The sequence below is a fragment of the Rhizobium sp. LjRoot98 genome (assembly GCF_964252935.1).
Taxonomy (GTDB): Bacteria; Pseudomonadota; Alphaproteobacteria; order Rhizobiales; family Rhizobiaceae; genus Pararhizobium.
The window spans coordinates 1-57,671 of sequence record NZ_CAXUPW020000011.1; the positions used below are offsets into that span (position 1 = coordinate 1).

A 57,671-nucleotide genomic window follows, 5' to 3' on the forward strand; every position below is an offset into this window, starting at 1 on the left:
TCAGATCCGGGCGGGAACATATCATTTACCGAGGCGCCGATCTTGGTCGCGCCGGGGCTCAATCATGCTGAGCGGTTTTGCGCATCACATAGACGCGGCCGTCGGCCTCGGTAGCGATGTTGACGAGTGAAAGATGTTGCTTCAGCTCCGCCTCGGTGACGGCATAGAAGCGCCAGTCGATGCGGTCGAGGTAGGCAACGTAGGAGTTTTCCTGTGCCAGCTTCGTCCGCAACGTCTCCAGTTGCGCCTCGAAGGGATTGGCCGGATCGTCGAGGCCGGTTCGCAATTTCACGCGATCCGGAACGAAATGGGCGTCCCGCCTCAGCAAATATGCGATGACATCGCCGCCGTTGCTGTAGATTTCCGCATCCGCCGGCAGGCCACGGAGTACTTTTATAGTCGGCGAATTCACCCATTCACGGCTGGCGTAGCCGACCCCAGAACGAAAGGCCTCAGTGGATCGTACGGCGGTACGGATTACATGGCTGCTGATGACAAGAACGGCGAGGCACACAAGCCCGCGATGCAGGAGTTTTATTCTCGTATTTTCTTCATCCCTGAGATGAGCGAGGATGATCGTCGTCATCAGGACCGTGGTCACGTAGACCGGAAAGGCGTACCGGCCATTCAAAGCCAGATTGGCCTCAGCCGATGTCGAAAGAACGATGAAGCCCATGTAGAAGATGAAAAACAGCCCAAAGAGGGTGGGAAGCATATCGTCAACCACTTTTGCCTTCTGCGCCTGTTGCAGTGTTCTGCGGGCATGAAGAAAAGTCAGGCTGGCCACCGCCACGACAAATGTACCGAACAGGGCGATACGCACCGCAACGGGTACCTGGTCAGGCAGAAGCCAGGCCGTCAGCGCGGTCAGGCTCGTCATCCACTCCTTGGATCCCATGTTGCCATAGAACCACAGCGCGCGACCGACCGAGCGGCCGCTGATGATATGGCTCATGACAGCCCAGCATAAGAAGATCGACGCGCTCACGACCGCGAACAGCACAACGTCGCCGAAGCGGCGCGCCGGTGCGTGCCGGGGATTGAGAAGAAGGCATGCCGCAATCGCCGCACCAAGCGGCGGCGCGGTGAAGCGGGCAAGCGTCGCAACACCGAGCACAACTGCGCTTACCTTCAACCAAGTCCTGTCCTCGGTTTCGAGATACAAAAGAAAGACAAGCACGGTCGCCAGAAGAAAAAACAGGAACGGGGGCTCCGACATTGCCAGAGAATGCAGCGTCACGAACTGAGGCGAAAGCGTCACGAGCGCGGTACCGGCAGCGGCATATACAAATTGACCGGTGGCTCGCATCAGCAAATGCCAAATCAATGCCGTATTCGCACACACGAAAAACAACCCGATTGCCTTTGCGCCGGCAGTGATATCAATCCCGTTCAATGAAGCGAGCATCAACATCCACGGATAGAGCGGCGCATCATAGGGGCGCTCGCTGATTCGCATGTACCGTAAGCTGTCCGGATATATTCCGATGCCGTGGCGGGTGTTGATCAGGAACAAAAGCATGGACAACAGCACAAAGATTGTGCCGCCAATCCAATAGAGCCGGCTGCTCGGATCAATGACTGATGGCCGGGCGTTGTCTGTCGAATCGAGGATAGGAAACTGCATTGCCAGGCCCTTATCTCAGACTGTACCGACGCATTTCAGATGATGCCGCGAAAGACCCGCGTGATGTTTTTCGCGATGAAACGAACAGTTGCCTCGCCCAGACCGCGCGAAAGTATCTCATCCAGTGCTGCGATAAGCCTGTCGATCTGTTCTTTCTTCACGATGAAGGGCGGCATGAAGTGCAGGATGTCCCGTGCACCCGGCTGGAAGTGCACCAGTATATCGTGACCGTCATACAATTCGCGCACGAGCGCGCCGATCAGCACGGTCTGATAGGTCTGAAATAGCGGGTTCTTGCTGATATCCACCAACTTTTCGGCAAAATCCTGCCGGAAATTCAAGCGGATTGCTTGAAACATGCCGCGTCCGCGCACGTCGAGGATCTGTTTCGGATGCTTCGCCTTCAGTCCGTGAAGCTCTTTGGACAGATAGCCGCCCATGCTTTCGGCTTTTTCGATCAGCCGTTCATCCTGCAGGATATTCAAGGTCTCGATTGCGACCGCGCAGCTCTCGCCAAGTCCGCTGAAGCTCGAGCTGTGTAGATTGCAGTCCTTCTTGTTTCCGTAGGCGCGATCAAATAAGTCCTGTGAAGTCACCATCGCCGCGACCTCGCGCTTGCCGCCGCCCAACGTCTTTGCAAGGGTCACGATGTCGGGAACGACATTCTCATGCTGAAAGGCGCAGAACTTGCCGCTGCGCCCCATGCCAACTTTGACTTCGTCGAAGATCGAAAGAATATCGTTGGCCCGGCACAGTTGCGCGAATTCCGTCAAGTAACCAGCGGGAGGGATTTCGCAAGACGTGCCCCGGATCGTCTCGACGATTGCGGCAATGATGGGATTGTTGCCGCGCTCGTCAGTCTCTGCCTTGATCGCGTCTCGCAGTGCTTCGATGTTTCCGTAGGTCACGTAAACGACGTTTTCCTTGGGCACACCAAGAAGGAAACCTGATTGTACGTCCGTTGCCGTGGTGAGAGACAGGGCTCCATGCGTCTTGCCGTGAAATGCGCCCTGCATACAAAGGAATTTGTTCTTTCCTTTGGGCGTCTGCACACGCTCGCTGAGTTTCATCGCAGCTTCGTTGGCTTCGGCGCCTGACACGGCAAGGAAGGAAACCTTCAGAGGCTCGGGCAGGAACAGTGAGAGATTGTAAGCAAGTGCGCCCTGCAATTTATGGGGCGCTACCTTGATGCAGTCGATTATCTTGCGCTCGTGGCATTTCTGCTCCGCCTCGATGATGCGCGGATGATTGTGGCCAAGCCCCAGCACGCCAAGGCCTGCTGAAAAATCAAGCAGCGTGCGGCCATCGTTCAGCCAGATTTCAACACCCTGTGCACCTTTGATATCCATATCCTTCAAGCCGAGGATATCGAACAACTGCAGCATGTACTTGTTCAAATGCTGCGAATAAAGCCTGTTTGCCGCAGCATTGTCGAGGTCAAGGCATTGATCGAGCGAAAGCAGCGATCGATCGTAACTTCTTATGTTTTCTGATGGGGCTGTTATTGGTATTACAGTCACCTGTTATACTCCCAACCGATCACTGGGTTGAAGTATTTTCTAACATGAGCAGCAGTGCCGCGCTATCTAACGAACTATATAGACGCAATGGTCTTTATCGCTGAACCGCCGCCGGAAACTGGGAAGGGGGAGGGCGATGGTAGCCTCGCCAAGCCTTAGCTGAGCCGAGTGCCGTTCCTCTCAACGATCTCAAAACGCCAGCCGTCGAATTCAAAGGCTTTAGCCATGCCTGCTCTATTTTGGGTTTGGCGGATTGAGGCGAGACCTTCGGCGAGAGGCTACGATGTGAGTTCGTCGGTTACCGTCGCAGGGCCTGCAGCAGCCGCGGGCACCAAAACGATGGACATCTTTGGTCTTCGGCAGAACTCTCGGCACTGTTGTAACTTTGATCTCAAGCATGGGAAATGAAAGCCGGACCCCGAAGACCGGTGTCAGCGGGGCCGTCAATCTTGAGCGGCAGACCCGTTTTGCTGGTTCTTGAACACAAGCGCCTTGCTCATGCTGAAGTTGAACAGGAAAACGAGTAGAAGTGACGCGCATTGTGCAGCGACGTAGTGCATCATTCCGAGCAGGACGCTGAAAGCCAGGATGTTGATTAACGCCCCGAGGGTGGACACACCCACGAATTTTGGCATCGCGATCCAATGCGGATCCGCAGAGCGAAAAGTGAAGTGCCGCTGAAGGAAATAGTTGACGATGACGGCGCCATAGAAAGCCACTGTCGATCCCAGCGTCTTGTTCAGGCCTGCAATCTCCACGAGTGCAATCAACATTGCAACTTGCAAGCTCGCTGCGATCGAACCGAAGAGGAAATAGCGCACAAATCTCGACTGCAAAACATGGTTCATGTGAACTCGCAGATCAGGCCAGGAATACAGTGCGCCCAGCGTTGCGCTAATCTTTCAGTAGCTTTTTCTAATAATTATGGCTAGAAGTTATTTATTGTTTCCATCGTCACTCAATGTAACGAGAGGGTGGGCGTCAAAGGTCATGTTGCGTCATTTTGAACGTGCTATTTTGGCGCTGGCGGAGACTGTGGTGGCGGAAAGGCAGCCGGGGGGAGACATCTCCGGTGTGCTGGGAAAAAGTGTGGCGCAGTTTCTAATGTCCGTACACGCTCGGATGCCTGACTATCTTAGTCCGTTGTTTTACGTCCTTGTTCTCATTTTTAATGCTTCACCCCTTCTGCGGAAGGGAAAGTTCTTTCACCAATTGTCGCTTGGCGACCGCTTGAGCGAACTCGACACGTGGCGTCGGTCCCGGATTGAGGTCCGGCGCCGCTTCGTGGAATTCTATGGTTCACTCGGTGTCTTTGGCCTGTATTCAGATCTTTACGGGACGGACTATAAACATGATCAGCTTCCCACGGGGAAACGGGCTCAGTCTCGATAAAATCGTCGCGGACGTCATAGTGATCGGGTCGGGCCCCGGTGGAGCTGTGACAGCATCCATATGCGCTGAGGCAGGCAAATTCGTTGTCATGCTGGAAGAGGGGGAGCATCTTCCATTAGAATCCGCGCCACATTTTTCGCGTGAAGAAATATTGCAGAAGTACCGGAATGCCGGCGTCAACATAGGGTTCGGCTCAACGAAACTTGCCTATGTTGAAGGATGCTGCGTCGGGGGCGGGAGCGAGATCAATCGGGGCCTTTACCACCGCATTTCCGCGGAGGTTCTGGAGAATTGGCGGCGTGACTACCGGGTCGAAGCGCTGACGGCATCCGACCTCGAACCGCATTTTGCGGCGTGCGAAGAGGTTGCCAAGGTACAGTACCTACCTGGCCCAGCGCCGCAGTTGTCGGCAAAGCTCGCGTCCGGTGCCAGCAACCTCGGTTGGGCATGTCTTGAGGTCCCCCGCCTGTACGCATACGCCACCGATCTCGTGACGGGTTCTCCTGGCCGAAAACAATCCATGTCGGAAACGTTTGTGCCTCGTTTCATGAAGGCCGGGGGTACCCTCATGGCGGGTACCCGCGCAACACGGATCTCGCGGGGCTCCGGAAGCTGGATTGTCACCGCGCTTTCAAAGGACGGCAAGAACTGGCGGCAACTTGAACTTAGCGCGAAGACCTTGTTCGTCGCCGCAGGCGCGGTACAGACGCCGTGGCTGCTGCGCCGCTCCGGAATAAAAACGAATGTCGGCAATAGCCTGAGATTTCATCCTATGCTCAAGGCGGTCGCGATGTTTCGGGACGAAATAAACACACCCGGAGAACTTGAGCCCGTTCACCAGATCAAGGAGTTCGATCCACGTTTCAGCATGGGCTGCTCGATGAGCAAGCGCCCCGCACTCGCACTGGCCATGGCAGTTCATCCGGAAATGACCGAGGCGGTCGACCGTGACTGGCGTCGCATGGCAATATACTACGTGCAGAGTACTGGAGGGACCGGGCTGGTCAGGAGCCTGCCCGGCTTCCGCGATCCGCTTGTGCGTGTCAGTCTTCACCCGCCAGATCTGAAGGAATTGGCCGACGGACTTGCCCGATTGGCCGAGGTTCTCTTTGCCGCCGGCGCGGAGGCGGTCTACCCGAGCATTCCCGGCTACCCCGCGCTCCTTTCGCCAGCCGACATCGCCAAGCTGCCGGAGACGATTTCGCCAAAGCAGGCGAACGCGACGGCATTGCACCTGTTCTCATCCTGCCCGATGGGTGAAGACGAACAGAAGTGTGCAGCGGATTCATTCGGCCGCGTGCATGGACTGGATGGGCTTTATATCGCCGATGCGTCGCTGCTTTGCGGCCCGACTGTCGTTAATCCGCAGGGCACCGTTATGGCCGTCGCGCGCCGGAACGTGATGCATGCCATCAGTGCCGGCGCGATCTGAGCGCGCAATTCACAGTGGGTCGGAGGGTAGATATGCGACACCTTATTACTGGGGGATCAGGCTTTATCGGCAACCTGGCTGCGCGGCGGCTGCGCGACCGGGGTGATGACGTTCGCGTGCTCGATATATGGGAGGACGAGTCCCGGCCAAGGGACATCGAATTCGTCAAGTGCTCCGTACTTGACCGCGACGGTGTGCGCGCCGCTATGCGGGACGTCGATGTCGTGCACCACAATGCCGCGCTGGTGGCGCAGACCGATGCCGGACGTGATTACTGGCAAGTCAATGTCGAAGGAACACGCATTGTCACCGAGGAAGCCGCGAAGGCGGGCGTGAAATCGTTGATCCATGTCAGCTCGACCGCCGCCTACGGTATTCCGCCATCCGGGCCGATCACAGCACAAACGCCACTTAACCCCGTCGAACCCTATGGTAAGTCGAAGCGTGCCGGCGAACTGTTGGCGGAGGATATCTGCAAGGCGAATGGCATCACTCTGATCACAATCCGTCCCCGAGCCACCCTCGGCGGCGGGCGGCTCGGTATCTTCCAGATCCTGTTTGAATGGATCCGGGAGAGCCGCTCCGTCTATGTGATCGGAAGCGGCAATATCAAATTCCAGTTCATCCACGCGCACGATCTCATGGACTTTTACATGCTTGCGTTGAATGTCGGCAAAAGTGCGACCTATAATGTCGGGACAGATCGTTTCGGCACTTTGCGAGGCGATCTGGAAGCGCTCATTTCCTATGCGGGCAGCCGCTCAAAAGTAAAGAGTCTGCCAACTGGCCTGACCATAAACACGTTGCGGGCATTGCACTGGATGAGGGTTTCGCCGCTGGTGCCATGGCACTATCTGACCTATCACAAGGAATGCTATTTTGACGTCGAGCCGCTACTGCAATTGGGTTGGCGTCCAACATATTCCAACCAGGATATGCTCAGAGAAAGCTATGATTGGTATTGCGAAAGCCTAAGATCCACGAAGCTTAGCGCAGGTGGAAGCCCGCATCGGTCTCCGATACGGCAAGGGGCTTTATGGCTGTTGAAAGTTGTGTCCTGATCAGGATTGCTTTGCTCCTGCCACGACTGGGCTGAAGACCGCGTCGTCAAAGTTGCGGAACGTGTCAATGTTAACAAGAGGCTTGCGGCTCTTGATCAGCGCCCGCATGCCGTTCCGCCGCGCGACTTCCCAGTCACGATCAACCCTGTCTCCGATCATGATTGCGGCTTGTGCCGGAACATTAGCTTTGTTCAGGACATTCTGTAGGCCCGCTGGATGGGGCTTTAAGAAACCGACATCGGGGTCGCCAGCATACACGACGAAGTCAGCGTTCAGACCGAGAACACGTAGCTTTTCGCGGGCCGGATAATCGGAAAGAACAGCAATTGTTTTGCCTTTGGCACTCAGACCGTCGAACAGTTGCGCGATTCCGGGGTAGCGGCAGTTTCGCAGGGCGTTGAGCGGCCGTCGTTCCATCCACTCTTCAACAATCGACCGCACGTATTCCGGCGTGTGTCCCGTACGCGACGCGACAGACTGGTACTGGAGAACCGCAAAATCGGTTGCCTGAGTTTCACCGAGTTCTTCGCGGTAACGGCGAAACTCACGTAAAATCCGAACTGTTTCGAAGCTCAGGGAGGATATGGCGTTGCCTGCGAGGCGAAAAAGCACCTGCAGACGAAGGCGTCTTTGGTCGTAGAGCGTCCCGTCCAGGTCAAAGACCACCATGCGGATAGTATCCCAATTCACAGGCCCGTGCGGGAGGTCAGGCACGGTCATTGCAGCACGGGGATCGATATGAAGGACGGGGTCGCCACGAAATGAAGGAAGGGCATGTCGACGAAGGTCGCAAGTACGAAGACCGCAATACACGCCACCAACATCACGTCGAGCCGGCGGGAGTAAAAGAGCCTTTCCGGGCGCTGGACAACGGAGCCGGGACGGGCGGCCAGCCAGATATAGGCTGCGAATAAGCCGCTTATGAATGGAAAGACAAGAATGTATTCCACCCGGTATTTGACCAGGAATATCCCGCTCAGAAAAGCAGTCATCATTGCATACACGAAGCAGGAAACCAGCAGGCTCTCTTCGGAGTAGTAATGGAAGGAGCGCCGGTATTTGCTGAGCACCGCCACGCCGGCTGTGGCGGAAATGTCCCGATATTCACCGAGCCGCTTTGCGGCCATGAGGAATGCTCCCGCCATCCAGTATGCGGCAAGCACGCTGACAGGCGGCAGTGTCAGGCCATCGACGATCGCCCATCCCAACAGGAACCGGATAGGATTGTTCAGGCACTCCATCAGTACGTCGAGGTAAGGTTTGTCCTTCACGCGCATCGGACGAACGTTGTAGAGAACCCCGGAAGCCAGAAATGCTATCGACGTGAGAAAGAAAAGCGTTCCGATAAGATAACCGAGTAAAAGTCCGGTGATCGCGAAAAGGAAGTACTCAGCGTAGACAATACTTGGCCGCAACGCCACGACCACGGCGCGGCGCAGAGATTTGGTCGGATGGGCGGCGTCGTGTTCGCGGTCAAGCCATTCGTTGATGACGTAGTTCGCCGACGCGATGCAGATCGCGCTCAGGAGGCCGACCGGCACATTGAAGTACAGCGACGATAGAGCCGGCGACTGCAATGCGTAGGCCAGAATGAGACCAGGCAGAACAAAGACATGTTTTGTCACGTGATCGAATCTGGCGAGGGAAAGATAGTCGGTTAATCGCCCCTGTGGAGCGGCTTCTAAGTTGCCAACGACTGGAATGCTCTGCTGGTTCGTAGGCATGGACCGCCCCCTTCGTCTGGAACCACACGTTCAGTTTGAAGACTGCAATTTTCCGTCGGGTGTCACGTCAGCTTGATAGATGCGGCCGTCCGCGTCGGACTGTACCAGCTTGAGATCCGCCCGCTTCACAAGCTCGTCCTCGCTCGGGAAATAAAAGCGCCAGTCAATCGCATCGAGGATCACCACATACGCTTTCTGTTCCACCAAAGCTTGCCTAAGCCGTTGGACTTGCTCCTCAAACGGATTTTCTTCGTTTTCCAGTCCGGTGCGCCTCTGGCTGTGAGCCGGAATCCAATTTGTCCTGCGCCCCGTCAGGAAATTCAACGCATCGGAGCCATTGGTAAAGACGATTGCGTCTTCGGGTAGAGCGCGAACCGCCGCCACCGTCGGTGACGTCCTCCAGGTGAGACTTTGAAAGCCAATGCCTTGGTCGTAGGCCTCTGCGGTTTGCACAGCGCTGCGAAGAGCGTTGATGGCCAGCAACATAGCCAAGCCCGTGATCACGACGCTGCGACGGACCGGAGCGCGGTTCAAGCGGCCACTGAAGTTCGCCGCAGCGATGACCAACACGAACACGAGGCCAACGTAAAATGGCATGGAGTAGCGATTGTTAAGCTGTAAATTTGCTTCGATGAGGACAGAAAGAATTATGAAGATGAGGTAGAAAAAATTGAAGAAACCAAAGACGAGAATTAGAACGTCCTGCCGAAATGGTCGCTCCAGACCCCAATTGCGCCATGCTGCGCTTATCACGACGAAGACTGCGATACTCACCACCAGCGCAAGCAATGCGAGGCGAACCAACTGCGGAACCTGGGATGGAAGCAGAAAGCTTGCGAGCGCGGACAACCCGCTAAGCCAGCGATCGCTGTCCGCATTGCCATAGAACGTTAGTTGGCGCCCCACCGCGCGGCCGACGAGCAGTTTGCTACCCACTGCCCAGGTTATAAAGATCCCCGCACTGAGAAGAAACAGCATGGCGGTGTCGTAGACGCGCTCCGCCATTGTCCGCTGGCGATTGTAGAAAAGGATGACGGTAGCAAATGAAGCGCCTATTGCTGGCGCCACGAAACGGGCGAGCATGGCCATACCAACCGACAAGGAGGATGCCGCCAAGACCCGGCGATCCTGCTTTTCCAGGTAGGATAGAAAGAAGGCTACCGAAAGCAGCATGAGTGCCATGAAGAGCGACTCTGACATCGCTATGGTGTTTGCCCAGAGGTAGGTCGGGCTAATGATGACCAGGAGTGTTCCTATTGCCACAAATAGCGGCTGGTCAGGCAGGGCATACCTGAACAGGTGAAGAATGAGCAGCGCATTCGCAATGTATAGGACAAACCCCGCGAATAAGGCGACATGCTCCAGATCAAGACCAGCCAGATGTCCTGCGCTCAATATCCAGGGATAGAGAGGCGCATCATAAGGGGTGCTGACAATCTGCATGTAGCGAGTCGTGTCCGGCAGCACTCCAATGCCGTGTTGCGTATTGGCGACGAAAAGAGTTGCAACAAGAATAACGAAGCCCCATGCCATGGCATCGGTAGCCAAAAGCCCTAACGGGTTGCCGCTTTTTGCACTGCGCGGATTGGCCATGTAAGCCCCTATGCGTGCTTGCTTGGTATCGGACGCTCAACTTTTAATTTAGATTAGTCTAAATAAAATGAAGTGAATATACAAGCGCTGTCCTGCATGCGCAGCGGCGCGGGTTGAGGCGTTTCCTGTGCCGCCGCTACCAGCGAAAAGAATGTAGTTTCAGCGAATTCGCGTTGCTTTTCCCAGAACACCAAACGTTCTAGCGGAGATGCCGGCGGCCCTGTGCGTCCACGATGATGCCATCCCCCACGTCGGCACTGATATGCGCGCCATTGTGGATCAGGCAGTCGGCGCCGATCCGGATACCCAGCAGCACCGTTGTTCCCATTCCCACGACCGTCATAGGTCCGATGCTCACCCCACCAGCGAGGATGGCGCCCGGTGTCAGGTGTGCATGATCCTGCACCCCGCTGTCATGGCAGACGATGCTTCCCTGGTTGACGATGACGTTGTTCCCGATCGTGCAACGCGGTCCGATGCTGGCGCCAGCGAGAACGTGACAGCCATGCCCTATCGTTACGGCCTTTGAAACGATCGCCGATGGGTGGATCACCGGTGGCAGAATAAAGCCCATGGCTAAAGCCCGTTCAAACATCGTCCGCCGCAGGTCGTTTGATTGGGCGCCGCCGATGCCGATAAAGGCGTAAAGCGTTCCTTCATCAAGCAAACGCTGCAAGTGTTGTTCCGTGCCGATGACCGAGATGCCGCCGCAGACGTGATGGCCGACTGGAAGCGCCTGATCGGTACAGCCAAGAATTTCATATCCCGACCCATCGAGGGCGTCGATCAGACATGCGGCATGGCCGCCGCCGCCAATGATGACCGCCCGTCGCGCCGCCCCGGCTGATACGGCAGACGGCAACGTGCCCGGTTCGGCGCCTGTGCTGTTCGGCCGGCGGCTGGCTGCAGCGCGCACTTCAGCTTCGCCGATGCGGCCATCGAGGGGACTGACATCCGCAAGATCGATTCCGAGTTCGGAAGCGATCTTGCGGGCTTTGGCCGTTATCGCGACCTCCTTGACCGCGCCATCATCCGCGCCAGGTTTTCCGGATGTGGCGTCCGCATGTTCACTGAGGAGTTCGCACAGTATGGCCCCGACGGGGATAAAGTCGCCAACCTTGACGTCGAGCCGGCCGATAACCCCGGCCTCCGGCGCATAAATTTCGACGGCAGCCTTGGTGGTCTCCAGGACAAAAAGAATAATCCCTTGTTCTACCCTTTGGCCTTGCACAGCCCGAATGTCGATAATTTGAAGGTGGTCCTCGTTGGCGTTAACCCGTGGGGCTTCGACAAGCACGCTCATGAACACCTAGCCCTTCTTGTAAAGATCGATACATGCCGCCTGGATGGCGCTCACGCCCGGTAGCACATCATCCTCCCATTCCCGGCTCGATGGAATGGGGTGGTCAGGACCGGTCAATCCGCTGAAGTGCTTGACCCGGCCAATCAGTGCACGCGCGCACTCCGACCCAAAACCCCAGCCGGGAGAGCCTTCCTCTACGCTCAGCACGCGGGTGCAATTTCCGACCTGGTCGCGGACATCCTCGTAAGGAAAGGGGGATAGCTGTTCGACAGCCACAACACGGGTCGCGATCTCCTCCTCCGTGGCGAGTTTGCTTGCAGCGGCGACCGCGTGCTCGACGCAGCCTCCGTAGGTCAGGATCACGATGTCCGCATCCGGCGGCCGAGGAAGTGCTGGTGTGCCCAAGACGGGCCTGGCATACATGACCTTGTTCTCGATGATCAGGTGAGGGGATCGGGCAGCAAAAGCCCGGTGCAGCAGCGCACCCGGATCCGCATATTCATGCGTGGCAAGCACGGTAAGACCAGGCACGCCGCAAAAGTGCTTTTCCAGGCTTTGCGAGTGTGTCGGCCCGTAGCCACGACGCCCGCCCATGGGAGCGCGGATAATGATCGGGACCTCAACCTGATCGTTGTACATCCAGCGGAACTTTGCCGCATGGTTGATGATCTGGTCGGCAGCCAGGGCAATGAAGTCTCCGAACATCAGCTCGACAATTACGGGGCTGCCCTTGAGGGCGAGGCCCGTGGCCATGCCGACGATGCCCCCCTCGCTAATCGGCGTTGTCCAGACGCGATCCGGATGGGCTGAGGAAAGACCCTTGGTGACCTTGAAGGCGCCGCCATACGGATCGAGAATGTCCTCCCCCAGGATCATGAGGCGGGGATTGGCTTCCATGAGGTCGTGAAGTGCGCGATTGATGGATTCGACGACGCGCATGGGTCAGCCTCGCGCCAGAAGAGCGGAACTCGCAGATTCCACGGCGCGGTCCACTACCGATCGGCAAAAGGCGTCAATTTCCTCAAAATTCGCAACACGCCGCTGCATTGGGGGAATAGGATCCCGCGCTCGCGCCTGTTCAAGGCGCACAGCCGGCCGCGTGTCGTCTCCCTTGCTGTGAGGGCCTATTCGCTCGGTTCGCAAATAGAGCCAGCAGGGGCGGGATTCAGCGCGGGCATAGCTCACGGCTTCCCGGGTAAGTTCAAATATCTCAACTGGATCGTTACCATCGTAGGCAAACGTGCGGATGCCGAACGGTTCGGCCCTGGCAACGATCGAACCCGAGACAGTCATGGCTTTGGGAGTCGTTTGGGCGATTTCGTTGTCCTCGATCACAAAGATAACGGGAGCGCGGAAAACGGACGCGAGGTTCAGGCTCTCGTAGACGGCGCCTTCACCCATCGTACCGTCGCCGAGGAAAGCGACGGCAACGGCGCCCTCGTGCTTACGCGCCAAAGCGGCGCCGACTGCCACGGGGGTTAAGCCGCCCTGGATGCCATTTGAATGGAAGTTGCGGAAGCACAGGTGCTGGCTGCCGCCGCGTCCTCCGCAGACGCCGGTTACACGCCCCATGATTTCGGCTATCAAGCCTTCGACTTCACCCGAATACGCAATGAAATGCCCATGGCAGCGGTGGTTGCTCCACACGATGTCCCGTTCCCGGTCGAGCGCGTTGACCACGCCCACAGCATTTGCCTCCTGGCCGAGTGAGGTGTGTGTCGTGCCAAACAGAAGACCCTGGGAAAAAAGATCAAGCAAACGCTCTTCCACGAGGCGGATCAGCATCATTTGCTGATAAAACCGGACAGCAATCGGTAGCTCGAGCCCGAGAGACGAAGTTCCCTTATGAACTTCCAGTTGCGAAAAAGCAAAATCCGGTGCTGTTGACGACGCCACTACTTCAGCTCCCCAAAGAAGATTAGAACGTCTGGTGGATATCAAGCTACACCCTCTTATCTCGAGCGGCAATAGACTTCGAAAGGGGGAAGGAAACTGCGATACTAGCGGCTGTTAGTACTCCTTTTGACAGCTTTGACCCCGGGGTGTTGGAGCTGACTTTGACAGTGAAGACACCATTTTGGGGAGGGCGACATTGCCTGAGTGAGGGCAAAGGATGTTAGGCTTGGCAGTCCGAGCGACATCGTCAATTCAGTTGCCGGATGCAGCAGTCTTGAAAAACGATCTCTGCTGACTGCTTGGATTGCAACTCTATTGCTGGCGATCTTAAGCCTTGTGGAAGCGCAACTTTACCGTTGAATTGCGCGTGTGATAGACTATCGTCCGCGAGAATACCGACGACGTCCCAGTCAAGCCACATCCGGCGCAGCGAACTTGAAATGATTTTGCTGGAAATAGAATAAGTTTCATATGTTTCCCGGATTGTAACCTTCACTGTTGCGATGTGTTTTTTGTGGGAAAATTTGTTTTGGTTTGTTCTTGTGTTTTCCAAAATTGTTCATCGCGGGATGGGCGTAGAGCGTCAGTAGAGGTGGATATTGAAGACGATATTCTACGTAATCACGGCGTTGAACCGCGGCGGTGCTGAGATTGGTCTGAAAAAGCTAATCGAAAGCGGATTTTATGATGGCTGCGTTCTGTATGTAGTTTCCCTTGTTGCGGGAAGCGGTGAGCTTCTGGAAGAACTCAAGCTGTTGAACATTCGGACGACCGTGCTGGTCCCGAGACGAAAGCCGTCAATGTTCAGTATGGCTGTAGCAAGCGTCCGGCTGCTCCGGCTGGTCAGGCTCAAAGCGCCGGATATTTTGATCCTCTCGCTACCTCAAGCCAACATTATTGGAAGGATCGTTGGGTCGCTGTGTGGCGTTCGCACGATTATATCTTTCGAGCACAACACCAAGCTCGCGAAGCTGGCATATAAGTACCTGTTTTTGGCGACATCGCCGCTCGTCGATGTGGCGTTCTTCGATTGTATCGAGACGGGCCGCTCTTCATTGGAAAATTACTATTTAAAGAAGCCAGCTCGGCACTATGTCGTGCCGCTCATTTCTTTCGAAGCATCCCCTGAACTTGAAATGGTTTCGGACTATTCGAAGCTCAGGATCGTGATGGCCGGGCGGTTTACGCACGTTAAAAACCATGTAGTCGCAATCGAAGCGATCTCGGCATTAAAGCAACGGGAAATTTATGTCGAACTTCACATCTACGGGGAGGGGCAGTTACAAGCCTCGCTGATGGAGCGTTGTAAAAATCTGGGCGTGGCCGATCGGGTGTTCTTTCCCGGTTTCATAGAGAATTGGTATGACCAGCCGGATTTTAACTGTTTCCTCCTGACAAGTAAGCATGAGGGGCTTTGCTTTGTTGCGCTGGAGGCGCTGTGGAAGGGGATTCCGGCAATATTGGCACCTGTCGGCGGAATACCGGGCTACGCAAATGACAGCAATGCGATCGTTTTGATGGACACGACACCCCGTTCGGTTGCGCAAGCCATTGTGGAGCTCATCCACACGCAGCCGGATATAATCTACGCTCGCAGGAAAGCCGGTCAGGCGATTGTCCAGCAAAAAGCTGGAACTTCCGCGGTGCAGCTGGAACATGACAGGATTCGCAAGGAAGTTCTTTTGTAGGCGCACTTTCCATTTTGAGAGTGCGCGTTGCGCGCGCCTGCTTTTAGATGCTCATCTCAGAAAATCCTGAGTATCGGCGATTTGGCGTTCTCCCTTGCAGAAGGGCCTTCCACGAGAACTGAATGGTGGGCTTGGAGTTCGGAAGCAACGCGAAATTGACCTGTGGCGAAGCAACTGCAGGCGTCGGATTGCCTTCCGCTCAATGCCTGAGTGTGGTTTCATTTGGGGGTCAGGCTAGCGCCAGCGAGAAGCGAAATTATCACTTGTGGGCACTTTGTACATTTAGTAATATATAAAATACAGGGAGTGCAGCATCGATGCGATGCATTTCAAGACGTTATGAATTATAACATCTATTATATTGGAAATGTCGGCGTAATTGTATGTAAATACTTCTGTTATAGTTGTTAATTTTTAAACTCTGTAGAATTTCGGTGTAAAAGTATCAGTTGCGGATATGGCTTTGCCAATCAACAAGGGTTCCATCCATGATGCCCGTTTCATATGAATCCAACGGAAAGAAACCACATGGGATTTGGAGAGGGTTGACGGAACCGTACGAAACATTGCGATATTTCTGGAAATTTCTACGCAAGCGGCGCAAGGGGGCCGCTCTCGCGCGGCATGCGGAAAAAACCGACGCTTGTCTGGTTTCTTTTCCGAAATCTGGCCGAACTTGGCTGCGTTATATACTGTCGTTTTATTTCGCGGCGGCCTTTGGCGACAACGCCAAAACGAACTTGCATAATATGTTTGCGCTTGTTCCGAATTTTGACCTGGACCCGATACGCGGGATTCCTGCCTTTATATCCCAAGGTGTACATGGCAAGATGCCAATGGTGGTTGTCAGCCACGAAGCCAGATCACAGGTCCCGCCCAAGCTGCCGATTATCATCATGGTTCGCGATCCGAGGGATGTTCTCGTATCAGGATTTTTCCATGCCACTCGACACAAGGGGCGTTTTTCCGGTTCGTTGTCGGACTTCATCGACGATGCCGACTACGGAATGCCCAAGATGATCTCCTATCTTAACGGATGGGCCAGCGGTCTCTCCGGCAGACGTCACCACATTGTGAGCTACGAAAACCTTTCGGCCGTCCCGCTGAAGGAGATCGAAGGGATACTCAATTTCCTGGGATGCGAGGTCAAGCCTGCCGTTCTTAAAGCTGCCATAGATGCGGGCCAGTTCGAAAAGATGCAGGAAATGGAAGTCGCCGAAGGCATCCCAGCACACGAATACGATCGTACTGACCTGCAGAGCATGCGCATGCGCAAAGGCCTTGTGGGCGGATTTAACGATTATCTGAGCGATGACGAGATAGCGCGCATTGAAGAATACTGCCACCGCGATCTGACACCTGATGCCAAGAAACTCTTGGCTGCGACCAGCGCAGATTTCAATACGCCAAATTTCCGGCTGCCTGCTTGATTGGCGCTCCGATTTTTGGTTGGCGCGAACTAGAATTTCCCGGAGTTCTGTCGACCGCTTGCACTTGGCATGCGATGTTCATTTTACGATCGGCCATTTACAGTTCGTGGCGGCGATGCTGGATCGCCAACTCAAGCACCCGCTTCAAGCGGTCAATATCTGGCGATGTCCGCCTACCGCTACTTTGGGCTACCTGAAGGTTCCGGTCGATATATTCAATCGCTATCGCGAGTTCGAAATCAGCAATCCCTCTATCGTCTGCGAGTGATTGCGCGACGGTCCAAAGGTCGCATGACATCATGCCCTCCCACGCCTAATTGATCTCGGCGGTGCCTAGCCTAATGGCCGGATATTAACAAATATCTAATATAGCAATTACTACTATATATGCAGTGATGCTCATGAGCGCTGACGCACCCATCTGTATCCTGCTCGCCTGTAAAACTGATCGGCCACTTGTTGGAGGCCCAATTCGGCAGGTCGCGTCTTATCTCATGTTCTCTTCAACATCCAGGTAGGCTGCGGATGGTGAGAACCCAGTTCCACGTTGTAAAACCAGGCCCACAGTGTTATTTTAGGCTCCTCTCATATTTATTCGAATTCAGCACTCAGCGCCGTGATTTCTCGAAGCACTTTTTCGCCGATTGAAAGCCTAGACGGGGCTTGAACCGCCATCGTGGCGCCTTCCGTCCTAAAATCTCAGGGGGATGAAACAATGATTCTCAAGGGAACTCTGCTGGCAGACGTGTTGTTCGGCGCCAATGACGCAGATACGATTTATGGCTACGCTGGCGACGACGTGTTGTGGGGATATGACGGCAATGACTACCTCGATGGCGGCGATGGCAACGACAGGCTTTACGGAGGCCTCGGAGACGATTTCTTCAAGGCTGGCCCCGGAAACGACTACGCCGAAGGTGGTGACGGGAAAGATAGTTTCGATGGCGGCACAGGCGACGACCATTTTATCGGTGGCCTGGGTAACGACATTTTCGAGGGCGGTCAGGGCGACGACTTCATCGATGGAGGCGATGGCCATGACCATATTCTCGGTGGGGCCGGTAACGACACGATTTATGGTGGAGCCGGTGAGGAATATATCGACGCGGCCGATGGCGACGATGTGATCTATGCGGGTTCAGGGAATGATGGATTTGGCGAGCGTATCGACCCAGCCACCGGCCTGATGACACAGCAAGCAGTGAGCGGTGGAGCTGGTAACGATCTGATCTACGGCGAAGGCGGAAAGGATCTCTTGAAAGGGCAAGCCGGTAACGACCGGATGTTCGGCGGTGACGGCGACGACAAGGTTGATGGTGGAGATGGTGACAACTTTCTCTCCGGTGGTGATGGAAACGATATCATCGATTCCGAAGGCGGCATCGACGAGGCGCGCGGCGGCGATGGCAACGACAGGATCGAACTGGGCGGCGGGGCCGACATTGCATTCGGGGATGCCGGCGCGGATAGTTTAAGCGGTGAGGGCGGCAATGATGTCCTGAATGGCGGCGCCGGCAATGACCTGTTCTACGGCGGTGACGGAGATGACGTTCTAAACGGCGACGCGGGCCAGGATACCCTTATCGGCGATTCAGGGGTGGATGTGCTGTGGGGCGGTGCAGATGCCGACAGGTTTGTATTCAAGGGCGCCGGCGCTTTTCTCGGGCAGGACACCATTATGGATTTCCAAGATGGCGTCGATATTCTCATTCTGGAAAAAATTGGTATCCGGCAATATTCAAGCACGGGTGCGGCCGGTACCGTTTATGCCTACGACGATCCAACCGGAGGTGTTCTGATTAAAGGCTACGATGCCGCTGGGAAAATGTTCTCGGTGCTTGTCGATGATCCAGGCAATAGTTTGACCGCATCCAATTTCAGCAGTGCTGATTTCTTGTTCGCTTAGCCGCAGCGCCGCGAGGAGACTGTATGAATACTTTCACACGCGTCACATGCTGTCGCTGATTGCCATTCCTAATTAATAGGATAGGCTTGGCAGAGATTTGAACTTCATCGAATTTTCCGTTCGCGCCATGTCGATACGCATGGCAGACGATTGATCGGAGATGTGGTTGGTTTACGATATCGTTGTTGTTGGCTCCGGTTTCTCGGCGATAGCCGTGACAATCAATCTACTACAACTGCTTCCCGCATCGAGTTCGATCGCAATCATTGGCGACAACCGGGGATTTGGCCGTGGTACGGCCTATCGCACTGAATTCCATCTTCATCGCTTGAACGTGCCCGCTGGTCGCATGAGTGTCTTTCCAGATAAGCCAGACGATTTCCTGATGTGGCTGGAAGCAAAGGGCAAGGGGAAATCTGGCGACGATTTTGCCTCCCGCGGCGATTACGGGCTGTATTTGCGAGACACGCTGGCGTCCCTGCTGCGCGGTCACGACAGAGCGAAAGTCAGCTTCATCAAGGCCAAGGCAACAGGCTGCGTTGAGCAGTACCGGGTCGGCACGGTCTTTCAACTGGACAATGCTGCGGAACTGATTGCACAGACGGTCGTGTTCTGTCTCGGTGTCGGTAGCGCGCAACTGCCGGTTTCGCCTGAGGGGTTAGCGGCCGGCGCCAAACGCCACATCATCAAGAATCCCTGGCGCTTGAACTGGTTGCTGAGGGTAGGGGAGAGGGACCGGGTTTGCGTTCTGGGCTCAGGTTTGACGATGATCGATCAAGTCCTGGCATTGCGCGCTCGCGGCCATCGAGGTGAGATTCGCGTGTTGTCGCGAAGGGGCCTAGTGCCGCATCCCCATCACTCGCACCGGGTGTCTGCCATCAAGCCTGCATTGCCGGCTGGCCAACGGCAGATCAGTGCAATTCTCGGTGCCCTGCGCCGGCAGATTAGGGAGGGTGCGGACTGGCGTGCTGTGATGGACGGCCTGAGGCCGGACACTCAGGCATTATGGCAGGAGTTGTCTCGCGAGCAGCGTGCACGTTTTCTCCGGCATGCTCTACCCTGGTGGAACATCCACCGTCATCGCATTTCACCGGCGGTGTTCGGAGGGTTCGATTCCTTGATCAAAAATGGCACTGTCCAGCTGCATGCCGGATTTGTGAAATCCATCTTGGAGAGCCAAAACGGTGTCGCACTCACCTATCGCCCGCGCTTATGTGATCGATCGGCGTCGTTCGAGACGGACTGGATCGTGAACTGTACGGGGATGGAGCGGGCTGGCGTCAACCACTCCCCGCTCCTGAAGGAAATGCTGAAGACAGGTATGATCAGCGCCGACGCGCTTGGTCTCGGCATTGCGATCGACACGGAATCCCGTGTGCTTGATTCAAACGGCCAGGCCCAGTCACGCATGTTTGCCGTTGGCGCTCTGACGGCCGGACAATTCTGGGAAATCACGGCGGTTCCCGATATCCGGGTCCAGGCGAAGCTGGTTGCAGCAGCCATCGCGTCCTGCCCTACGCTTGCAGTGTAGCGGCGGATTTTATCGGCAGTCCCGGGCTAAATTCCGTCAGGCGAGCGCCGTTGGCTCTTGGTTGCGGGTTTCCACGGTGCGGGAAAGGCGCGGAACGTCAAGTGCAAGTGACGGCGCTTGCGTGTTGGGCTTCAGCCCTGCAGCTTGCTGTGCACAGGGGGTGGCTTGCCACTCGATGAGCGCCAGTTATGGGCTTCAATGCAAAGGCCATCACCGCACATGACGACAAAGCCGCGTGGAGTGTGTGCCTGAACCTGACCGGTAATGCCAATATAACGGGGTATGGGGGAAGCTGGCGCAGCAGTGTCAATATGAAGTTTGAGCCCGTTGCAGCTTGTGTAAGCGCCAGGATACGGATCGCCCACGGCTCGAATGAGGGTCAGTATCTGCGCAGCCGGCATGCGCCAATCGATCAAGCCATCTTCAGGCGTACGTTTCGCACAATAGGATGCCTGGCGGTCATCCTGCTCTATTCTCGGGGCGTCGCCCATCTCAAGCCGGTGCACGGCTTCCGGGATCATTTCTTCGATATTGCGCATATGTTTGAGATAGAGGCTGCGCGCTGTCTCCTCTTCTCCGACGTGAAAGATCTTCTGCAGTAGGACAGGGCCGGAATCCGTGCCTTCGTCGAGCCAGAACAACGTAGATCCCGCCGTCTTTTCGCCAAGCAGGATTGTCCAGGGAATGACGCCTCGCCCCCGCAATCGAGGCAAGGCGGCTGGGTGAAAACCGATGCTCCCGATACGAGCAATGGCGCGAAAAGGCGCTTTGCAGATTTGGGACCAGCCAATGACGAAAGTGACATCCGGTTCCGCATTTTCTATCGCCATTATCGTTTCAGGCGCGTTTGTATTTGTCGTGCGGAACACTGCGCTTCCGATCGCGGCGGCCGGTGAACCGATGTCGGTGAAATCCGAATGCCGATCAGCGGCGTCTTGCGGGAGGGTCACCACGAGAACTGGAGGTTTTCCGGCTTTCACGAGCGCATCAAATGCGACGTTCGAACTTTCCACGGCGCCAACAAGAACAATACGCATCATTTCTCATCCCGAAAAGTTCCCAGGCGCTTCAATCCGTCCACCAATCAGCAGAATAAATTCGTCTTCTGAGCGCATCGGCGCGAAAGCTTCGGTGGGGCAGACTTGACAACGATACAAAAGGTTCCAGATTTAAAATATCTGTAATTTAGAGATATAGAACACCACGTGCGGGATACTGTCCAGCAGTTAACAATGCCGGGCCGCCAACGAATATTTCATTATGCTCCGATATCATCTCCAGCTTGAACCGAATGCCATTCGCATACCTACCTGTGTGAGAAAGAACCGGTTGTGCGATCGAGTAGACCGGTGGCTTTGTTTGGATGACAATGGCTTTCGCCGCCGGTATCTGGCTGGCTTCCATTGAAGCAAAGCTAACGGTTCTGGCAATTGCAAATCGGGGTTATCGCAAACAAACGACGCGCTTGAGTATTAAACGGACCGCCATGATGATCATGCATGTCATTACCAATTTCACTGCCAGCGCCGGTGCCGAGACTATGCTCACTCGGTTGTTGCGGATTTCAGGCAGCCAACGGATCGTTGTTGTATCTCTAATGGGGATATCGGGGCGCAATCGAGCCCTCGCTAATAATCCCCGAGTTACCTATGTCGCGCTGGAAGCCGGAGTGCCGACTGCGCTGGTCGGGGCGATCTTCACATTGACCAAGTTGATCCGCCAGGAGCGGCCCACGGTCGTGTTGTGCTGGATGTATCATGCAATGATTGCCGGCACGATCGCTGCGGGCCTTTCGCGCCAACATACGCGCGTGTTCTGGAATGTCCGTCAGTCGCTGGACGATCCATCGTCATTGTCGCGCAGTTCACGTATCGCCATTGCTGTCTCCAAATTGCTGTCGCGCCGTGCTGCCGGCTTTATCTATAATTCCTCACGCGCTCTCGAAATGCACGGTGCCTATGGCTACAGCAATCATAATGCCATTGTCATTCCGAATGGTTTTGATCTTCCGCCTCTTTCCGCGCCGGTGTCCCGCATCGCGAAACGGATCGGCATAGCGGCCCGCTTTCATCCTCAAAAAGATCACGCCACGTTCTTCCATGCAGCCACGCTGGTTTCTCAAACACATCCGGATGTGACGTTTACGGCCGCCGGGCATGGACTGTCCTGGGACAATCCCGCCGTCGTGCGGTTGATTGCCGACGCCGCGCTGCCGCCGGGTCGGATCGAGTTGCAGGGGGAAGTCGCAGACATGGCCGGATTCTATCAAGGCATCGATATCTTGGCGCTGTCTTCGCGGACGGAGGGGTTTCCCAATGTCATCGCCGAGGCGATGAGCTTTGCCAAGCCGGTGGTCACGACCAATGTCGGCGACGCCGCCATCGTTGTCGGCAATGGCGGTATCGCTGTGCCAGCGAGAGATCCGCAGGCACTTGCGGGGGCTATGCGCACACTGCTCGATGCAGGCCCAGGCGGTTATGCGCGATATGCCCGCAACGCCAGAGAGCGAATCGAGAGTGAATATACGCTGGCTGCAGTAGAAGCCAAGTATATGGATTTTTTGAATAAAATATGAGGATATCTCGTTGACTAATCAAATTATTTCGCATGATGGCGAGATTGATAAAGTATGTCGTAAGGTTAAACGCGATCATGGCCGGGTTATGGGCGAGGTTTGAATTAAATCACTGAAATTTAATAATTTTGTATTATTACAATTGGCGTATTTTCAGTCTTTATCCACAGATAGACATGGATGGAGTGCGGTTTTATTTCCTCTTATGGTTGTGAAATCGCTGCAAGCCTCCTTTGCGCCTCATTCCGTTCCTACCAGCGCCTCTCCTACCAACCGAAGAGGTAATCATGATTCTCAAAGGAACCACCCTGGCAAATAAGCTGACGGGAACGAGCGCTGCAGACAAAATCTACGGCTATGATGGCGATGACATCCTGTACGGCAACGCAGGCGATGACTTTCTCGATGGCGGAGTTGGCAACGACAAGCTCTACGGCGGGACCGGGAACGACTTTTTCAAGGCAGGGGCCGGCAACGATTATGCCGAAGGCGGCGACGGTAACGATACTTTCGACGGCGGCGCGGGAAATGACAGGTTTCTTGGAGGCCTTGGAAACGACATTTTCGATGCCGGCCTCGGGGACGACATTCTGGAGGGCGGCGATGGTCACGATCACTTTTTAGGCGGCGCTGGAAACGATACGATTTATGGTGGCGCCGGCGAGGAATATATCGATGGCGGTGACGGAGACGATATCATCTATGCAGGTAGCGGGAATGACGGTTTCACCAACCGCATTGATCCCGCGACGGGGAAATTGACACAGCAGGCCGTGAGTGGAGCTGCTGGCAATGATACCATCTATGGCGAGGATGGTAACGACGCGCTCAAGGGGCAGTCGGGCGACGATAAAGTGTTCGGCGGAAACGGCGATGATCGGGTCGATGGCGGAGACGGCAACAACTACCTCAGCGGTGGCGATGGTAACGACATGATCGATTCCGAGGGGGGCAAGGATGAAGCGCATGGCGGCAATGGCAATGATAGTATCGAACTTGGCGGCGGAGACGACGTGGCGTTTGGAGATGCCGGTGCCGATACCATTAGCGGTGAAGCCGGAGCGGACACCTTGAGAGGTGGCGACGGAAACGACCGTTTCTATGGTGGCGATGGAAATGACACGATCTACGGCGACGCTGGAAATGACGTTCTGATCGGTGATTCCGGTGCTGACACGCTTTGGGGTGGCGCAGGCGCGGACCAGTTCTCTTTCAAGGGTGCCAGTGTCCTGACCGGTCGTGATACCGTCAAGGATTTCCAGGACGGTATCGATACGTTGAGCTTCGAAAGGCTCGGACTGACCAAATATTCGAGTTCGGGAACCAACGGAACGGTTTATGCCTACGACGATGTCAGTGGCGATGTCATCATCAAGGGGCATGACTCTTCGGGCAATGCATTCTCCGTTCTCATCGATGACCCGTTGGGCAATCTTACGGCAGCGAATTTCAGTCAGTCGGACTTTATGCTGTCATAAGCACGGCCCACCTGGCGCCGTGTCGCAGGCTTGGAAAATCAATACTGATGCCCCGCGAATAAATCATCTGCGCCCAATCATCCGATCTGGCTCTCGTCTCGCAAGTTGCGGGAAGGAGGCCAGGCCGGCTTCAGCATTGAGGGCCAGTGAGGCATGCGGCCTTACCGGCGCAGTTAATGCTCCTGGCTGGCCCAGCAGTCCAGCCAGGAATTGAACATCAGGATCGTCCAAAGGTGCGCGCCCCAGTCTCGCTTGCCTGAAAGATGTTCCTTCCAACGCGCTTCAATGGGTTCCACCCGGAAAATCCCGTCTCGACGCAAGCGGGACGGAGATAGCAAGTCGCTTGCCCAGGCACGTAAGGGGCCGCGAAGCCAGGCGTTAAGCGGGATGCCGAAGCCTCGCTTTGATTGCGTCAGGAGAGTTTCGGGCAACCGGCGGGCCAGCAGTTTGCGCAGGGCGCGCTTGCCTTGGCCTTCGGAAAAACATAAGGCGCGCGGCGAACGCCAGGCCAGTTCGACGAAGCGATAATCGAGGAGGGGCGCGCGCATTTCAAGACCGACAGCCATTGAGGCCCGATCCAGTTTGACTAGAATATCGTCGGGGAGATAGGCAACCATATCCCTGTACATCATCCTGTCGACCGGCTCGAGAACAGCTGGAATTCGCTTCGATGACATTGCAGACGGCGGCTCACGTCCGCCGATGACGATGTCGGCCGCATCCGGCCATTGAGAGACAAAATTCAGATACCGGTCGTCTCTGTTGCGAATCTGAAGCAGTTCGGCAAGCCGCTTCACACGGCTGCCGGTGGCCTCGTCGCGCAAAGCCGAGGGGAGAGCGTGACGGCCAAGCGGTGCTGCGGCGTCTAGCAGCCATTCGGGTGCGAACTTCGCTGCCTTCAGCGCGAACGTGGGGGTCATTTTTTCCAGGCGGTCAAAGGTCACCATTCGTTGATAGCGCTTGTAGCCGCCGAAAAATTCGTCGCCGCCGTCGCCGGATAAAGCGACGGTTACGGTTCTTCGTGCGAGTTTTGAAACGAGCAACGTCGGGATTTGTGATGGATCGGCAAAAGGTTCGTCATAGACATCAGGCAGATCGGGGATAAGCCGAAGAGCGATTTCAGGTTCCGCCGTGATTTCGGTGTGATCCGTTTTCAGATGAAGGGCAACGGCCGCGGCGGCATCCGCTTCGTTGTACTGTTCCTCCATGAAGCGGACAGTGTAGGTTTTGACGGGCGTTGCCGAGACTTCCTGCATCACGGCGGAAACCAGAGAAGAATCAATGCCGCTGGAAAGAAGCGCACCGACAGGCACATCCGACACCAGGCGCTCGCTGACCGCTGTTTTCAGCGCGTTGTCGAGAAGATCCAAAGCCTCCTCTTCGGATCCGATACGGTGCGCATATCCGTGCTCGGCAACTTCGAATGCGTCCCAGTAGGATCTTGCAGAGGCCAGAACTGCCGCAAGAGAGGCGGGAGGCTGATCGACCGAGATGCTGACCCACGAACCGTGCGGCAATTTGAAAACATTACGATAAATCGAATAGGGAGTGGGGATGTAGTTGTATCTCAGGTACAGCGTAACTGCGTCGCGATCTATCTCGGGAGAGTGAAAAGACGGGTGTTTTCTGATGCTCTTCAGTTCGGAACCAAAAGCAATCGCATCACGGGACACTCCGATATAAAGAGGCTTTTTACCAAGTCGATCCCGGGCGAATATGATTTTGCGTTCTACACTGTCATAAAGGGCGAAGGCGAACATGCCGTTGCAGCGCGCCAATGCTTTTTCCAGCCCATATGCTTCGATGGCTTCCAGAAGCACTTCTGTATCGGAGTGGCCGCGAAATTGTAGCCCGAGCGCATCCAGTTCGGCGCGCAATCCCAGGAACCCATAAATCTCCCCATTGTACGCAATCGAGTAGCGGCCGCTGGCGGAGTGCATCGGTTGCGCACCTCCCGGAGACAGGTCAATGATCGAGAGTCTGCGATGGCAAAGGCCGACATGGCCATCTTCGGCAAGCCATATTCCATCGGCGTCCGGGCCGCGATGCGCAAGAGCGCTGGCCATCATTTTCAGGGTGGCGGTCGATGCTTCACGTTGGCGTCCCGTATAATTTACGAGCCCGGCAATTCCACACATCATTGTTCCCTTCGGTCGAATGTTATAGTCTGATGGCGGTCGAAATACCCTTTGCTGACGTATCGGGAGCAGGTGCTCGTCGTCCGCTACCTTGCTCGCGGGTCCAGCCGGTCCTCAAATATATCACTTTAAAAACCTGGCTTTCCCGGATGCCACCCCTCGGCTGGTGACCAGGAAAAACATCGTTCAACCGGCTGTCATCAATTGCGATCGAGGCCTATGGATGAGGGAGTGCTGGCCACGTGGTCTTCCCGATATGCAATATGGCAGTTTCCTTACAGCATATACTCTTCCGTCTTTGATGATGGAACGAACAGCCCGTTGCCGTCAATGCGTAGTTATCGAAAATAGGAAGATGAAATTTCTTGCCGGATCTCTTCCGGGTGGATAAAAATAAGAGGTCGAATGTTTGCTGGGGCAAATATTATGAACCGTATTCTTGACATCATATTCGTACTTTCCGCCGGGCTGTTAATGTTGCCTGTCATGATACTGGTTGCAATTGCCGTCATCGTTCTACTCGGCCGCCCGGCAATTTTCGTTCAATCTAGGGCAGGCAAGGACCAGCGCCCGTTCAGAATGATCAAGTTCCGGTCCATGTCGGATGCGCGGGACAGCAAGGGCAAGCTCCTCAGCGACGAGAAACGTACAACCACATTTGGCCGGATTCTGCGCCGATCCCGCTTGGACGAACTTCCTGAATTCTGGAACATCCTTGTCGGCGATATGAGCTTGATTGGTCCCCGTCCCATTCTTCCAGAAACGATACGCAGCCTTGGCGAGCGTGGGGTTCTGCGCTGCTCTGTAAAGCCGGGGTTGACGGGGTGGGCGCAGATCAGCGGCAATGCCATCCTTACGGATGATGACAAGATAGACCTCGACTTATGGTATATCCGAAACAGATCCTTCTGGATTGACCTTCAAATTCTGATTATGACGGCTTCAGTGATGATTTTTGGAGAAAGGTTAAGTGAAAGCCGGCTGGCCGCAGCGAAGCGGAAAGACGTAGGGTAAGGGTTTCAAGCTATGGGCGTATGCACCGGCGCTATACACTCATTCTGGTGTTCGACCGGAAAATATACTTTTGCAGACGAGAGCAGATCGAACTTGCTATCTGATTATTTCGAGCAGCGTTCCGTTGCGAGTGACATTTGATTTTGTTTATCTCGATTTTAGGATCATTGCCGTGTATCGTGAGCATTCGCCAGATAGCCGAGGCATCGGGCATTGGCTACGCCCGGCGCGGTTGACGGCCGCAGGCCTTAGGACGGCATCACGCAGGATGTCACGTCTGGGTCTGGATGAGAATGTGTTTGCGTAAAAACCCGGACGAATGATCTGCCATCAGAATAGTTTGCCAGGAAATATTATTTAGTGCGGAGGTTCGCACCCTACCCAAAAAATCTCAACACAGCTGTATAGACGCAGCGAGATCGCAATATGACAGATATTCCGAACGATCTTGATCAGGAATGGCGAGAGAAAACCTACTCCGCCGAAATGAGACGATCAAAGATCATCATGTTCTTTGATTATCCGCTCGTCGTCGGCGGTGTTTTCCTTTGCTCTATGGTTTATATACGTCCCACAGCAGGAAACATTACATTTTCTGATATTATGTTCGCGGCCGCCCTGGTTGTACTTTTATTGAGTGGGCGGATTTCATTTTATCCCTTCGGAAGAATGAGTGCGGCGGTCTGGTTGGTGGGGCTCTCCACATTACTCGCGGGCCTGACGATAAGCAGCATGAAATCTCCCGATCCAATGCGCGCGATGGCTGTCGTTGCGCAATATGCCTATGCATACTTGGCAATAATGTTGATTTTCAGCAGTCAATCCGCAAAAAACATCGTGACCTTTGCCAAAGTTTATATCCTGTCAATTTCGGTGATCTGCCTCCATGGAGTGTATCTCATTCATTATGACGGGCAGAGGGATACGGTGTTCGTAACCGGCAGCGGACGCCTCACCGGTCTAATGGAGCGCACAAATGAATGCGCGACCGTCATAGCGCTGTGTGTACCAATTGTCCTCGTCCTCTGCACGACAGGTCACATGAGAAAGACAACCGGATTTCTGGCGGTAGCAATCATGACCTATGGTATTTTGCTGACAGGCTCCAATTCCGGCCTTATGTCGCTTGTGTGTGGAGTGGGAATTTTTGCCCTTCTCGGGTTGAGCTGGAAGCGTATGCTGCTGCCGTTAGCCATCGGCGTGACGATCTTGGCTCTCAGTGGCGGTCTTGTGACCGAATATCTTCCTGCCACCTTCCAGAAAAGAGTTCTTGGGGCGCTGGAAACCGGTGACCTCGGGAAAGCCGGTAGTTTCGATGGGCGGGTCGAGCTGATAAACGAAGCCCTGGAGATGACGTCGGACACAATCTTTATCGGCGTCGGAGCGGATCAGTATCGCGTGGGCAGCCAATACCATGCACCTGTTCACAACGTCTATCTGCTCTTATGGATAGAAGGCGGGCTGATAAGCGCGATCGGGTTCCTTGTGATGGTGTTGGGCGGGCTGGGTCCGGCTATTTCGGTTTTAAAAGTGCCGGGCGGGCGCCCGTTTGCTGCGGCAATCCTTGCAAATGTCACGGTGTTCTTACTGGCAGCTAATGCTCTTCCGCACATTTATAGCCGGTTCTGGGTTTTGCCGGTTCTTCTCCCGATATTCCTTGCCTCGACTTTTGCAGATAAGGAGCGTGGCTTGCTGCGAGGGAGGGCCGATACTGATCGAGCGCCCGGCCCGCTCGGGGCGCTGGGCTAAGCCACGCTACTATTTAGATGTCTTTTGACCGACGGCAGACGGCTTCTGCCCTTGAGCAACTTGGCGGGGCCTCTAATGGTTGATGAAATACTAGCGCGACCGTCGGCAAGCGAGCCTGTCAGGCGTGTTGCCTTAAACTCGGTTGAAAAGGCAGGCGAATTCAACGTTGCTGCGCATGGCTTGCGTGGTTTGGCCTCAATCATGGTGCTTGGGGCGCATATTCTCGGCGGGACAGCTCGCCATATCTACCCGGCCAACGAGAGCTACGTGCATGCCATAGAGGCGCCATGGTTTCTGGGTGTCTTTGGCGTTAAATTGTTTTTTGTGATCAGCGGCTATGTGATCCTTCCAAGCGCCCTGAGATACTCCATTCAGGAGTTCGCGCAGCGTCGGTTTCTGCGTATCTATCCGTTATTCTTTGTAGCTTCCGTAGTATTTATAACATTGAACTACTTAACCAACGAATATCCAAAAACGAATAATATAGAGAGCATCGTTTCCGGACTCCTGTTCATAAATCTCTTCACTGGAACTGAACAGCTCACCCCCAATGCATGGAGCCTGAGCTACGAGGTCATGTTCTATGCGCTTACATGCTGGGTCGTCTACACGTCGGTTAAACGACCAAACACGGTAGCGGCTGCGTTGGCGTGGGCGGTATCGCTGGTTTTTCTCGCCGTTTTTCCCATATCGATCTTCTTCCTGGCAGGCGCCTTGATCCGCCTCTTTGGCTCACGGATAACGATGGGGACAGCCGTGTTGCGGACGTTCGAGGCAACTCTGTTTTTTGCCACCGCCTATTCAGCAAGCCGGGGAGTGTTTGACTATACACTCTCCGATTTCTCGAATCCGGCCGCTCTGGGAGCTTTGATTTTTACCGTGTCCTACTTTTGGCTTGCGGTAGATCCGCGCAGCCTAACCAGTATTATATTTAATAATAAATTTTCAAAATACATAGGCGCCATAAGCTATAGCTTGTATCTCGTGCATCCTTACGCCTATTACTTTGTAAGGCGAGTTTTCATTCAGCTGCAGCTTTTCACCAGTGATGTTTGGCTTTCGATCGCAATCTTTGGATTGGCGGTTTTCGTTGCGTCTGTCGGCCTCAGTCACGTTGCGCATATCTTGCTTGAGCGATGGCCCTACAACTGGTATTTCCATCAACGAGTTTATCGGACCAATTCCGTTGAATAGCACCTATTCAGCAGAGCCTTAAACGGTACTCTTTGGCGGGGCATCTGGAGGCCGATGTGCTGAGCCTACTGCGCAACCGCGTTGCTTGTTTGATCGATATGGGGTGAGCACTTTCAATCTTTGAAGCCTGCGGTTTTCGTCGACGCTGGTCGAATGTTGGCGCGCCCAGCAAAATCGCCGCTTCGGCCAGGTGGAATTGTTCTGCTGAACCAGCGTTGCAACAGTATGAACTGTTGCTGGAAAGTGTGGCCTCTTTTTTCAGATCGTTGATGTTTTTCGTTTTGAGAATGGAAATTTCAAACGATTTAGCACTGGGATTTATGGCATTAAGTATATGTTTTCGATGGATGCAATGAAGAAGGTATAGATTACCATTTTCCTGCGTTAGAATAGCTGAGGCTAAAATAAGCTTTACAGATTATTCATTTTATGCAAACCTTCTAACGAAAGAAAGCTCTTACATATCGGGGATTTCTTCGACGTAGCTTTGTGCTGCGGCGATGCGGAGGTATTTCGCTCATGCGATGCCTCTGGGAGAATAGTATATATTTCTTATAGATTAATTTGAGCGTTCGAACCGCTAGGGTTCGACGATATGATTCCGTGCGAGTAGTTGGCGGGGGCTATAATGGATCGCGGTGATGTCGTTTTAAACACCAACAATTCTTCGGCCAAGAAGCGGCTATCCGGCATAACGCTCGCTACCGCCGTCACGGCTGTGCTTTCTGCCGCCAATTGGATGTTGGGCCTTGCGAAAAGGATAGTATATTCGCAGGTGCGAAAAGTCCGGCAGTCGCTCGGGCTTTTTTTGGCGGATATGCTCTCTGCAGGTTCAGCTCTGGGTATTGCTTACGTGACCCGTTACGGGTTCGACACGGTGCAAGCACGGCCCGAGTTGCTAAGGGCATTGTTGATCGCTGGTCCCCAATATCTGCTCGTCTGCGCTGTCGTGTTCCCACTCGCCGGATTGTATAGCCGAAACTGGCGGTATGGATCCGTGTCTGATTTGTGGACGATCATCCGTGCGGTTTTCATAACCACACTGATGCTTGTCTGCGTTTTATTCTTCGCAACCAGGCTTACAGATATGCCGCGCAGCACGTTGTTGCTGGAGGCTCTTCTGCTCCTGGCTTTTCTGTCTGCTTCCAGGCTGAGTTTCCGGTTGGACGAGTTCCCTTTGACACGCCGCGGGATGGGGCTCAAAGGCCCCCGAAATACCGAGAAGCAAATTCCCACGCTCCTCGTTGGTGCCGGGGATGCTGCCGACCTTTACCTGCGCGCACTGAGCCGCGATCGCAACTGCACGCATTGGCCCGTCGGATGCCTGGAAAAAACAAATGAGCATCAAAACATGGTGCTTCGGAACGTCCCTATCCTTGGGGCTGTGGAAGATTTCCGGGATATTGTTGCGCAGCTCAAAGGCGAAAGGATTTCTCCGCGCCACCTCATATTTACGGAAGCGCCATCCGTATTCGGGGAGGATGCGTCGGAGCGGTTGATCGCGGCGGCTGAGGCGCTTGGCATGACCGTTTCCCGCCTGTCTCAGATGACGGAGCTTAAAAATACCAAGCGGGAAAACCGCTTCGAACTCAAGTCTATCGAACTGACCGATCTGCTCGAAAGACCGCAGGCCTCGTTGGACCGGGAAGCGATCTCGCGCCTGGTCAAGGGCCGGCGGGTGCTCATCACCGGTGCTGGAGGCTCGATCGGTAGTGAATTAGCGTTGCAAATCGCAGCGTGCGAGCCCGCGGAACTCGTGCTCCTGGAGAACTGCGAATATAATCTCTATGCGATCGATATGGAGTTGAACGAGCGTTTCCAGAGCGTTCCGCGTTCCGCACATTTGTGCAATGTGCGGCGGGCAAACCGGGTCAACGATATATTTTCACTGCATCGGCCCGAGCTGGTTTTTCACGCAGCGGCGCTTAAGCATGTGCCGATGGTGGAGCTCAACCCTTGTGAAGGAGCGCTTACCAACGTTATCGGCACGATGAACGTCGCCAACGCGGCGCGGCAGTGCGGCGCATTGGCGATGGTTCAAATTTCAACGGACAAGGCTGTCAACCCAACCAGTGTCATGGGAGGCACCAAACGCCTTGCCGAGCTTTACTGCCAGGCTCTTGACCTGAACAGGTTCAAGACGGGGTCAGGGCCCCGCTTCATGACGGTTCGGTTCGGCAATGTCCTTGGTTCGAGCGGATCACTTATCCCGCTCTTCAAGAAGCAAATTGCCTGTGGCGGCCCGCTGACCGTAACGGATCTCGAGATGACGCGGTTCTTCATGACCATTCGCGAAGCCGTCGAACTGACGTTGCAGGCATCCGCCTATGGCTTGGAGGGCGATATCGGCAAAGGCGAAATATTCGTGCTGGATATGGGCGAGCCCATAAAAATCATCGAGATAGCCCGCAGGATGATCCGTCTGGCCGGATTTACGCCTGAAAAAGATATTGCAATCAAGATCATCGGCCTACGCCCCGGCGAAAAGCGATTTGAGGAACTCTTCGACAGCAAGGAAATGCGGGTAGCGTCGCCGGTGCCTGGGGTTCTTGGCGCTATCCCTCATCCGGTGGACCTCTCCAAGCTCATGGTGACGTTTGCACGACTGGAGCGCTTCGCCGAACTGGGAGACGAAGCCATGGTCCTTGCATTAATGAGCAGCCTCATTCCCGGCTATGTGAAGCAGCAATGTGCGGCCACACATTTGAAGGATGTACATCCCCAAAGTGCCGACACAGACGAGGATGGTGCGCGGGATCAGCTTTCGGAGCTTCCTGAAGCGCTGTTCAACGCGCTCGTCAGCGATATCGGCCGGAACCCTGCAGCGGGATCGCAGATCAACTAGCGCGCCTGCATTGCCGGTTCGTTTCCTTGGGAGTTATTATGGCGGTCTTTAGCGAGTATTTAGCGACACATGCTGTTTATGAGGACGCTATCCGTCCGCTGCCGCAGACGATGCCGGCGCATCGCAGACAACGCATTGTCGTTCTGTCCAGCTATAGCCAGTCATTGACCAATTTTCGGCTGGAACTGCTTAAGCGGATGGTGGATGCCGGGCACATTGTCACAGCCGTTGGTCCAGAAGATGACGCAAGAACCAGGAGTGCGTTGTCACGAATAGGCGTCGATTTTGCACAGATACCAATGGCGCGCGTAGGGCTCAACCCAGTTGCCGATCTCGCCACCATATGGTCGCTCTGGCGCCTGCTGCGAAAGTTGAAGCCGAACCTGGTCGTTCCTTACACGATGAAACCGATAATCTACGGTGGGATTGCCGCGCGGTTTGCTGGAGTGCGTTCCCGTTGCTTCTTGGTAACAGGGCTTGGCCACGTCTTTTCACAAAACGGGTCGGCAACTTTTAAAGGCCGGGTGGTCAAGCAGATCAGCGTTTGGCTTTACCGTCGCGCCTTTGCCGGCGCGAACGTTGTCTTCGCCTACAACGAGGCTGATGCCGCGGACATTCGCGAGCATCGTATGGTCAGGGACGAATCCTTGATCAGGATTGTGCCCGGGTCGGGTGTGGATCTTGATCATTATGCCTTTGCTCCGCCCCCTTCCGATCGACCGGTTTTCCTGTTGATCGCGCGCTTGCTCAAGGACAAGGGTATCCTTGAATATATTGAGGCGGCGCGGAGGGTGCGGCATCTCTACCCGAATGCGGAATTTCAAATTTTGGGACATTTTGATCCCAATCCCGTCACTGGGGTGTCCCGTGACGATATCCAGAAATGGGTTGATGAGGGGCTTCTGAACTTTCTCGGCGACACATTGGACGTCCGGCCTTACCTCGCAGGATGCAATGTTTTCGTACTGCCGAGCTACTATCGGGAGGGTATTCCGCGCAGCATCCTTGAGGCTATGTCCGTCGGGCGCGCTATTATTACAACCAGCCTTGCCGGGTGCAGCGATACGGTCCAGCCTGGCATTAACGGTTATCTGGTAGAGCCCAGGAATGTTGATGACCTGGCGCGTGCCATGGTGACGCTTGCGGGCAATCTTCCTCTCGCTGCCGATATGGGGATGAAGTCGCGAGAGTTGGCGCAAGCAAAATTCGACGTTCACGTGGTCAATGACATTCTCATCGAGCGGATGGCATTGGCAAGCCCATAGGTGATGGATTTTATCTGATGGTTGGCAAGCTATGGCCACACATCGGATGGTGGAAATTAGTGTATAATTTTGACGCAATATGCTATTTCCGGGCAAATGCGAATGTATTGTTGCGACCAATAACATTTTGTAGGTCGCAATATTCGATTTGTATTTTCATATAAGCGACATCATTAATATTAAATGATAATTTAGTTGTTTAATATTTTCGTGATTTCAATTATTGTTCCCATTCCAATTGGGTTGCTAAATTTGGCGTATATTGTGCGCTGCGGCAAGGAAGTCTTGGGGAAGTTGTCTGGAGGTTAAATGCTGACCACCGATCGCGCAGTTGACCATTCTACAAATAAAATTCAAAGCACGACGATATATCAGATGCCTCCGCGCCGGCCGTACACCTACGGCCTGCAGGACATCGCTGAATTGCTACGCAGGTACATTGTCTTCTTTGGCATTTTTATATTGACGGGCCTGGCGCTGACGATTCTGGCATCGCTTCTCTATACAAAAATCTACACCGCTACCTCCGCGATTGTGTTCGATCGCAATGACGCCCGCCCCTATGAAGCGGTGGTCGAACTGCGCAAGCAGGAGCGCGATAAATCGGTAATGGAAACAGAACTCGATGTCATTCAGTCTCGTGTGTTTGCCGGGACCGTTATTGATGCGCTCAATCTTGTCGAGGACCCCGACTACAATACCTACCTGCACCCGATACGGACGGAGGGGAACGGCCTTATCGGATCATTGTTCGCGCCCATCGTCGGCGTATTGTTTTCCAACGAAGGAAACGGGCCGGAAATGGTTCGCCGCCGTCTTATTTCAGAAAGCGTGCAGCGCAACCGCGCGATTTCCACCCTCCTGAGTTCGTATATTGTCGATCGCCGCGGCGACAGCCTTGCGATGACCATTCGCGTGAGGCAGCCCAACCCATTGAAGGCAGCCACGATCGCTGATGCCATTGCGGAGCGCTATGTCGAATGGACTGCCAAACTTACTGACGAGGCCACCAAGAACACCATCGCATATTTGCGCAGCCAGCAAGCGGAGCTTGCTGGCCGGATTGCGAATATGGAGCGGGAGATCGCCAACTTCGCCACGAACAGTGATCTCACTTTTGATCCACAGGACGACCTCTTGCGGGCGCGCATGGAACAGTTAAATGAACAGTTGACTATTGCGCGTGTTGATGAGGCTGGGGCGGTCGCGCGATATAATGAGGCAAAAGGGCTTCTTGCGTCGACGGACGAGCAAGCACTGGGCCGTGTTCTGACGTCAGATCAGCTTGACCGCCTGAGGACCGAGCAATCGCGTCTTGAAAGGGTCCGCGCGCAGCTCAGTTCAAAGTTTGGTAAAAATCATCCGCTTGTCATCGATGCAGATGCGGAGCTTCAAGCCACCCGCGCTATGATAGGTGATGAAGCCCAGAGAATTGTGCAGGAATTGGCAAACAATTCCAAGGTTGCTTCAATCCGGACCGAGAAATTCAGCACTGAAGTGGCTCTTCTGCAAAAGAGGATGGAAGGCCGCAATTTGGCTGAAATCCGCAGGCGGGAGCTTGAGCGGGATTTGCTGGCTGAACAAAAGCGTTACGATCAGATCGTATTGCGATTGGGGGACCTAGATCCTGAGCGCGGCGAACGCAAGGCGTCGGCGACTGTCGCCTCCTACGCAGAAGTTCCAACCAGCCCCTCTTTTCCAACCCCGAGCTTTGTCATCGCAACCGGTTCTTTCGGTGTCTTTGTTCTGGCTATCATCGGTCTGATGGTTGCTGAGGCTCTTGATAACAGGCTCCATGGGCCGCGTGATGTCGAAGAGGTGCTCAACCGGCCAAACCTCGTCACCATCCCAAATTTGAAGGCACCGTTACATTCGTTGCAGATGCCGCATCAGCTTGTAGTGAGCAGTCCCGGCTCGATGTTTTCCAAGGCGATGCGAAACTTGTGCATGGCCTGGGAGGCGATAGACCGTTCGGCAGGAGGCAAGATCGTCATGATCTGCTCGCCATCAAATGGCGACGGAAAGACGACCATAGCGCTTGGTCTGGCCGCGGCTGCGAGAGCGCAGGGATTGCGTGCACTTATTCTGGACTTCGACCCGAACTCGAAGGGGGCCGGCTTCCTTTTGGGTGCGCCACAAGCAGACACGGCACTTTCCAACTTCCTTGAGAACAAGGGGGATCTGAAGAGCGTTATCTTTGCCTCCCCCTCGTACCCGTTCCTGGAGGTCATCTCCTCCAGGCCGAATTTGTACGGCGTTGAAGTTCTCTACACGGAATTGCGGGGACTATACGACCTGATCATCATCGATTCACCTGCGCTGCAGCACGAGGAGGATTCTGTCTGGCTGGCATCCCGGGTCGATTCCATCATCATGGTTGTTGCAGCCGTGCGCACCAAGGAACGAAACCTCGTTGACGCGCTGAACAGGCTATCGGTCAATCATCCTGTCATTTTGGGCAGCGTAGTAAATTTCTTCGGGAAACCCGAAAATCAAGATCGCCCCTCATGGTTCTCGTGGTTTTCGAGGCGGCGTTACAAGGCGTCCGGATCTCCGATTGGCATTTGAATTAATCGGAGGCGGATCGTGATGAGTGCGTTCCAATGTGCATTGGAGGTTAATATTACTGTTGGTTTTGGATTTTATTGAAAAATAAATGAATGGCGGAATTTTTTACATGAATAGGCGAGGGGGCCTGCGAAAATGACGCTGACGTATCTGGAAAAATTGGAAGCAGAATCCATCCATGTCATGCGTGAGGTTGCCGCAACATTCTCACGGCCGGTCATGCTTTATTCGATCGGAAAAGATTCTTCCGTCATGCTGCACCTGGCTCTCAAGGCGTTCTACCCGGCAAAGCCTCCATTTCCATTGCTTCACATTGATACGACCTGGAAGTTTCGCGAAATGATCGCCTTTCGGGACAAGACTGCGGCTGAACTTGGCCTCAATCTGCTCGTGCACACCAATCAGGACGGTGTCGCCCAGAATGTGAATCCCTTCGATTTCGGCGCAACCGCGTACACGCATATGATGAAGACGCTGGCTCTGCGGCAGGCGCTGGATCACTACGGCTTCGATGCGGCGTTCGGCGGCGGTAGGCGCGACGAGGAAAAATCGCGAGCAAAAGAGAGAATATTCTCCTTCCGCGACAGCAAGCACACATGGGACCCGAAAAACCAGCGGCCGGAAATGTGGAGGACCTACAACACGCGGGTGAACCGCAATGAATCGATCCGGGTTTTCCCGCTGTCAAATTGGACGGAACTCGATGTCTGGCAATACATAAATCAGGAAAATATCCCCGTGGTTCCGTTGTATCTGGCACAACGCCGACCGGTTATTCGCCGTGATGGAATGCTTCTTATGGTTGACGACGACCGGCTCCGGGTTACGCAGGACGAGAAGGTCGAGGAGTTGCAAGTCCGGTTTCGTACGCTTGGCTGTTACCCACTGACAGGAGCGATTGAATCGACCGCGCGCACCATCCCAGAAATCATTCAGGAAATGCTGACTGTCCGAACGTCCGAACGTCAAGGACGAGCGATTGATTCCGATGAAGAAGCTTCGATGGAAAAGAAAAAACGCGAAGGATATTTCTGATGAGGATGGTTCTTGATGACGACATGTTGATCGAGCAGGACGCGCACGTCACCAATACCTTCCTGCGCGTTTTGACCTGCGGCTCGGTGGACGACGGGAAATCCACGCTGATCGGCCGATTGCTCTACGATACGCAGCTTATCCTTGACGACCAGTTTTCCGCGCTTAAGCGGGATACCAAAAAGCACGGCACGACGAAAGGTGATGACCATCTGGATTTCGCGCTTCTGGTGGACGGCCTGGAGGCTGAGCGGGAACAGGGCATCACGATCGATGTAGCCTACCGCTTCTTTGTGACGCCGAAGCGAAAATTCGTTATCGCGGATACGCCCGGACACGAGGAATATACCCGTAACATGGCGACCGGTGCGTCCAATGCCGACGTGGCAATCGTGCTGATAGATGCGAGGAAGGGCGTTCTGCGCCAGACGCGCCGCCACACATTTATCGCTTCCCTTCTTGGCATCCGGCATATCATCGTCGCCGTCAACAAGATGGATCTTATCCAATATGATCAGGAAAGGTTCGAAGCCATTTGCGGCGCCTTTCAAGCGTTTTCAGAAACGCTGGGCTTCCGCTCAGTCGGCTTTGTACCGATGTCGGCGCGATTTGGAGACAACGTCATCACGGCTTCCCCAAACATGTCTTGGTATAGGGGGAAGAGCCTGCTTTCGCATCTGGAATCCATCGATGCCGACGAAGATCGCGTCGATCAACCGTTTCGGTTGCCAATCCAACTGGTCAATCGCCCGAACCTGGATTTCCGCGGCTTCTCCGGTCAAATTGCAGCGGGCCGGGTTTCCGTTGGTGACAGCGTCGTTGTTGCGAAGTCCGGCCAAACGTCCCGCGTCAAGTCCATCCTCTGCGGCCGCGACAACGTCGAGACGGCTGTCGATGGGCAAGCCGTAACCGTCGTTCTCGAAGACGATCTCGAGCTATCGCGCGGCAACATGCTTGTCGCGCCGCAAAACCGGCCCCATCTGGCTGATCAATTCATGGCACATGTAATCTGGTTTCACAAAGAGCCCATGATACCTGGGCGGAGCTATATCTGCCGCACAGAGGTCGATAGCATCGGCGCAACCGTTACAACGTTGAAATATACCATCGATATCAATAGTTTCGCGCAGAAGGCGGCAACTGCGCTGCAGATGAACGAGGTCGGCGTCTGCAATGTTTCGACCCAGGCGCCGATCGTGTTCGACAGTTACCGCGATAACCGGAACACGGGCAACTTTGTCCTGATCGATCGTTTCACCAATGCCACTGTTGGCGCAGGGATGATCGATCATCCCCTGCGCCGCGCACATAATATTCACTGGCATGCGGTCGATATCAACAAGCACGCGCGGGCAGCCCTCAAGCTGCAAACGCCCAGGGTCTTGTGGTTCACCGGGCTTTCCGGCTCCGGAAAATCCACGATTGCCAATATGGTGGAGAAATTGCTGCATGCCCGCGGCAAGCACACGTACATGCTCGACGGCGACAACATCCGGCATGGGCTGAACCGCGATCTCGGGTTTACGCAGGAAGCGCGTGTCGAGAACATTCGTCGCGCTGCGGAAGTGGCAAAACTGATGGCTGATGCCGGATTGATCGTCCTCGTATCCTTCATATCACCTTACCGTTCCGAGCGGAGGATGGCGCGCGAGCTCTTCGAAAAAGGAGAATTCGTCGAGGTTTTCGTCGATACACCGATCGAAGAATGCGCCCGCCGTGATCCGAAGGGACTGTATCAAAAGGCCATGGCTGGCGAGATCAAGAATTTTACAGGCATCAGCTCACCCTATGAGGAGCCGTCAGCACCCGAAATCCACCTTCGAACTGTTGGGCACGAACCGCTCGATCTCGCGATGCAAATCGAGAAATTTCTCGATGAAACATGACGGCTATTGCTGAGTGTTGACTACAGGCGGCAATGCCAAAGCGAGTGACAATCAAACGAAGCTGCACAGGGGGTGTGATGTTGGATGTGCTGGAGCGTGCTGCGGTGGAGGCGGGAAGAGCGATACTGAGTGTCAGGCCGTCATGTGCCGGCACAACGATCAAGAGCGACCAATCCCCTGTGACGATTGCCGATCAGATGGCCGAAGCGGTTATTCTCAACGCCTTGTTGCGCGCATTTCCGGGTGTGCCTGTGGTCGCGGAAGAAGCCATGGCGCAGGGACATATCCCCCAGTTCGATGCGCCTGCTTTCTTCCTTGTCGATCCCCTGGATGGAACCAAGGAATATATCAACCAAAGCGCTGACTACACGGTGAACATCGCACTGATCGAGAACGGCGTACCCGTCGTCGGTGTCGTCTACGCTCCGGCAAGACATACCGGCTACGCTGCTTACAAAGGCCGTGCCTCAAAATTTATGGTCGCGGCAGGCGGCGACGTTTGCGATCGCGGCGATATCCGCTGCCGCGCGAAGGGTGTGAGTTTGACTGCCGTCGCAAGCCGGTCCCACAGTAATGCGCAGACTGAGGAGTTTCTGCGCTTGAACAGCATCAAATCCTGCCTCTCTGTTGGATCGTCTTTGAAGTTTTGCCTGCTCGCCGAGGGAGGTGCGGACGTCTACCCTCGATATGGCCGGACGATGGAATGGGATACGGCCGCCGGCGACGCCGTTTTGCGTGCTGCCGGCGGGCGCACATCTTTGCTGGACGGTGCGCCGCTCACTTATGGAAAGAGACGGCAGGCGTCGGACTGCGATTTCGCCAATCCTCATTTCATCGCATGGGGAGCAGACGGATAGGTGGAAGCGTGCGGCACCCGGTGAAGATCCCTGCAGCATTAAGATGCTGGACGCAGATGTGCCTTCATCGCCGAAACGCGCGACAGCCACTCGGAGAGATCCTTGTTGATCAGCTTGCCGAGCCTTTCTGCTTCCGGGGCATAAAATTCAACCATGCGGGCGCAGAGATCGGGCTCCAGCGGACTGTATTTAGTCTCCTGCGCGATCATTGATCTCACCCCCTGTACAACGAAATTGTTGCGGAATGGGGCGAGAACGGGTTTCAGCGGTTTGAGGATTTGGCGAAGGCCAGGAGAGACGATTGGATCGGTCTTATCCTTGACCTTCTTTGTTACCGGCGGCATGCGCAACTCCGACTCCAGCCTCAGGAAACTTCGCACGGTATCAAGCTGTCTTTGAGGATCGGTGCGGATATTTTCATATAACAATACCTGCAACTGCTGGGTTGGAAACAGGTCGATATAAGGCTGCAATTGCTGGTGATAGAGACCTCCGTTGAGGAACCGGCCACCAGTCGCACGGCGCGGGTCAAGATACTGCGCCACGTCCCGCCCGACTTCACCGCGGCGATATAACATGCAGTAGTCGGAATATGCGCGGTCAACAGGATTGCGAAGCTGAGCGATCAGCAGAACATTCGGTATGGCTTGCTTTATCCGTGCTGCAACGCCGGGAGTGTCCATATAGGAATTTGACTTCTCTCCGACAAAGCGACGATCTCCAGCGCTGCCGAACTGCGAAAGATACCATTCGTCTCCCTTATCGTAGTTCCTGCTGAAATAATGGAGTTCGGGATCCGGCATGCAGACGGCTGTATCCTGTTGAAGGGATTGTTGGAGCCACGTCGTCGCGCTTTTAGTTGCGCCAATGATCAGAAAATGAATGTCTTCAATCCGCATAGCAACTCCTTCCACGCATTGGAAAAATAAGCTCCGTTCTGCTCCGCCTGCCACTCGAATGAACTAGATCGATGCGTTTTTACCGGTAAGCCTCTCATAGATTTCCATGACCGATTCAACGTGGCGGCCGACACTGTAACCCGCGAGGGCCGAGCTTCGGGCAGTCTCGCTTATCCGTCGCCATTCCGCCGGGTTTTTGAGGAGGATATTCATCGGCTCGACAAAAGCGGGCGGATTTTCGGGCGCAACCAGAAAGCCCGTCCGGCCGTGATCGATCGCTTCCGGATTGCCTCCGTGGTCGGTCGCTATCACCGGAGTTCCAAGCAGCATCGCCTCGATCAACGTTCTGCCGAATGGTTCATTCACAGCCGGGACAAGCAGGATATCGACAGAGCACATGTAGGGGGCGACTGGCAGGCGAAAGCCCATCAGATGGATACGGTCGGCAATGCCCAGTTTTTGAGCCGCCGCCATCACCTCACCGTCCAAGCGAATGCCATATTGCTCGGGCGGACCGAAAAGCAAGCCGGCGATTGGAAAGTCCGGATTTTGCATGTGAAAGGCATGAACGGCCTCCACGAACCGAACCGGCCTTTTCCTGTCTATCAGAGCACCGAAATATCCGACAAACCGCGTGTCTTCACGTAGCCCCAGTTCGCGCGCGACTGCAAGGCGGCACTCTTCGCGATCGGGAAGGGCAGTTGGGTGGTCAAAAGGACTGTGGATCACAGACATGCGGTTTTTTAGGGAAATTAGAGGCGCGGACGGCTGTGCGAATTTTGAAACAGTTACAACATGGCTTGCCACCAGGGGCGCGAGCATGTTGACGCCCTTGGCCGTCGGATCACCCCGGTGGTGCCAAAGAAGCTTTGCTCCAGACAGAACCGTGGGAAGCGCCCAGGTTGTGTGAACCAAACCGTTGTTGGTGTGGACGATGTCAATTTTATGCTGACGCAGAAAGCGCAGAAGCTTCAGCATGGTCCATGGGTATTTTGCAGCCGCTGCCGCCATCCGCTGAACACTGTTTCCGTGGCGCGGCCTCAAAACATCAGCATCATCAATGCGGACATAGCTGACGTTTTTCCCGTCCAGGTACTTTGAAAAGTCCCCTTTGTCGCTATGGAGCATAATAATCGGTTGTACTTTGGTTCTGTCGAGGGCCAAAATAAGGTGTACAGCGGAAATGTCGCTCCCACCGAAATCGCCGCCCGCAAATGGAAATGCAACGACTATTGGTTTTGTTTCCACGCAGTCTAATCTCCACCACGTATCATGCAATGCACAAGATCATAGTATTTAAAGACATTGCCAGTCGAGAGAATAATGTCATCTCTTTGGATGATGCCGCCCTGCGCAGATCAGATTGATTCTGATGAAAAAAGAGAGCACTTTGTTGCGCAAGCGATAGGATTTTTAGGTCGCTTCAGAAGCGGCGGCCGCTACGTGAAACTTCTATATTGGGAAAAATAGTAGAGCGGCGGAGGGCTGTGGAGGATGAGGCGGATTGGTTCGCGGATCGTTGCGGTGCGGCCATGCAGAGCGCAATTTCGGAAGTCTTCATCATCCGGTGCGACAGTTCCACGAATACTTGCTGGCCTGCTGATGTTTTTGGCTTTCCAGCTATGGTTGGCATCCGGCGTTGAAGCCAAGAACCAAGAACTTCAATACGCATTTCCAGGCGCAGAAGGATATGGACGGACAGCGCAGGGCGGACGAGGTGGAGCCATCCTCGAGGTTACAAACCTCGAGGATGCTGGACCGGGCAGTTTGCGCGCATGTGTCGATGCCAAAGGCCCGCGCAATTGTATTTTCCGCGTTTCCGGTGTCATCCACCTGAAGTCCACGCTACTCGTGCGCGAGGAAGGCTCCTTTCTTTCCATTCTCGGTCAAACGGCGCCTGGCGGCGGCATTGTGCTGACGATCGAGGAACCAAATGCCAAGAAATGGAACACTCCGCTTATCGTGAAAAACGCGCATGATGTCGTCATCAGGCATCTGAAAATACGCCCCCAGCTGCCAAACTCTGTCAAGAATGTCGATGCGTTGACTGTCGAGAACAGCGCCCGGGTCTATGTCGATCACGTGTCGGGGGCATGGGCCACGGACGAAAACATCAACGCGCATTCTGACACCACCGATCTGACGATCGCGAATTCGATTTTTGCAGAGGGGTTGAACAAGCACAGCAAATGCACATTGCTGGGCTCCGACCCGCATATGCCGCAAAACATAACATTCTTGAAGAACCTGTGCCTATCCAACCGTGATCGGAACCCGGACAACAACCATTACGGCAAGTCCTGCATCGAAATTATAAACAACGTCTTTTTCAACGCAAAATCAGAATGGGGAGAGGTGTTTTCGCAGTTTCCGGGCGGCACCCCGATTTCCTATGTGGGGAACTATTTCAAAGCAGGCCCAAGTACAGAGGATACGACCTACGCCATTCATTCAAAGGAGACAGACAAGGCGGAGAACCCGCAGATTTATCAGGCGGGCAACGTGTCCTGGGCTCCGAAGTCCAAATCTATCGTCATGATCGCACCGGAAACCGAACCCTACATCGTGTCAACGCCGCCATGCCCGTTGTCCGTGGACAAAATTCTTTCGGCGCCAGCCGCCTATGAAGAAATCCGCACTCACGCCGGCGCTTTCCCGCGCGACAGGCTCGATAGTGACTGGATTACCGATATGGGGCCTGAGGGTCAGGGTGGCCGGGGCCGGATGGTCAATAAATCCGGGGGGCTGCCTCCGGTGGAGCAAGGGACTGCCTATGTGGATGACGACCATGACGGGATCGCAGACTCCATAGAAGCGGAATTGGGTGCAAAGGTCGGGATCAATGACGCATGGTCGATGAAAGAAGAGGGTGAATGGTCCCATTTCGACGAATTCATGCAATGGCTTTCGGAGGAGCGCATCGTCGGCCGGTATCCTCAATGAACGCATCCAGGCCGCAGAGCGAGTTGCCGTCATGAACGAACGCCAAAATGTCTTGCGGTTTGAAAAGGTTAGTCCAGGGGGATTACGAGTAACGATTGTTGTGCCTGGATTGTCGGCGGGAGGCACGGAACATGTGGTCAACCTGGTTGCCAATCACTGGAAGGCCTTGGGACACACGGTAACGATCATTACTTTCGAGGTGCCGGATGCTATCTCCTATTATCCGCTTCACCCCGCTATATCGATTGTGAGGCTCGGAGTTCCTCCCGGCAGGATGTCGAAACTGGGATCGGCTGCCGCCGTCGGTCTTCGCATTTTGCGCCTGCGTTCAGCGCTCCGGCGCTCCCGGCCGGATTTTGTCCTGAGTTTTCTCACGCGAACAAATGTCATGACACTGCTTGCTTCCCTGGGCATGCCGGCTCCGATCGTCGTATCGGAACGCAACAACCCGGCAGTCCAACCCTTTGGCAAGATCTGGAAATGGCTTCAATCGCGTTTGTATCCGCGCGCTTTCGGCCTCGTGACCATGACCCAAGGTGCTCTCGATTATTTTCCACCAGCGATGCGCCGCAGAGGTTGGGTAATCGCAAATGCAGTTGACTTGCCGCCAGATTGGGTCAACAGGCGCAAAAACAATACCCTGACCGCAGTCGGCCGCCTGACGCATCAAAAGGGATTCGATCTCCTCCTAAACGCGTTTGCGTTGGTTGCGCCAAAACACCCCGATTGGAAGCTTGTCATTTGGGGCGAGGGAGATGACCGCAAATCGCTTGAAGCCCAACGCGATGCGCTTGGGCTGCAAGCGCGCGTCGAAATGCCGGGGGTGACAGCGCGGCCGGGTCTGTGGGTTGAGACGGCTGATGTCTTCGTCCTGTCGTCCCGGTATGAAGGTTGGGGCATCGTGCTACTTGAGGCAATGGCAGTCGAACTCCCCGTCGTGTCATTTGAATGCGAATGGGGGCCAGGTACGATGATAACCAATGGAGACGATGGAATTCTTGTGCCTTGCGAAAATGTCGATGCTCTCGCGCTGGCCCTTGATGCGATGCTTGGAGATCAAACGCAGCGCGAAACCATGGGCGCCAAGGCTGCGCTGAGTGCCAGAAAATATTTGCCGGAGCGCATTCTCGCTGAGTGGGATGGCGTTCTGTTGTCAGCCGTCGATCGGCAAGGACAAAAAGTGTAACATTCTGTCCGCATTATTCCTCAAGCCGCCACGGGCGAACTTACAAAGAAAACAATTGGGACCGCGCTAATGGTCTTGGGCGATGCAGCTTGTCAGGATACGTAGCGGTCACCCTGAGGGGCGCTTGCTGTATCCATCTCCCTGGCGGAGGAGCGGCTGGCAGAGAGGATAATCCGGCGCAAGACGCGGGCGGTCTCGATCATTGTCTGTTCATCAATGGCAGGGTCCACCAGCAATGCTACGCTCGTGTCACCCAGTTCCTGAGCGACCGGTAACCGCCGGCTGGGGCCATGCTTCATGTCCGTGAACGCCTTTTCCAGATATATCTCTGAACAGCTTCCTGAAAAACACGGCACGCCCGCAGCGTTCACCTCCGCAACAATCCTGTCCCGATCGTAGCCGGGTTTCAGCCCGTCCCTTCGAACAAATGTGTAGAACCGATAATAGGCATGTCGAAACCTGCTCGGTGGCTGCGGTGTCCGCAGGGCTTCGAGATCGGCGGTTGCCGCCTGCAGTATCGCTGCGTTACGTGCCCTTTTCGCCTGCCACTCCGTCAGCCGTTTGAGTTGGGTTAGTCCAAGAACGGCTTGGATGGATGTCATGCGCCAATTCGTTCCAATGGATTCGTGCAACCAGCGAAAGCCGGGCGGATGGGCTTTGTGAAAAACGGTGTCGTAGGATTTTCCGTGATCCTTTCGGCTCCATGCTTTCTGCCAAAGCGTGTCGTCGTTCATGGCGATCAGTCCACCTTCGCCACCGGTCGTGATAATCTTGTCCTGGCAGAACGAAAAGGCCGCTATATCGCCAAAGCTCCCGACCGGTTGGCCGTGGATTTCGGCACCATGGGCCTGGGCGCAATCCTCAATCACCCAAAGTCCATTTTCGCGGGCGAGAGCCATGATGCCCTGCATATCACAGGGCCAGCCGGCGAGATGAACCACGATGATTCCGCGCGTCCGGGGAGTTATCTGAGCGGCGATCGTCCCAGCCGTCAGATTTTGGCTGTCGGGATCGATGTCGGCAAAAATCGGTACACCTCCGCAAAAAGGAACGCAGGCGGCGGATGCCATAAAGCTTCGGGGTGTGACGATGACCTCGTCTCCGTGGCGAAGCCCCAGCGCAAACAATGCAAGTTCCAGGGCAACGGTTCCGTTGGCGAGCGCAATGGCGTGCCGCAGACCGAGAAAGTCGGCATAGGCCTCCTCGAATTGCCGGACATATGGCCCGGTCCAGGCGTTGACCTCGCCGGATTTCAACACAGAGACCACGTTCTCAATTTGCTCTTGGTCGTAGACCGGCCAACGTGCCATCGCTCTCTTCCTTTGCGTTGCAGATATGAGCAATATGGGCTGGCCAGTTCCAGCCTACGGTAAAGTATCTGGATCAGATCACATGGCGTACCAAAACGAAGGCTTCTGCGGCTGTTGTCATGACTGTCGCCCCCCGCAATGTTGCGAGCGCGCGCAGCGTTTCTATTGACCGCTCATGTGGAGGAGGGCGCAGCTGCGACTTGAATGCCTGCATCGCCTCCATCTTCACGTCGAGGTGGTCAGCGATGTCGATAAAGACATTCGGAACGAAACTGGGCGTTAGATAGGGTGCATTCCAGTTGGTTTCGGATAGCGTTTCGTAGGCTAGCAACAACCTTGGAAAATTCTGCTGGTGTGGGCGGGCCGAAACCAGAGACGAGGTGAAGGTTAACTGGTGATCGAGATGCATGTCGCCAATGAATGGCAATAATAGGGTCTGTGGCGAAAGCGATTGGACCAGTTGGAACAAGCTTGCGTTCAACGCCGAATGGGCAGTTTCAGAAAGGGCGGCGGCGGGAAAACCAAGCCAGAACGTTTCCTTGACCCCAAGAATACGATGAGCTTTCTCAGCTTCCGCCTTCACTTTCGACATCGTTTCGGCGGAGAAGGCCGGTGGGCTTCCCCAGGTCACAACAGCCACATACACATCATTCCCCTGGGCTGCCAGGCGAGCAATTGTACCGCCGGCCCCCAGAACCTCGTCATCCGGATGAGGGGCGATGACGAGCGTTTTCCCCATGGTTGTCGTGAGGTTCATCAGGCAACCCCCATCCGAACCGTCACGCGCCAAACGCTAGACGCTGGCCGGTGCGGGGGGCGAAGCGGAGGAAAACATGCGGGCTGCGATGAGCGGCAATGCAAAGAGTATCCGCGCAACGGAAATGACAGGATGAATCCACGAATTGCGAAACGGGAGACGGCTATACGACTGGATGGCAAACTACACTCCACAATCAAACCGGAAATTGAAGACTTAAAGAAAATGCGTGTAGAAAATTGACGGATTTACATGCCGGCAATAGACACTGCCAGAACATCTCCGGGTAAAAGCTCAGTTGATATCGAGGCTTCGATGGTTTCGTGCCCTTTATCCTCAACCCGGCGGATCTCGTAGGTAAATGAAATTTGATTGCGCTTTTTCTCGTCCGTGGCGATGGAAGCGATCAGAAAAAACTGTTCCTGGGCGGTTTGGCGTGCCGCTTCCAGTTTCTTGATGGCAACTTCCCTTTCCTGCAGTTTCACGAGAATATCCGTCTCGCGGTCAGCTTTTAGCTTGGCAAGGTCGAGCTTGAGTTTACCCAGCTCACGTCTCGAATTGGACATCCCGGCGTAGACTTCCAGCAAACGGGACTTTTCATTGGATGTTGTTGTCTTTGTTCTCGATAAATCCGCTTCCGTATTGAGCTCCCGCTTTCGCAGGGCGGTAACGCGATCGAGATCCTTTTCGTTCATCGCCACCACTTCTTTCTGCTGCTCTTCCAATTGCGCCAATATCTTGAGCTCTTCCTCGGTTTCCGTAATCCCTTGCGTCAAAATCTGGACTTGAGAGTCCGTGGTAATGAGGTCCGTTTTCAGAATTCGTTCCTCGATTTCAATGGCACCCTTCAACGACGCGTGCTCAAGATAGGGACGTGCGATTTCCGGTGCGTCCTTCAGGTCGATTTTGTCGGACCCCTTCAGTTGAGCGACAAGCCGTGCGGCGTAAAGCGCTTCGCTGACGATCTCGACCTCGGCGCCATCCATCTCTCCGCGCAGGCGGGCGCGTAACAGGATTCTGTCTGAAGGATTTGATGTCAGGGTTTGCGGTCCTCCAGCCAGGCCAATTGCTTGCTCAACCGTCAGGCCGGGATAAAAAGGAAAAGAGCCGGGCGTTTTGACCTCGCCCAATACGAAGACCGGCCGGAAAGCCGACACATGGAGGGCGAGTTTCGGATCAGTCAGCATCTGGCGCTGGCGATATTCGTTTCGAAGTTTTTGCAGAGCCTCGTTTACGGTCAGCCCCAAAATATTCACGGACCCGATAAGCGGGAATTGCGTGTCTCCGTCTGATGCGATCGTCAGCGTCACCGGGAGCTCGGCGTCGTCCAGGAAATCGAAAGAGACAGTATCGCCACCTGCCAGCCGGTAAGATTCAGCGTCCGCCTTCGCCGCGAAGGGGAAAGCTAGGCATGTCGCGATAACGAGGGAAACAAAAAGAATGAAGGGAATATGGCTGCTTATTCTAGTCTTTATGGTGCCCGGAAACGTCATTTTGCCCCCGCCAAAAAATAAACAAATACCTATGGGTGGACTTTACCACATTCTAATACAAAGATGTCGAATTATTTTCGGTCCAATCGCTTGGAAGAACGAGTTTGGCCGCTACCGGCGCAGGGGCGCTCGATATGAATATTTTCACCGACTGATTTTTTGAGAAAGTACAACCTGCTGCTTCTGCTTACGATTGAATTTATGCATGCGATTCATGGCTTTGCATACTTAAAACTGCATGGGCAAATCCGATATTCGTGGAGCAACGGCTGTCCATATCTAAAATCCGTCGCTCTTCAGGAGGAGATATTTCTGTGAGTATGCCGGGGAGCATTTTGACTAAGCTTGGAAAGGTCAGATCGACCGTGGAAAAAGAAGCACATTTCCTGGTCCGATTGAAGAATATAGCCCACCTGCTGACAGGGAATTTCGCAAGCTCGTTCATCGGCCTTGCAGGCTTTGCGCTTACTGCACGTGCGCTCGGCCCGACAGATTATGGGGTGCTTGCCATCTGCTTTGCCTATACGCGGGGCGTCGAGAGGCTTGTCAGTTTCCGATCGTGGCAACCATTGGTCAAGTATGGCGCGGAGGCGTTGCAGGCCGAAGATCTGTCGAATCTCAAAACGCTGTTCAAATTCGGGCTTCTTCTAGATGTCCTGGCAGCCTGCATTGCGTGGACAGTCGCCGTGCTGGTGATTTTGCTTGCCGGTCCCCTCGTAGGGGTTTCTGCGGAAATGAGCCGCATCGTCCTTATCTACTGTTCTGTCCTGCTATTCCAGCTTTCGGGAATGTCGACAGCAGTGCTACGCCTCTTTGGGCGCTACAATATACTTGCGTATGGACAAGTTCTCGCAAGCATGGTGCGCGTTGCCTTCTGCCTCTTCGGCGTTTGGGTCGGGTGGGGATTCTTTGAATTTCTCCTGCTATGGATGGGAGCTCAGATTCTTGGTGCTGTGAACATAAATGTCCTTGCCTTCATCGAACTCAGAAGGCGGGGGTTGGGCGGGGTTCTCTTCGCGCCTGTCCGGGGTGTCGCAAAGAAGTTTCCGGGCCTCTACTCTTTTTCGTTTTCGTCCAACCTTTCGTCGGCCATTCGTTCCAGTGCAAGCGAGCTTGACACGTTGATCGTCGGCTATCTCACCGATCCCGCTTCCGCCGGCCTGTATCACATCGCCAAGCGTATTGGCCGCATCGCCCAGCAGGCCGGCGTGCAGGTCCAGGCCGTTCTGTTTCCCGATTTGGCCCGGGCGTGGAGTGCAAATCAATTCAAGGATTTCCGAAAAATCGTCTTTCAGACGCAGATGCTTTTGCTCGTCTTCGGCATTGGCGCGCTGTTGTTTTTCTATCTGACAATCGATCGCGTTTTGCTTTGGACCGCTGGCCCGGAATTCCTTGGAGCTGGACCTCTCGTCATCGTTCAGACCGTTGCGGTGATGATGATCCTGTGCGGCACGGTGCTTTATTCCGCCTTGCTGTCCATGGGGAAGGAAGCCTTGGTGTTGCGCATCGTATTCGCCGCCACCATCGTATTTCATGTCACCGCGTTCACTCTCGTTCCAAAGATAGGTCCGATGGGGGCAAATATCGCTCACATCAGCATGTCATTTGTTCTTTTGTCTGGCATGACCTATATCTATAGGAAGGGTCTCTCGAAAATATAATCGGAGTTTCTTGTAGGCGTTATTAGAAATTATGAATTATTATTATCTAATAATGCTGATTTCCGGCTTTTCTGCACGTTTTCTTGATCTGTTGGCCGCCTGCGATGCCAGCTTGCGCCGCCGTTTTTCGTTTCTCCCTGTGTTCCAGGCGGATGGAGGTACCGAAATGGCATTTCCCGGCTTTACCGTGCGAGCCGGAGGCCGCAGGTCCGAATGCTTGCAAGATTAACCCGCTCAACATGAAGAACTGCTGGTCGGGCGGCTCCCGAAATCTCGGTGGACCATGACGCAGGGTACGCGCCGGACGATGAACTCCAGCATCCCCGAAGCGAAATCCCCCGGCATACGGATGTGCCCAAAGCCCGGCGGTAATCGACCATATCGGCACCAAAATGGGCAGGTGAGCGGCGAGCACTGCATCTGGTGCATAGGTGCTCCGACGCATTGTCGATATTCTGATTGGCCTGAAGCGCCTATATTTCCCTCATCAAACGATGCCGGAGCCAATAGCGGCTGCTGACGTCAAAAGAACCTCACGAAAGCGGATCATCATGAACGTAGCACGCTCCTTGAACAATTGGCGCAAGTATCGTCAGACGGTGTCCGAACTGGGCCGGATGACCAATCGTGAGCTGAACGACCTCGGCATTGCCCGCGGTGACATCCACAGCGTAGCCCGCGCCGCTGTCGCTCGCTGATAGAGCTGCTTAATTTTGACGAAGCGCCCGCCTTGTGCGGGCGTTTCGCGTTTCAGTCGGTGGACGTTGCCAGTTGCGTCCTTTTCAGCTTCGCGTTTCTTGCATAGCTGCACTGCAACATAAACTCTTTGAAATGACGAATATCCGGGTATGATGGTTGTCATCGAAGCAATGCACCTCCTCCCGCAGAGCTTCGAGTTTCAGATGGCCCGCTCCTCCTCCCAAGGGCGTCTGAAGGAACAGCGGCACTCCTCCTCCCAGTCGCTGTTCGGTTCTTTTCGAAAAGCCTGCCGCACCTCCTCCCGCGGCAGGCTTTTTCGTTTTGGAGGATTTTTACGACAGCACGTTGAGATCGAATTACGGCCGTTTCGGTGCATCGCCACTGTGATGCACCGCTCTGCGGTCACAGTGTCGCGCCGCGTAGCCGGATAAGACACTGCATGGCAATATTGGCGGCGCTCGGGAAGAAACCGTGTTGCGTATTATCGCGTTGCGCTGGGTAGGTTGCCGAAGGCTGAACGGCTGATTCCACCGCTTCACAAGGCCGCCAGACCTACTCGCAAAATGGCTGATGCTCCGGGCGCTTTTACGCCGGGAAGTCGGGAGACATCTCTCCCAAAACGCAGTTGACCAGGCGCTCCACGTGGATTGGTCGAACCTAAACGGCAATCAAAGAGCGAGTCTCAGCAAAACCCGTTCAGCTTCAGGATCTTATGAGCTTCGATCGAGGCGCGAAGCTCGTCTTCGGAGGTGCGGTTACCCTGGTTGGCGTCAGGATGGTGCATCTTGAGCCTCTCCTTGTAGCGGCTCCTGATTTCCTCCGGTGTCGCCTCCGGCGAAAGGCCAAGTGTTTCGAAAGCCTTGGCTTCGAGAACCTTGAGTCTCCGTTTCTGGAGATCAGCCTTTTGCGCCTGGCGCTGTGCGGCGGTTTTTCGGGCATTCAATGCCTTCGCAGACCCGGAGCGGATAGTGGAAGGGATCGGAATTTCGGTCGCCTCGTTGATCCTGGTTCCGAAGGTCGCACGGCTGCCGATCGTCGCTTCCTTCTGGTAGCGAGCGACGTCCGCGTTCGATGGAGCCGTCGTAAAGCTGTATCCCTTGTTGTATTCTTTCACGTGTTCAAGACAGAACAACAGATACAAGCCTTCCGCACCCGGCCCAACGGGCGCCCGATGCGTGCCAGCCTTTTCGCAGCCGTCCCATTGGCATCTCGGGCCTGTGGGCTCACTGGTAGGAGCCGACTTTTTGCGGGAGGATTTGAGTCCAACGAATATTTTCGAATCAAGCGTCATTACGCCTATATGGACTCCGCGTGCCCTCACGGCAAGATTTTGCGGGCGAGTCAACGACGGTTTTCCCTACGAAACTGGGCTTCTTCAGGGTTTCATTGGTCCCCGGTATTCTCTTGTGCAGGCGCAGGAGACGCTTGGCCTGATGCCGCCTTTTTAAAACGCGGAGCGATGCCAATATAGTTGGGTTTCAAAGTCAGGGACGTTGAGATAGCACAGCGCTTCAGACTTTAGACGCGGCGGACGTACCCGAACAGCCCGTTTTGACATTATTCTCAACCGGCAAGTCTTTGGTTATGTCTGCTTTTTGTGACGAGAAGACGTATTCCCTTGCACGATAGCGCGACAGATATTTTCGCGCGGTGAGGCGCTGCCCGGCCGTCAAACACCACGACTGGTGATCCCTCGTTAACCTTCTGTTAACCATTGCCTCGCTACACCGTATCAACAGAAAATTTACCAAGTTGAATGATGTGTTAACAGAACCCCGACCGATCCGTCTCAAGGGACGATCTTTCCTTGCGCTCGCGCTGACACCCGAACTGCCGCTCGATGACTGGCTTGTCCAGCTCGACCATCTGGCTTCCCGTTCCGCCGGCTTCTTCCTGCGGCGGCCGATTGTGCTCGACGTTCAGGGGCTCGATATCGAACGCGCAGAACTGCGCGATCTTGTCAGTCAGCTGAGCAAGCGCAATGTCCGGATCATGGGGATCGAGGGAGCTCGCTCCTCCTTGCTCGGCCCGGACCTGCCGCCCGCTATGACGGACGGACGTGCGGCTTCCGACGTCGAGATACCGGTGGGCGAAGAGACGGAAAAAGCAGCGCCTGTCGAGAGCGTTGTTGCTTCTGTCCCAACTTCGGCAAAAGCAGCGCCGTCGATTGTTGTCAGTCAGCCGGTGCGTTCTGGGCAATCGCTCCACTATACTGAGGGAGATGTAACAATTGTCGGCTCCGTGGCGTCGGGTGCAGAAGTGGTCTCCGGCGGATCGATCCATGTTTACGGTGCGCTACGAGGGCGCGCCATGGCAGGCACGATGGGCAATGCCTCTGCGCGCATCTTTTGCCGCAAGCTTGAGGCGGAATTGATCGCGATCGATGGTTTTTATCTGACCGCCGAGGATATGGAGCCAGGTCTCCGGGGGAAAGCCGTCCAGATATGGCTCGAAGGCGAAACGATCAGAGCGGAAGCGCTCAGCTAATAGAAGACGTATTTACGGAATTGGAGAGGTACATGGGCAAAGTAATCGTCGTTACGTCCGGCAAGGGTGGCGTCGGCAAGACAACATCGACAGCCGCGTTGGGCGCCGCTCTCGCGCAGAATGGCGAGAAAGTCGTGGTCGTGGACTTTGACGTCGGCCTGCGCAATCTCGACCTTGTCATGGGTGCGGAAAGACGCGTCGTTTATGATCTGGTCAACGTCATCCAAGGTGAAGCCAAGCTGACGCAAGCGCTGATCCGTGACAAGCGGGTGGAAACGCTTTACCTGCTCCCGGCTTCGCAGACCCGTGACAAGGAGAACCTCACTCCGGAAGGCGTCGAACAGGTTATTGCCTCGCTCAGGAGCGCTTTTGACTGGGTTATTTGTGATAGTCCGGCCGGCATCGAGCGCGGAGCGACGCTTGCCATGCGCCACGCGGACGTCGCTATCGTCGTGACCAATCCTGAAGTTTCCTCGGTCCGCGATTCCGACCGCATTATCGGCTTGCTTGATTCCAAGACGCTGAAAGCCGAAAACGGCGAAGCGATGGAGAAGCACCTCCTTCTGACGCGTTACGACGCCTCTCGCGCCGAGCGCGGCGACATGCTCAAGGTCGATGACGTTCTGGAGATTCTGTCTATCCCTCTTCTCGGCATCATTCCGGAAAGCACGGATGTCCTGCGTGCCTCCAACGTGGGCGCCCCCGTCACCCTGGCGGATGGTCGCAGCGCCCCTGCGATGGCCTATTTCGAAGCGGCCCGGCGTCTCAAGGGCGAAGTCCTGCCCGTCACCATTCCGGGTGAAAAGCGCGGTTTCTTCAGCAAGGTGTTTGGAAGGAAAGCGGCATGAATCTTTTCCGTTTGTTTTCCCGGCCGCAGTCAGCACCGGCCGCACGGGAGCGGCTTCAAGTTCTGTTGGCCCATGACCGTGCATCAACCGGCGATTCAGACCTTGTGACCAAATTGCGCGACGAGATTCTTCGCGCCATTTCCAAGCATATGCAGGTTGATAGCGAAAAGGTCAGTGTAAAATTGGAGCGCGGCGTGCAGGTCTCGACACTTGTCGTCGACGTTGAAATTCCCTTCGATGCAACGAGGAAGGCGGCCTAAAGGCCGCCGCCAGACTGCTGACTAGCCCGTGGATTTTTCGGCGGGCTCCAGGATGGGATATGCGCTAATACAATGGCTGGCTTTGCCGCCGAAAGAATGGAAGACTGCTGGCGATTTGCAGCCTGCGGCTCTCCGTTCATTTCGGTGAGTGCCCCGACACCTCGGCACCGGCGTTATGCTGGAGGCTGAAAAATCTGAGCGACGCAATCAGTCCTATCGCCCCAATCGCGACGAACGACCATCGGAAATCTGCAAGCGCCAGAACCACGTCCCCGCGCAGATGTTGCGACATGCTGAGAACCGCAGCGGCAACGGCAACGCCGAGAACCATGGCAAACTGCTGCAGCATGCTCGACAGCGTCGATGCCGAGCTGCGTTGTGCCGGCGTAATGTCGGCAAAGCCCAGCGTGTTCAATGCGGTGAACTGCATGGATCGGGATAGACCTGCGATAAACAGGAGTGCGTAGATTGCCAAGTTGGGTGTCGCGGGCGACAGGATGGCGCAGGCGGCGATGGAGGCCGAGGCAATTGCGCCATTGAAGACAAGGATCGTTCGAAAACCGAAGCGTCGTAGAAGCGGCGTCGTGACCGATTTCATCGCCAGGTTTCCGGCGAAATAGACCAGGATATATGTCCCGGTCGCAATCGCATCGAGGCTGAAACCAACCTGGAAAAGCAAAGGAATCAGGAACGGCATGGCGTTGATCGCAAGCCGCGACGCGGTTCCGGCCGACAGGGTCGAAAACGCGAAGGTCGGGATAGCGAAGGGAGAAAGGTCGAGCAGCGGATTGTTGGTCCTGCGAAAATGACGGATGGCCCATGCCGAAAAGGCGAGGCCTGCGGCCAGCAAGGCAGCGACCTGAGTGGCCCGCATTGCCCCGTGAACGAAACTCTCCAATCCTGCGAGCAAGAGCGTGAGACCGAGCGCCGATAGCACGAAACCGGCGATATCAAGCCTGGCTGTATCCTCTTCCTTCTGCTGCGGCACGAAATACCAGACAAGCGCAAGGCCGATCATCCCGATCGGGATATTGATGAAAAAGTTCCAATGCCAACTTGCATAAGTGGTGATGACGCTACCAAGCACTGGCCCGATGACAGGAGCAATCAGGGCGGGCCAGGTGATCAATGCGACGACATTGACGAGGTCACGTTTCGGCGCGTTCCGCAGCACGATCATACGCCCGATCGGGTTCATCAGCGCGCTGCCAAACCCCTGGACCGCGCGGGCGGCAATGAACTCTGCAAGTGTGTCCGACAATCCGCAGAACAGGGATGCGACCGCGAAGATCGCAATCGCCGCCATAAAGACATTACGGGCGCCATACCGGCTTCCCAGCCAGCCGGAGAGCGGAATGAAGGCCGCCATCGTCAGCATGTAGACCGTCAAGCCGATGCTCATGGCCACCGGTTGCACGCCGAAGGACTGCGCCATCTGCGGCAGCGAGGTGACGACGATCGTTGCATCCAGCATCTGCATGAAGAAAGAGACAGCGACCACAAAGACCACAAGCCTTGATTGGCTTGACGAATGCTGTATCTCGACGCTTTCAGCTGCATTGACCATTGTCATTGGTTAGCCTCGTGCGCGGCGGCGGGCAAGCGTTCGGGCAAGTAAAGATGCCGAACCGCGGGGAGTGTACCGGAGACGCCAAACAGGAACGTGCCGGCGGCAAGGACCTCGGCCATCCAGTCCCCCGAAAAACTGACGCATTGGGCAATGGGAAAAACAATGAAGTTGCGGCTCGCGGGCGCTGGCATCAGCCGCTGGTCGAAAGGAATTACTGTCATTTCAGTCTTGAAGCATTGAGGGTCATCAAACGACCGCCGGGCAGCGGGATAACGCTAGCCCGGCGGTCTTAAAGCATAGACGGATTACTGGTTGGAATCGACTTCCTTATAGGCTGCGTCGAGATAGCTGGTGTCAATCCAGGTGTCGTAGTCTACCGAGCCTTTGAGCAGCTTCGCTTCCGCCATGAAAGCCTCTTCATCCTGTAATGCCTTGATGGCTTCCGGGGTGATGCGGGGATCCTGATAGAATTTTCCATCGGCATAGGTGTTGCGGACCGACTTTTCCGATGTCTTGGTTTCATCGACGAAAATTTTAATTGTATCTTCGGGATGGGCATCAGCCCAACGCGCCAGCTGGATATCAACCTTCAAAAGGCGCTTAACGAGATCTGGATACTTCTTGGCAAATTCGCCGTTCACCGAAATGATAAAGGGCGCAGACCATTCCGGATATTTGTTGCTGTCGAGGATGACACGGGCTTCGCCCTTTTCGACCAGCTTCGACGTCGAATTGTCGGATTCGACGACAGCATCGACATCGCCCCGGATCAGTGAAGGCCCGGATGCGGCAAAGTCGAGGTTGAGCGGTTCAACATCATCCGTGGTCAGTCCTACGGTCTTCAGCGCTTT

General features: G+C 55.0%; 45 protein-coding genes (1 of these 45 running past the window's edge). 24 read left to right on the forward strand and 21 right to left on the reverse strand.

What is annotated here, in order from left to right:
- Positions 1-58: 58 nt before the first annotated feature.
- From ACSQ3J_RS25375 to ACSQ3J_RS25385, 3 genes are all read right to left on the reverse strand, one after another.
- The gene (locus ACSQ3J_RS25375) at positions 59-1,516 is read right to left on the reverse strand and encodes a glycosyltransferase family 39 protein (protein ID WP_436040574.1); all 1,458 of its coding nucleotides are present in this window, start codon (positions 1,514-1,516) and stop codon (positions 59-61) included.
- A 146-nt stretch (positions 1,517-1,662) separates the two neighbouring features.
- Complete coding sequence (locus tag ACSQ3J_RS25380; RefSeq protein ID WP_156397445.1) at positions 1,663-3,147, reverse strand: class-III pyridoxal-phosphate-dependent aminotransferase; 1,485 nt, start codon at positions 3,145-3,147, stop codon at positions 1,663-1,665.
- 443 nt (positions 3,148-3,590) lie between these two features.
- Positions 3,591-3,995: a GtrA family protein gene (locus ACSQ3J_RS25385; RefSeq protein ID WP_060503272.1), complete on the reverse strand. Its 405-nt coding sequence runs from the start codon at positions 3,993-3,995 to the stop codon at positions 3,591-3,593.
- 503 nt (positions 3,996-4,498) lie between these two features.
- On the opposite strand from ACSQ3J_RS25385, the gene ACSQ3J_RS25390 reads away from it, so the two are divergent.
- Both ACSQ3J_RS25390 and ACSQ3J_RS25395 read left to right on the forward strand, forming a co-directional pair.
- Complete coding sequence (locus ACSQ3J_RS25390) at positions 4,499-5,971, forward strand: GMC family oxidoreductase N-terminal domain-containing protein (RefSeq protein ID WP_060503274.1); 1,473 nt, start codon at positions 4,499-4,501, stop codon at positions 5,969-5,971.
- Between the two features lie 32 nt (positions 5,972-6,003).
- Positions 6,004-7,032, forward strand: a complete 1,029-nt coding sequence (locus ACSQ3J_RS25395) for an NAD-dependent epimerase/dehydratase family protein (protein WP_060503275.1) — start codon at positions 6,004-6,006, stop codon at positions 7,030-7,032.
- Here ACSQ3J_RS25395 and ACSQ3J_RS25400 read toward each other — a convergent pair whose 3' ends face one another.
- The 6 genes from ACSQ3J_RS25400 to ACSQ3J_RS25425 all read right to left on the reverse strand — a co-directional run bounded on the left by ACSQ3J_RS25400 (position 7,033) and on the right by ACSQ3J_RS25425 (position 13,548).
- Complete coding sequence (locus ACSQ3J_RS25400; protein ID WP_200956622.1) at positions 7,033-7,701, reverse strand: HAD family hydrolase; 669 nt, start codon at positions 7,699-7,701, stop codon at positions 7,033-7,035.
- Between the two features lie 47 nt (positions 7,702-7,748).
- Positions 7,749-8,756 (reverse strand): UbiA family prenyltransferase, encoded by a 1,008-nt coding sequence (locus ACSQ3J_RS25405; RefSeq protein WP_082512028.1) that lies wholly within the window; start codon positions 8,754-8,756, stop codon positions 7,749-7,751.
- A 30-nt stretch (positions 8,757-8,786) separates the two neighbouring features.
- A complete protein-coding gene (locus ACSQ3J_RS25410; protein WP_436040575.1) occupies positions 8,787-10,349 on the reverse strand; it encodes a hypothetical protein in 1,563 nt (520 codons plus the stop codon).
- Between the two features lie 199 nt (positions 10,350-10,548).
- Complete coding sequence (locus tag ACSQ3J_RS25415; protein ID WP_156397448.1) at positions 10,549-11,652, reverse strand: NeuD/PglB/VioB family sugar acetyltransferase; 1,104 nt, start codon at positions 11,650-11,652, stop codon at positions 10,549-10,551.
- A gap of 6 nt (positions 11,653-11,658) precedes the next feature.
- Complete coding sequence (locus ACSQ3J_RS25420; RefSeq protein WP_060503279.1) at positions 11,659-12,591, reverse strand: alpha-ketoacid dehydrogenase subunit beta; 933 nt, start codon at positions 12,589-12,591, stop codon at positions 11,659-11,661.
- Between the two features lie 3 nt (positions 12,592-12,594).
- Complete coding sequence (locus ACSQ3J_RS25425; RefSeq protein ID WP_156397451.1) at positions 12,595-13,548, reverse strand: thiamine pyrophosphate-dependent dehydrogenase E1 component subunit alpha; 954 nt, start codon at positions 13,546-13,548, stop codon at positions 12,595-12,597.
- A gap of 599 nt (positions 13,549-14,147) precedes the next feature.
- On the opposite strand from ACSQ3J_RS25425, the gene ACSQ3J_RS25430 reads away from it, so the two are divergent.
- From ACSQ3J_RS25430 to ACSQ3J_RS25445, 4 genes are all read left to right on the forward strand, one after another.
- On the forward strand, positions 14,148-15,236 hold the full coding sequence (locus ACSQ3J_RS25430) for a glycosyltransferase (protein ID WP_060503281.1): 1,089 nt from the start codon (positions 14,148-14,150) through the stop codon (positions 15,234-15,236).
- A 488-nt stretch (positions 15,237-15,724) separates the two neighbouring features.
- Positions 15,725-16,666 (forward strand): sulfotransferase domain-containing protein, encoded by a 942-nt coding sequence (locus tag ACSQ3J_RS25435; protein WP_436040576.1) that lies wholly within the window; start codon positions 15,725-15,727, stop codon positions 16,664-16,666.
- Positions 16,667-17,381: 715 nt separating this feature from the next.
- The gene (locus ACSQ3J_RS25440) at positions 17,382-18,572 is read left to right on the forward strand and encodes a calcium-binding protein (RefSeq protein ID WP_436040577.1); all 1,191 of its coding nucleotides are present in this window, start codon (positions 17,382-17,384) and stop codon (positions 18,570-18,572) included.
- Between the two features lie 166 nt (positions 18,573-18,738).
- Positions 18,739-20,103, forward strand: coding sequence for an FAD/NAD(P)-binding protein (locus ACSQ3J_RS25445; protein ID WP_436040578.1), 1,365 nt, complete (start codon positions 18,739-18,741; stop codon positions 20,101-20,103).
- 131 nt (positions 20,104-20,234) lie between these two features.
- On the opposite strand, the gene ACSQ3J_RS25450 is transcribed toward ACSQ3J_RS25445, so the two are convergent.
- Positions 20,235-21,140, reverse strand: a complete 906-nt coding sequence (locus ACSQ3J_RS25450) for a methionyl-tRNA formyltransferase (RefSeq protein WP_436040649.1) — start codon at positions 21,138-21,140, stop codon at positions 20,235-20,237.
- Between the two features lie 452 nt (positions 21,141-21,592).
- On the opposite strand from ACSQ3J_RS25450, the gene ACSQ3J_RS25455 reads away from it, so the two are divergent.
- On the forward strand, positions 21,593-22,678 hold the full coding sequence (locus tag ACSQ3J_RS25455) for a glycosyltransferase (protein ID WP_436040650.1): 1,086 nt from the start codon (positions 21,593-21,595) through the stop codon (positions 22,676-22,678).
- Between the two features lie 287 nt (positions 22,679-22,965).
- Complete coding sequence (locus ACSQ3J_RS25460) at positions 22,966-24,156, forward strand: calcium-binding protein (protein WP_436040579.1); 1,191 nt, start codon at positions 22,966-22,968, stop codon at positions 24,154-24,156.
- Between the two features lie 173 nt (positions 24,157-24,329).
- On the opposite strand, the gene asnB is transcribed toward ACSQ3J_RS25460, so the two are convergent.
- On the reverse strand, positions 24,330-26,294 hold the full coding sequence (gene asnB / locus ACSQ3J_RS25465; protein WP_436040580.1) for an asparagine synthase (glutamine-hydrolyzing): 1,965 nt from the start codon (positions 26,292-26,294) through the stop codon (positions 24,330-24,332).
- 426 nt (positions 26,295-26,720) lie between these two features.
- On the opposite strand from asnB, the gene ACSQ3J_RS25470 reads away from it, so the two are divergent.
- From ACSQ3J_RS25470 to cysQ, 9 genes are all read left to right on the forward strand, one after another.
- Complete coding sequence (locus ACSQ3J_RS25470; protein WP_436040581.1) at positions 26,721-27,308, forward strand: sugar transferase; 588 nt, start codon at positions 26,721-26,723, stop codon at positions 27,306-27,308.
- A 426-nt stretch (positions 27,309-27,734) separates the two neighbouring features.
- Positions 27,735-29,057, forward strand: a complete 1,323-nt coding sequence (locus ACSQ3J_RS25475) for an O-antigen ligase family protein (protein ID WP_436040582.1) — start codon at positions 27,735-27,737, stop codon at positions 29,055-29,057.
- A gap of 75 nt (positions 29,058-29,132) precedes the next feature.
- Entirely contained in the window at positions 29,133-30,251 is a 1,119-nt protein-coding gene (locus ACSQ3J_RS25480; protein ID WP_436040583.1) for an acyltransferase family protein, read from the forward strand.
- 739 nt (positions 30,252-30,990) lie between these two features.
- Positions 30,991-33,096 (forward strand): polysaccharide biosynthesis protein, encoded by a 2,106-nt coding sequence (locus ACSQ3J_RS25485; RefSeq protein WP_162246347.1) that lies wholly within the window; start codon positions 30,991-30,993, stop codon positions 33,094-33,096.
- Between the two features lie 38 nt (positions 33,097-33,134).
- Positions 33,135-34,361, forward strand: coding sequence for a glycosyltransferase family 4 protein (locus ACSQ3J_RS25490; RefSeq protein WP_436040584.1), 1,227 nt, complete (start codon positions 33,135-33,137; stop codon positions 34,359-34,361).
- Positions 34,362-34,670: 309 nt separating this feature from the next.
- Positions 34,671-36,929 carry a GumC family protein gene (locus ACSQ3J_RS25495; protein ID WP_436040585.1) on the forward strand — a complete coding sequence of 753 codons (2,259 nt, stop codon included), beginning with the start codon at positions 34,671-34,673 and terminating at the stop codon, positions 36,927-36,929.
- A 135-nt stretch (positions 36,930-37,064) separates the two neighbouring features.
- The gene (cysD, locus tag ACSQ3J_RS25500; RefSeq protein ID WP_436040586.1) at positions 37,065-37,964 is read left to right on the forward strand and encodes a sulfate adenylyltransferase subunit CysD; all 900 of its coding nucleotides are present in this window, start codon (positions 37,065-37,067) and stop codon (positions 37,962-37,964) included.
- A 5-nt stretch (positions 37,965-37,969) separates the two neighbouring features.
- Positions 37,970-39,850 (forward strand): sulfate adenylyltransferase subunit CysN, encoded by a 1,881-nt coding sequence (gene cysN / locus ACSQ3J_RS25505; RefSeq protein ID WP_436040651.1) that lies wholly within the window; start codon positions 37,970-37,972, stop codon positions 39,848-39,850.
- Positions 39,851-39,927: 77 nt separating this feature from the next.
- Entirely contained in the window at positions 39,928-40,707 is a 780-nt protein-coding gene (gene cysQ, locus ACSQ3J_RS25510; protein ID WP_436040587.1) for a 3'(2'),5'-bisphosphate nucleotidase CysQ, read from the forward strand.
- Positions 40,708-40,745: 38 nt separating this feature from the next.
- Here the strand turns inward: cysQ and ACSQ3J_RS25515 are convergent, their stop codons facing one another.
- Together ACSQ3J_RS25515 and ACSQ3J_RS25520 are read right to left on the reverse strand one after the other, a co-directional pair.
- A complete protein-coding gene (locus ACSQ3J_RS25515) occupies positions 40,746-41,606 on the reverse strand; it encodes a sulfotransferase domain-containing protein (RefSeq protein WP_436040588.1) in 861 nt (286 codons plus the stop codon).
- Between the two features lie 63 nt (positions 41,607-41,669).
- The gene (locus ACSQ3J_RS25520; protein WP_436040589.1) at positions 41,670-42,854 is read right to left on the reverse strand and encodes a glycosyltransferase family 4 protein; all 1,185 of its coding nucleotides are present in this window, start codon (positions 42,852-42,854) and stop codon (positions 41,670-41,672) included.
- Positions 42,855-43,208: 354 nt separating this feature from the next.
- Here ACSQ3J_RS25520 and ACSQ3J_RS25525 point away from each other — a divergent pair, with 354 nt between their 5' ends.
- Both ACSQ3J_RS25525 and ACSQ3J_RS25530 read left to right on the forward strand, forming a co-directional pair.
- The gene (locus tag ACSQ3J_RS25525) at positions 43,209-44,549 is read left to right on the forward strand and encodes a pectate lyase family protein (protein ID WP_436040590.1); all 1,341 of its coding nucleotides are present in this window, start codon (positions 43,209-43,211) and stop codon (positions 44,547-44,549) included.
- A 31-nt stretch (positions 44,550-44,580) separates the two neighbouring features.
- Positions 44,581-45,735, forward strand: a complete 1,155-nt coding sequence (locus tag ACSQ3J_RS25530; RefSeq protein WP_436040591.1) for a glycosyltransferase family 4 protein — start codon at positions 44,581-44,583, stop codon at positions 45,733-45,735.
- 92 nt (positions 45,736-45,827) lie between these two features.
- On the opposite strand, the gene ACSQ3J_RS25535 is transcribed toward ACSQ3J_RS25530, so the two are convergent.
- The 3 genes from ACSQ3J_RS25535 to ACSQ3J_RS25545 all read right to left on the reverse strand — a co-directional run bounded on the left by ACSQ3J_RS25535 (position 45,828) and on the right by ACSQ3J_RS25545 (position 49,295).
- Positions 45,828-47,045, reverse strand: coding sequence for a DegT/DnrJ/EryC1/StrS family aminotransferase (locus ACSQ3J_RS25535; RefSeq protein ID WP_060503297.1), 1,218 nt, complete (start codon positions 47,043-47,045; stop codon positions 45,828-45,830).
- A 73-nt stretch (positions 47,046-47,118) separates the two neighbouring features.
- Positions 47,119-47,802 (reverse strand): PIG-L deacetylase family protein, encoded by a 684-nt coding sequence (locus ACSQ3J_RS25540; RefSeq protein ID WP_436040592.1) that lies wholly within the window; start codon positions 47,800-47,802, stop codon positions 47,119-47,121.
- Between the two features lie 248 nt (positions 47,803-48,050).
- Entirely contained in the window at positions 48,051-49,295 is a 1,245-nt protein-coding gene (locus ACSQ3J_RS25545; RefSeq protein WP_060503299.1) for a polysaccharide biosynthesis/export family protein, read from the reverse strand.
- Positions 49,296-49,609: 314 nt separating this feature from the next.
- Between ACSQ3J_RS25545 and ACSQ3J_RS25550 the strand changes: the two genes are divergently transcribed.
- The gene (locus ACSQ3J_RS25550) at positions 49,610-50,956 is read left to right on the forward strand and encodes a lipopolysaccharide biosynthesis protein (protein ID WP_436040593.1); all 1,347 of its coding nucleotides are present in this window, start codon (positions 49,610-49,612) and stop codon (positions 50,954-50,956) included.
- 46 nt (positions 50,957-51,002) lie between these two features.
- On the opposite strand, the gene ACSQ3J_RS25555 is transcribed toward ACSQ3J_RS25550, so the two are convergent.
- The gene (locus tag ACSQ3J_RS25555; RefSeq protein WP_436040594.1) at positions 51,003-51,401 is read right to left on the reverse strand and encodes a hypothetical protein; all 399 of its coding nucleotides are present in this window, start codon (positions 51,399-51,401) and stop codon (positions 51,003-51,005) included.
- Between the two features lie 106 nt (positions 51,402-51,507).
- Here ACSQ3J_RS25555 and ACSQ3J_RS25560 point away from each other — a divergent pair, with 106 nt between their 5' ends.
- Positions 51,508-51,654, forward strand: a complete 147-nt coding sequence (locus tag ACSQ3J_RS25560) for a DUF1127 domain-containing protein (RefSeq protein WP_082512033.1) — start codon at positions 51,508-51,510, stop codon at positions 51,652-51,654.
- Positions 51,655-52,337: 683 nt separating this feature from the next.
- Here ACSQ3J_RS25560 and ACSQ3J_RS25565 read toward each other — a convergent pair.
- A complete protein-coding gene (locus ACSQ3J_RS25565) occupies positions 52,338-52,946 on the reverse strand; it encodes a J domain-containing protein (protein WP_060503302.1) in 609 nt (202 codons plus the stop codon).
- A 461-nt stretch (positions 52,947-53,407) separates the two neighbouring features.
- Between ACSQ3J_RS25565 and minC the strand changes: the two genes are divergently transcribed.
- From minC to minE, 3 genes are read left to right on the forward strand one after another with little or no spacing between them, the layout of a single operon-like run.
- Entirely contained in the window at positions 53,408-54,142 is a 735-nt protein-coding gene (gene minC, locus ACSQ3J_RS25570) for a septum site-determining protein MinC (RefSeq protein WP_112834502.1), read from the forward strand.
- A 32-nt stretch (positions 54,143-54,174) separates the two neighbouring features.
- Complete coding sequence (gene minD / locus ACSQ3J_RS25575) at positions 54,175-54,990, forward strand: septum site-determining protein MinD (RefSeq protein WP_060503304.1); 816 nt, start codon at positions 54,175-54,177, stop codon at positions 54,988-54,990.
- Positions 54,987-55,250: a cell division topological specificity factor MinE gene (gene minE / locus ACSQ3J_RS25580; RefSeq protein WP_060503305.1), complete on the forward strand. Its 264-nt coding sequence runs from the start codon at positions 54,987-54,989 to the stop codon at positions 55,248-55,250. Before minD ends, minE begins: the two co-directional genes overlap by 4 nt.
- A gap of 136 nt (positions 55,251-55,386) precedes the next feature.
- Here the strand turns inward: minE and ACSQ3J_RS25585 are convergent, their stop codons facing one another.
- The 3 genes from ACSQ3J_RS25585 to ACSQ3J_RS25595 all read right to left on the reverse strand — a co-directional run.
- Positions 55,387-56,823 (reverse strand): MFS transporter, encoded by a 1,437-nt coding sequence (locus ACSQ3J_RS25585; RefSeq protein ID WP_436040595.1) that lies wholly within the window; start codon positions 56,821-56,823, stop codon positions 55,387-55,389.
- Positions 56,820-57,041 (reverse strand): hypothetical protein, encoded by a 222-nt coding sequence (locus ACSQ3J_RS25590; protein ID WP_436040596.1) that lies wholly within the window; start codon positions 57,039-57,041, stop codon positions 56,820-56,822. The genes ACSQ3J_RS25585 and ACSQ3J_RS25590 overlap by 4 nt, the downstream gene beginning before the upstream one ends.
- Before the next feature lie 84 nt (positions 57,042-57,125).
- Positions 57,126-57,671, reverse strand: the 3' portion of a protein-coding gene (locus ACSQ3J_RS25595) for an aliphatic sulfonate ABC transporter substrate-binding protein (RefSeq protein WP_436040597.1). 480 nt of this gene lie beyond the right edge of the window; only the last 546 of its 1,026 coding nucleotides appear in the window; the start codon falls outside the window, past its right edge; the stop codon is at positions 57,126-57,128.

Bases quoted from the DNA above. Each gene is read 5' to 3' on its own strand.
- ACSQ3J_RS25385 (WP_060503272.1), bottom strand. From the start codon at position 3,995: ATGAACCATGTTTTGCAGTCGAGATTTGTGCGCTATTTCCTCTTCGGT.
- ACSQ3J_RS25390 (WP_060503274.1), top strand. From the start codon at position 4,499: ATGATCAGCTTCCCACGGGGAAACGGGCTCAGTCTCGATAAAATCGTC.
- ACSQ3J_RS25395 (WP_060503275.1), top strand. From the start codon at position 6,004: ATGCGACACCTTATTACTGGGGGATCAGGCTTTATCGGCAACCTGGCT.
- ACSQ3J_RS25400 (WP_200956622.1), bottom strand. From the start codon at position 7,701: ATGGTGGTCTTTGACCTGGACGGGACGCTCTACGACCAAAGACGCCTT.
- ACSQ3J_RS25405 (WP_082512028.1), bottom strand. From the start codon at position 8,756: ATGCCTACGAACCAGCAGAGCATTCCAGTCGTTGGCAACTTAGAAGCC.
- ACSQ3J_RS25410 (WP_436040575.1), bottom strand. From the start codon at position 10,349: ATGGCCAATCCGCGCAGTGCAAAAAGCGGCAACCCGTTAGGGCTTTTG.
- ACSQ3J_RS25415 (WP_156397448.1), bottom strand. From the start codon at position 11,652: ATGAGCGTGCTTGTCGAAGCCCCACGGGTTAACGCCAACGAGGACCAC.
- ACSQ3J_RS25420 (WP_060503279.1), bottom strand. From the start codon at position 12,591: ATGCGCGTCGTCGAATCCATCAATCGCGCACTTCACGACCTCATGGAA.
- ACSQ3J_RS25435 (WP_436040576.1), top strand. From the start codon at position 15,725: ATGATGCCCGTTTCATATGAATCCAACGGAAAGAAACCACATGGGATT.
- ACSQ3J_RS25440 (WP_436040577.1), top strand. From the start codon at position 17,382: ATGATTCTCAAGGGAACTCTGCTGGCAGACGTGTTGTTCGGCGCCAAT.
- ACSQ3J_RS25450 (WP_436040649.1), bottom strand. From the start codon at position 21,140: ATGCGTATTGTTCTTGTTGGCGCCGTGGAAAGTTCGAACGTCGCATTT.
- ACSQ3J_RS25455 (WP_436040650.1), top strand. From the start codon at position 21,593: ATGATCATGCATGTCATTACCAATTTCACTGCCAGCGCCGGTGCCGAG.
- ACSQ3J_RS25460 (WP_436040579.1), top strand. From the start codon at position 22,966: ATGATTCTCAAAGGAACCACCCTGGCAAATAAGCTGACGGGAACGAGC.
- asnB (WP_436040580.1), bottom strand. From the start codon at position 26,294: ATGTGTGGAATTGCCGGGCTCGTAAATTATACGGGACGCCAACGTGAA.
- ACSQ3J_RS25470 (WP_436040581.1), top strand. From the start codon at position 26,721: ATGAACCGTATTCTTGACATCATATTCGTACTTTCCGCCGGGCTGTTA.
- ACSQ3J_RS25475 (WP_436040582.1), top strand. From the start codon at position 27,735: ATGACAGATATTCCGAACGATCTTGATCAGGAATGGCGAGAGAAAACC.
- ACSQ3J_RS25480 (WP_436040583.1), top strand. From the start codon at position 29,133: ATGGTTGATGAAATACTAGCGCGACCGTCGGCAAGCGAGCCTGTCAGG.
- ACSQ3J_RS25485 (WP_162246347.1), top strand. From the start codon at position 30,991: ATGTTGGGCCTTGCGAAAAGGATAGTATATTCGCAGGTGCGAAAAGTC.
- ACSQ3J_RS25490 (WP_436040584.1), top strand. From the start codon at position 33,135: ATGGCGGTCTTTAGCGAGTATTTAGCGACACATGCTGTTTATGAGGAC.
- ACSQ3J_RS25495 (WP_436040585.1), top strand. From the start codon at position 34,671: ATGCTGACCACCGATCGCGCAGTTGACCATTCTACAAATAAAATTCAA.
- cysD (WP_436040586.1), top strand. From the start codon at position 37,065: ATGACGCTGACGTATCTGGAAAAATTGGAAGCAGAATCCATCCATGTC.
- cysN (WP_436040651.1), top strand. From the start codon at position 37,970: ATGGTTCTTGATGACGACATGTTGATCGAGCAGGACGCGCACGTCACC.
- cysQ (WP_436040587.1), top strand. From the start codon at position 39,928: ATGTTGGATGTGCTGGAGCGTGCTGCGGTGGAGGCGGGAAGAGCGATA.
- ACSQ3J_RS25515 (WP_436040588.1), bottom strand. From the start codon at position 41,606: ATGCGGATTGAAGACATTCATTTTCTGATCATTGGCGCAACTAAAAGC.
- ACSQ3J_RS25525 (WP_436040590.1), top strand. From the start codon at position 43,209: ATGTTTTTGGCTTTCCAGCTATGGTTGGCATCCGGCGTTGAAGCCAAG.
- ACSQ3J_RS25530 (WP_436040591.1), top strand. From the start codon at position 44,581: ATGAACGAACGCCAAAATGTCTTGCGGTTTGAAAAGGTTAGTCCAGGG.
- ACSQ3J_RS25535 (WP_060503297.1), bottom strand. From the start codon at position 47,045: ATGGCACGTTGGCCGGTCTACGACCAAGAGCAAATTGAGAACGTGGTC.
- ACSQ3J_RS25540 (WP_436040592.1), bottom strand. From the start codon at position 47,802: ATGAACCTCACGACAACCATGGGGAAAACGCTCGTCATCGCCCCTCAT.
- ACSQ3J_RS25545 (WP_060503299.1), bottom strand. From the start codon at position 49,295: ATGACGTTTCCGGGCACCATAAAGACTAGAATAAGCAGCCATATTCCC.
- ACSQ3J_RS25555 (WP_436040594.1), bottom strand. From the start codon at position 51,401: ATGCGTCGGAGCACCTATGCACCAGATGCAGTGCTCGCCGCTCACCTG.
- ACSQ3J_RS25560 (WP_082512033.1), top strand. From the start codon at position 51,508: ATGAACGTAGCACGCTCCTTGAACAATTGGCGCAAGTATCGTCAGACG.
- ACSQ3J_RS25565 (WP_060503302.1), bottom strand. From the start codon at position 52,946: ATGACGCTTGATTCGAAAATATTCGTTGGACTCAAATCCTCCCGCAAA.
- minD (WP_060503304.1), top strand. From the start codon at position 54,175: ATGGGCAAAGTAATCGTCGTTACGTCCGGCAAGGGTGGCGTCGGCAAG.
- minE (WP_060503305.1), top strand. From the start codon at position 54,987: ATGAATCTTTTCCGTTTGTTTTCCCGGCCGCAGTCAGCACCGGCCGCA.
- ACSQ3J_RS25585 (WP_436040595.1), bottom strand. From the start codon at position 56,823: ATGACAATGGTCAATGCAGCTGAAAGCGTCGAGATACAGCATTCGTCA.
- ACSQ3J_RS25590 (WP_436040596.1), bottom strand. From the start codon at position 57,041: ATGACAGTAATTCCTTTCGACCAGCGGCTGATGCCAGCGCCCGCGAGC.